This is a genomic window from Paenibacillus sp. BJ-4 (genome assembly GCF_020404765.1).
GTDB lineage: Bacteria > Bacillota > Bacilli > Paenibacillales > Paenibacillaceae > Paenibacillus.
On the sequence record NZ_JAIVEM010000043.1, the window covers coordinates 1 to 57671 of the forward strand.

34 protein-coding genes and 4 pseudogenes (1 of these 38 running past the window's edge) are annotated in these 57671 nt (G+C 42.8%); 23 read left to right on the plus strand and 15 right to left on the minus strand.

Annotation, left to right across the window (positions count from 1 at the left end; genetic code table 11):
* Positions 1-368: 368 nt before the first annotated feature.
* Positions 369-554 carry an SIS domain-containing protein gene (locus LCF57_RS08265; RefSeq protein ID WP_226000260.1) on the plus strand — a complete coding sequence of 62 codons (186 nt, stop codon included), beginning with the start codon at positions 369-371 and terminating at the stop codon, positions 552-554.
* Positions 555-724: 170 nt separating this feature from the next.
* Here LCF57_RS08265 and LCF57_RS08270 read toward each other — a convergent pair whose 3' ends face one another.
* Complete coding sequence (locus LCF57_RS08270) at positions 725-2155, minus strand: radical SAM/SPASM domain-containing protein (protein ID WP_226000261.1); 1431 nt, start codon at positions 2153-2155, stop codon at positions 725-727.
* A 1314-nt stretch (positions 2156-3469) separates the two neighbouring features.
* On the opposite strand from LCF57_RS08270, the gene LCF57_RS08275 reads away from it, so the two are divergent.
* The 4 genes and pseudogenes from LCF57_RS08275 (at position 3470) to LCF57_RS08290 (ending at position 5102) form a co-directional block, all read left to right on the plus strand.
* The gene (locus LCF57_RS08275; protein ID WP_226000262.1) at positions 3470-3787 is read left to right on the plus strand and encodes a hypothetical protein; all 318 of its coding nucleotides are present in this window, start codon (positions 3470-3472) and stop codon (positions 3785-3787) included.
* Positions 3724-4245, plus strand: a complete 522-nt coding sequence (locus LCF57_RS08280; protein WP_226000263.1) for a collagen-like protein — start codon at positions 3724-3726, stop codon at positions 4243-4245. The genes LCF57_RS08275 and LCF57_RS08280 overlap by 64 nt, the downstream gene beginning before the upstream one ends.
* A 348-nt stretch (positions 4246-4593) precedes the next feature.
* A pseudogene (locus LCF57_RS28125) lies at positions 4594-4752 on the plus strand (pentapeptide repeat-containing protein); the annotation flags it as partial.
* Positions 4753-4766: 14 nt separating this feature from the next.
* Positions 4767-5102: a pentapeptide repeat-containing protein gene (locus LCF57_RS08290; protein WP_226000265.1), complete on the plus strand. Its 336-nt coding sequence runs from the start codon at positions 4767-4769 to the stop codon at positions 5100-5102.
* Here the strand turns inward: LCF57_RS08290 and LCF57_RS08295 are convergent.
* From LCF57_RS08295 to cls, 7 genes and pseudogenes are all read right to left on the minus strand, one after another.
* Positions 5051-5449, minus strand: a complete 399-nt coding sequence (locus LCF57_RS08295; protein ID WP_226000266.1) for a hypothetical protein — start codon at positions 5447-5449, stop codon at positions 5051-5053. The two genes, LCF57_RS08290 and LCF57_RS08295, sit on opposite strands and share 52 nt — an antisense overlap.
* 226 nt (positions 5450-5675) lie before the next feature.
* The gene (locus LCF57_RS08300; RefSeq protein ID WP_226000267.1) at positions 5676-6806 is read right to left on the minus strand and encodes a GerAB/ArcD/ProY family transporter; all 1131 of its coding nucleotides are present in this window, start codon (positions 6804-6806) and stop codon (positions 5676-5678) included.
* A gap of 16 nt (positions 6807-6822) precedes the next feature.
* Positions 6823-7074, minus strand: a complete 252-nt coding sequence (locus LCF57_RS08305) for a hypothetical protein (RefSeq protein WP_226000268.1) — start codon at positions 7072-7074, stop codon at positions 6823-6825.
* A gap of 46 nt (positions 7075-7120) precedes the next feature.
* Positions 7121-8326, minus strand: coding sequence for a Ger(x)C family spore germination protein (locus tag LCF57_RS08310; protein WP_226000269.1), 1206 nt, complete (start codon positions 8324-8326; stop codon positions 7121-7123).
* Positions 8327-8366: 40 nt separating this feature from the next.
* Entirely contained in the window at positions 8367-9827 is a 1461-nt protein-coding gene (locus tag LCF57_RS08315; RefSeq protein WP_413232189.1) for a spore germination protein, read from the minus strand.
* A pseudogene (locus LCF57_RS28130) lies at positions 9722-10645 on the minus strand (class I SAM-dependent methyltransferase); the annotation flags it as partial. The gene LCF57_RS08315 and the pseudogene LCF57_RS28130, both read right to left, overlap by 106 nt.
* A gap of 716 nt (positions 10646-11361) precedes the next feature.
* Positions 11362-12777 carry a cardiolipin synthase gene (gene cls / locus LCF57_RS08325; protein ID WP_226000271.1) on the minus strand — a complete coding sequence of 472 codons (1416 nt, stop codon included), beginning with the start codon at positions 12775-12777 and terminating at the stop codon, positions 11362-11364.
* 114 nt (positions 12778-12891) lie between these two features.
* Between cls and LCF57_RS08330 the strand changes: the two genes are divergently transcribed.
* Positions 12892-16335: a BadF/BadG/BcrA/BcrD ATPase family protein gene (locus LCF57_RS08330; protein WP_226000272.1), complete on the plus strand. Its 3444-nt coding sequence runs from the start codon at positions 12892-12894 to the stop codon at positions 16333-16335.
* Between the two features lie 40 nt (positions 16336-16375).
* Positions 16376-17977: a 2-hydroxyglutaryl-CoA dehydratase gene (locus LCF57_RS08335; protein WP_226000273.1), complete on the plus strand. Its 1602-nt coding sequence runs from the start codon at positions 16376-16378 to the stop codon at positions 17975-17977.
* Positions 17978-19125: 1148 nt separating this feature from the next.
* On the opposite strand, the gene LCF57_RS08340 is transcribed toward LCF57_RS08335, so the two are convergent.
* Positions 19126-19332, minus strand: coding sequence for a DUF1657 domain-containing protein (locus LCF57_RS08340; protein WP_226000274.1), 207 nt, complete (start codon positions 19330-19332; stop codon positions 19126-19128).
* 148 nt (positions 19333-19480) lie between these two features.
* Between LCF57_RS08340 and LCF57_RS08345 the strand changes: the two genes are divergently transcribed.
* On the plus strand, positions 19481-19954 hold the full coding sequence (locus LCF57_RS08345) for a PTS sugar transporter subunit IIA (RefSeq protein WP_226000275.1): 474 nt from the start codon (positions 19481-19483) through the stop codon (positions 19952-19954).
* 1524 nt (positions 19955-21478) lie between these two features.
* Here the strand turns inward: LCF57_RS08345 and LCF57_RS08350 are convergent.
* Positions 21479-21883, minus strand: a complete 405-nt coding sequence (locus LCF57_RS08350) for a PfkB family carbohydrate kinase (protein WP_226000276.1) — start codon at positions 21881-21883, stop codon at positions 21479-21481.
* A 317-nt stretch (positions 21884-22200) separates the two neighbouring features.
* Entirely contained in the window at positions 22201-23631 is a 1431-nt protein-coding gene (locus LCF57_RS08355) for an IS4 family transposase (protein WP_226000277.1), read from the minus strand.
* A 441-nt stretch (positions 23632-24072) separates the two neighbouring features.
* Here LCF57_RS08355 and LCF57_RS08360 point away from each other — a divergent pair, with 441 nt between their 5' ends.
* The 5 genes from LCF57_RS08360 (at position 24073) to LCF57_RS08380 (ending at position 29251) form a co-directional block, all read left to right on the plus strand.
* Positions 24073-24669, plus strand: a complete 597-nt coding sequence (locus LCF57_RS08360; protein WP_002146979.1) for a TetR/AcrR family transcriptional regulator — start codon at positions 24073-24075, stop codon at positions 24667-24669.
* 62 nt (positions 24670-24731) lie between these two features.
* Positions 24732-25874 carry an MFS transporter gene (locus LCF57_RS08365; protein ID WP_226000278.1) on the plus strand — a complete coding sequence of 381 codons (1143 nt, stop codon included), beginning with the start codon at positions 24732-24734 and terminating at the stop codon, positions 25872-25874.
* A 284-nt stretch (positions 25875-26158) separates the two neighbouring features.
* A complete protein-coding gene (locus LCF57_RS08370) occupies positions 26159-26383 on the plus strand; it encodes a hypothetical protein (RefSeq protein ID WP_028402268.1) in 225 nt (74 codons plus the stop codon).
* Positions 26384-26780: 397 nt separating this feature from the next.
* Entirely contained in the window at positions 26781-27365 is a 585-nt protein-coding gene (locus tag LCF57_RS08375) for a TetR/AcrR family transcriptional regulator (protein WP_028402269.1), read from the plus strand.
* A gap of 59 nt (positions 27366-27424) precedes the next feature.
* Positions 27425-29251 carry an alpha/beta fold hydrolase gene (locus LCF57_RS08380; RefSeq protein ID WP_028402270.1) on the plus strand — a complete coding sequence of 609 codons (1827 nt, stop codon included), beginning with the start codon at positions 27425-27427 and terminating at the stop codon, positions 29249-29251.
* Positions 29252-29539: 288 nt separating this feature from the next.
* Here the strand turns inward: LCF57_RS08380 and LCF57_RS08385 are convergent.
* Positions 29540-29710 (minus strand): annotated as a pseudogene (locus LCF57_RS08385) (IS6 family transposase); the annotation flags it as partial.
* Positions 29711-30481: 771 nt separating this feature from the next.
* On the opposite strand from LCF57_RS08385, the pseudogene LCF57_RS08390 reads away from it, so the two are divergent.
* Positions 30482-31162 (plus strand): annotated as a pseudogene (locus tag LCF57_RS08390) (IS3 family transposase); the annotation flags it as partial.
* Between the two features lie 60 nt (positions 31163-31222).
* Here LCF57_RS08390 and LCF57_RS08395 read toward each other — a convergent pair.
* The 3 genes from LCF57_RS08395 to LCF57_RS08400 form a co-directional block, all read right to left on the minus strand.
* Positions 31223-31429 (minus strand): DUF4181 domain-containing protein, encoded by a 207-nt coding sequence (locus LCF57_RS08395; RefSeq protein WP_318840639.1) that lies wholly within the window; start codon positions 31427-31429, stop codon positions 31223-31225.
* Positions 31426-31560, minus strand: coding sequence for a hypothetical protein (locus LCF57_RS27535; RefSeq protein ID WP_264083543.1), 135 nt, complete (start codon positions 31558-31560; stop codon positions 31426-31428). The genes LCF57_RS08395 and LCF57_RS27535 overlap by 4 nt, the downstream gene beginning before the upstream one ends.
* A gap of 77 nt (positions 31561-31637) precedes the next feature.
* Positions 31638-32000 carry a hypothetical protein gene (locus LCF57_RS08400; RefSeq protein WP_226000280.1) on the minus strand — a complete coding sequence of 121 codons (363 nt, stop codon included), beginning with the start codon at positions 31998-32000 and terminating at the stop codon, positions 31638-31640.
* 609 nt (positions 32001-32609) lie between these two features.
* Here LCF57_RS08400 and LCF57_RS08405 point away from each other — a divergent pair.
* The 9 genes from LCF57_RS08405 to LCF57_RS08445 form a co-directional block, all read left to right on the plus strand.
* On the plus strand, positions 32610-33203 hold the full coding sequence (locus LCF57_RS08405) for a chloramphenicol phosphotransferase CPT family protein (protein WP_226000289.1): 594 nt from the start codon (positions 32610-32612) through the stop codon (positions 33201-33203).
* Positions 33204-34363: 1160 nt separating this feature from the next.
* Positions 34364-34534: an aspartyl-phosphate phosphatase Spo0E family protein gene (locus LCF57_RS08410; RefSeq protein ID WP_226000281.1), complete on the plus strand. Its 171-nt coding sequence runs from the start codon at positions 34364-34366 to the stop codon at positions 34532-34534.
* Between the two features lie 139 nt (positions 34535-34673).
* On the plus strand, positions 34674-35009 hold the full coding sequence (locus LCF57_RS08415) for a hypothetical protein (RefSeq protein ID WP_226000282.1): 336 nt from the start codon (positions 34674-34676) through the stop codon (positions 35007-35009).
* A gap of 734 nt (positions 35010-35743) precedes the next feature.
* Positions 35744-36751: a hypothetical protein gene (locus LCF57_RS08420; RefSeq protein ID WP_226000283.1), complete on the plus strand. Its 1008-nt coding sequence runs from the start codon at positions 35744-35746 to the stop codon at positions 36749-36751.
* A gap of 1126 nt (positions 36752-37877) precedes the next feature.
* Positions 37878-38657, plus strand: coding sequence for a hypothetical protein (locus tag LCF57_RS08425; protein ID WP_226000284.1), 780 nt, complete (start codon positions 37878-37880; stop codon positions 38655-38657).
* Positions 38658-38707: 50 nt separating this feature from the next.
* The gene (locus LCF57_RS08430) at positions 38708-39052 is read left to right on the plus strand and encodes a hypothetical protein (RefSeq protein WP_014600096.1); all 345 of its coding nucleotides are present in this window, start codon (positions 38708-38710) and stop codon (positions 39050-39052) included.
* Between the two features lie 142 nt (positions 39053-39194).
* The gene (locus tag LCF57_RS08435) at positions 39195-48926 is read left to right on the plus strand and encodes a non-ribosomal peptide synthetase/type I polyketide synthase (protein WP_226000285.1); all 9732 of its coding nucleotides are present in this window, start codon (positions 39195-39197) and stop codon (positions 48924-48926) included.
* 38 nt (positions 48927-48964) lie between these two features.
* Complete coding sequence (locus LCF57_RS08440; protein ID WP_226000286.1) at positions 48965-56251, plus strand: non-ribosomal peptide synthetase; 7287 nt, start codon at positions 48965-48967, stop codon at positions 56249-56251.
* Positions 56251-57671: part of a non-ribosomal peptide synthetase coding region (locus LCF57_RS08445; protein WP_226000287.1), annotated on the plus strand (this coding region is incomplete at its 3' end). The annotated region continues 3769 nt past the right edge of the window; the window shows 1421 of its 5190 annotated nt. The genes LCF57_RS08440 and LCF57_RS08445, both read left to right, overlap by 1 nt.

Sequence of the window (57671 nt, forward strand, 5' to 3'; positions counted from 1 at the left end):
TCTCGATGAGATCGCAGCATACGAACACCGTCCGTTCTATACAATAGTTACCTATATTATACAACATTAACGCGGTGTCGTCTTAAACAAAATCAACATAAAAAAGCTGTCGAGACTTTCTCGACAGCCTGAGGGTAGCCATAAGGCTGCCCTTTTACATTTACAAGTTATGTTTGAATAAGCTAACTCATTTTTTATTACTCCGGGTTTTTATATATCAGGGTTCAATTAGGATATCAAGAATTTTATACGACTTAATAGACATGAACAGCACTACTTTTTACTGAAAAATGCACCTGCCCCAAAAGTGCATAAAATGATCGTTTTTTGCTAGTCGACAAAATATATTGATTTCAGGCGAGACAAACTTGGCGATTAACAGCTCTCTTATAACGGAAGAGGATTTGGTAATATTCACTTCGTTCAGCGGCGAAACCAAAATGATAAAAGGTGTCGTTCGAGCGTTAAAAATAAAAAACGTAATGATCGCAGCCATTACGAAATTCGGAAGTAATTTTTTGGTTGAGCATAACCGACTATGCATTCTTTTTTGAAGCAACACCGTTGCCAAGTTATCAAAAGCAAGTCGTTCATTCGTTGATTGGGCTAGAAGTGATACTGGATGTCATTGCGCGAAAATATCGTGAGTTTGTTCTCTTTGATGAATAACAGAATAGGACCCTTAATACATCAGAATGAGTGATGAATCAAGGGTCTTTAGATTCTAGGCCAATCGGCTGCCCACAGGGGCCCGGGGACAACGGGGATCTGGAGCGTAGTGCTGATCATATCCATAAGCTTTAAGAGCTTCCCTGACACATCTTCCGAGACCTTCATGACACCGCTGGAAATCGGAGCAATCATGGCAAGGTCCGTTGGAAACGGCAGCCTGCTGCGGGTAGGCCAGTTCCAGGGCTTTTGGCGAATTCCACACTTCCAGCAAAGTCTGTTTCGTTAAATCGCCAATAATGAAATGTTCGTGATTGTATAGCTCCTCGCAGATGGTTACCTTACCGTCTGGCAGCACAACAACACCGCGCCGGTTAGCCGTACAATAAGCTCTTTCCCAAAAGTTTTTCTTCCTTAACGATTCATCTCCAGCATAGGGATTATCATTGGCGCCGCTGAAATTTACTTTGTCTGGAAATTCCTTTTGGATCTTACTGAATTCTTCCTCGAAAATCTCTATATCCTCTGGGGAACAAAATAGGCTATCGTCGTGGCGATATAAGGAACGTCCGTAGCAAGTAAAGTTGCTCCTCAGTACATAATGCTTCTTCGTCAAATAGCACGCCAAGGATACGGCATCCTTGATGTTAATCGGAGTTAGCACCGTGTTGGTCCGAACCTTTATTCCCGCCTCACCTAAGTAATCGAGGGTTTGCAGTATTTTCTCCCCATAACCGTTAAGGCCCATAAGACGGTCAATGATGTCCGGGTTAAGAGCGTCAATACTAACCTGGATGGTGGATAGTCCGGTTGCCGCCAGCCGCTGGGCCATACCTCTGGATAAGGGATACTTAGTGGGTATATTGAGATACAGACCTGCAGACAGAGTGCTCTCAATGAAATCAAATGCATCCTCCCGGCAAAAAAAATCACCCCCCGAGAACTCGACGGTTTCTATACCGCAATCACGGGCCTCTTTCAACAGGCGACGGTACAGATTTAAATCCAATTCTTGTTTTCCTCTAAAACCCTCACGATTAGCATAGCAATACCTGCAATTGGTCACACAACGCATGGTCGGGAGTACCAGCAAGGTGTAGGGCATTTTGCACCGGGTATCATCCATATTAATCATTTCTTCAGGAACAATAAAAGTCTTGGGATCGTAAATCCGTACCTGATCCGGGTTATTGTCGGTAACTTCTATAATCAATGTTTCAATGGTCTGTTCATCATTTACCCGAATACCCAGCAGGGTATCCACTTGCCGAGACGCAGCTTCAATATCTAGATCGAAGATATAGGCCACCGCTTCACATACGGCAGTCAGGTCCCGTTTCCCGTCAAATAAGGAGAGGATTACAGCCTGCTGCGGGTAGAGAAATTTAAACACTTCCTTCGGGCTATCCCCCGGATTGGCGGTAAACAAGATTGACCTCCCCCCGTCAGGCCGCAGTTTCACCTCAGGGCTTAGAAGAAGTCCCATAATTATAACCCCCTATCATTTAATTGCTCCTCCGGTGGAGCATCCTGGATAACATGATGTGCAGCGCGTTGAACATCCCAACGTACATCTTGCGATATCCTCCTCATCCTCCGTTACAGCATAATTGATAAGTTCTCTTAAAAGCTCACGCTTCGAGAGACCTGTTTCGGAAAGAAGGGCCCTGATTTCCTTTAACATACTCATTAGTGTCACCTCATTCTCTATGATTTGAAGTCTATAACCTGTGAATCACCTTGCCGTAGGCCCATTATTGCAGCTTGAATTACAATTGATACACCCTGCTTCACACTGCCCGCATATGGCCCTATTGTCCATAGCAGCATCAATCAGCTCTTTTAGAAGCTGACGCTTGGAGAGACCGCATTGGCACAGAAGTTCCTTGAGTTCCTGTAATTCTCTCATCACTATCACCTCATAATTAGCTATATTGTACATTTTTTCACATGAGTTGGTTTTTCATACCTTTTTCTGAAAAATGGTTCTCTCTTAATTTAACGAGTGGTTGGATTACTTGGTAAATGAGGTAGCCCTTGAATGAACTCATCCTATTGTTGAAGTGACTTGCAGTAGGGCAGTTCATGAGGATCTGCTTTTTTTCATTGAAGTAACGGGCAGAATAGTTTAATCATTAAGGTTTTCTTGGTACCGAAAGAACGACTGGACAAGGATCTCCAAATTGACAAGTGGCTGGTCATCTCATTGCTTCCTTAGACGGATTACGTGCTGCGTTCATTTTTCAGCCCAGCTTTCAAATCGTGCACGAGGGGGAAGATCCTTAATTGTTTGATGGTGTCCTGCTTGCTTGTCTTCAGCTCTTCCCGGATGTTGGGAACAGTGAGGTACAAAAAAAGACCCAAATGTGATTTTGGTTGACGAGTGAAGGATGATTTAAATTATGTAATCATACTGAAAGAGTGTTGTGGTTTGTGGTATAACATCACCCTACTAAACACCCAATATTCTAAAAATGGTTTTTAGTCTAGCGAATAACCGGCTATTCGTCCATGCCTAAAATAAACAACTCACGTACACTGAACCATATTTATAGGGAGGTGTTGTTGTTGAGTTGTCCGGACAAAAAAAATCGTACAAAAAGAAAACTACAATTGTTTGCCATCCAAAAGAAAAAAAAGAAACTGTTGAGTTTTCTGGATAAAAAAAAATCGTGCAAAAAGAAAACCGCAATTGTTTGCCATCCAAAAGGAAAGAAAAAGAAACGACGTCTTCTAGTTATTAAAAAAATAGTGCGGGTACCGTGTCCCCCACCTAAAGGTCAGCAATTACTTCAAGGACTTGCGGGAGCAATTGCTGAAGCTGGACCTCAAGGACTTGCAGGAGCACTTGGACCCCAAGGATTGGCAGGGCTTGCAGGAGCAATTGGCGCACTTGGACCCGAAGGACTTGCAGGAGCACTTGGACCCCAAGGACTTGCAGGGATTGCAGGAGCAATTGGCGCACTTGGACCCCAAGGACTTGCAGGAGCACTTGGACCCCAGGGACTGGCAGGGATTGCAGGAGCAATTGGCGCAGCTGGATTGGCAGGACCAGTGGGACCAGCAGGACCAGCGGGACCAGCAGGACCAGCAGGACCAGCGGGACCAGCAGGACTAACAGGACTAACAGGACCAGCAGGGCCGGCAGGTGGAGTATTAGGCTTTGCAGATTTTTTTGCCTTGATGCCTCCTGATAATGCAGCAACTGTTGCTCCCAACACGGACGTAAGTTTTCCGCAAGATGGTCCAATCAGTGGGACTGCAATTACCCGTATAAATGCGAGCTCTTTTAACTTGGCTACAATTGGCACTTACCAGGTTTTGTTTCAGGTAGGTGTAAACGAACCGGGTCAACTCATTTTAACACTCAACGGCGCTGACCTGGCTTATACGGTGGTCGGGCGTGCAACAGGTACTTCTCAAATAGTAGGAATGGCTCTTGTGCAAACAACGGTCATTAATTCAGTACTCACAGTGCGAAATCCTGCTGGCAATGCCGCGGCACTCACGATCACTCCATTAGCTGGAGGAACAAGACCAGTTTCCGCGCACCTTGTTGTTACGCAGATTGCATAGAGGGAAAGAAATGCAGTATTTTTCGATAATAATGCCAATATCAAATAGAGGCCGCCCTCGATATTTCTGCGGTGCAATTATTTGGTACGGGGACATTATGCTCCTACGACATAAATGTATGGCGTTGTAGCGATCACTGCCCAAGGCGAACAGGACCGGAAATTGTGGAATGAGCAAGGAATCAGGCACATCCGTCCGGCCGCCATATGCACCACAAGAGATAGGGGGTGTTTCTCCAGACATCTGTGATGGGGGACGTCCCTTCTTTGATAAATGTATTAAAACTAACGGGAAACGTTAGCTCAATAAAACAGCGGTAGTCTAGTATTTATAAGGAGAGTTGAGGTTATGAATAAGAAATTGACCAACTATTTGAACGGCGTTTTCGCACCGTACGATGGGGTAAAAAGCGTCACCGAATTAAAGACCGACCTGCTTTCCGATTTGCAGGAGCGGTTCCATGAACTCAAAGCCGAGGGCAAGAACGATGAAACCGCTTTTGAGATGCCCTCTTTGACGGCGTGGAGTTCAAATATTCCGATCTGCGAGGGCTGTGTTTTGACGGGCAAACCTTTATCGGCGTCAAGTTTGACAAGGCGGCACTGAACGAAGTTTCGTTTAAGGATGGAGATCGCAGCATACCAACACCGTCCGTTCTATACAATAGTTACTTATATTATACAACATTAACGCGGTGTCGTCTTAAACAAACTCAACGTAAAATAGGCTGTCGAAACTTTCTCGACAGCCTGAAGGCGCTGATCCCCCATGGGTTCAGCGCCTTTTTTATCTGTCACGTCAAGGCTTACAGCCCAAACACACTTTTAGCAACGACCTGTGTCAATTCTGCCTTATGAGCTTGGTATTGCTCAAGCGTAATGCTGTTATTGGCCAGTCGTTGATCCAATTGCTCAGTTAACTGAGCTACCTGTAAGTCGATGACAGCCTGCGCGTCCCGTTTGTTCGTTAGAGCAATATCTGCTAAGGTTTGACCGTTATATAGTGCATCATACAATTGCTCATCCGAGGATATACCCAGTGTATCCAGCAGCTTATCATCCTGGGATGCCTCCTTATCTTGTACCTGTAGGGCTCTGTCTGGAGCCAATGCAGCAGCATTAGCCCGACTTCCCCATATAGAGGACTGCCCAATTGACAACGCTAGTAACAGTGTACAGATGACCATCATTCGTTTTCGATTCATAAGTATAAACTCCTTTATTGTTTCATTAAAATTCTGACAGGGTTCGAACAATATATGGATATCCCACGGGAGTCATGTTTATGCCTTTAGCCCATCCGGCTTATGTATTCACCAGACATAAATACATCATACACGTCCAATCTTAGCGCCAGCTTAATACTCGTTTAAAATAAACTAAAAGAGCACTTTGTAAACAGGTTTCGCCCAAAAAAGCACTGCAGACGAATCATAGATGTGATTTACCCTTTGGATTCTGTTCTTTTCTTGACCATAGTTTTCGTATCACATGAATACAGAGCAGTAGTAAAGGCAAAAAAAGCCCTACAGATAATATATAAGACACCCATACTGTCCCATCCCACTTTTGTTGGTAAGGGGCATTCGGATATATGATGACCGACATCACGACCAAGATCATCCCAAGAGGTAAAATTAGAGGCCGATAATCTTTCAGATTAAAAATTTGAGCTATCACCAACACAATTACGTACATATATATAGTGGTCCTAAAATAGAGTGAAATAAACCACATGACAGCCATGATGGCTTCGATGCGCTGCAGAAAATTGCCAATGCTGATTCTTTGGGCTAACGAATAGCTTGGAAATATACTTCTTGCCGTTAAATCAGGTCCTAAAACCAAAATTGTCAATGCAATAATCAGGACCATCATCAGCCCGCCAAACATGCTTCCGCTGAAAAAAGCTTTACGGGCTTTATCGGTGCGATTCACAGCCGGAATAATCATTAACAAAACGATATGGGGTAGAAACACAATACTAATAAAGGATAACGCAGCAGGCCAGATCGGTCCTATTCCGGCCTCCAATACGGGCTCAACATTTTCCAGTTTGACCTCAGGCGCAACTAAAATAACCAAAGAAATATAAAGAAGGATAAACAAGGGGAACAATAATTCAGCCGAACGGGCGAACGTTTCAATCCCAAGCCATGCTCCCATGACTACAATGATCGCAAAAAGAATATTTACGGGTTGAGCCGGCGTTTCCGGCATGATTTGGGTGGTTAGAAAATTTCCTACATCATACAATACTGCTGAAGGACCACCCAAGAAAAGAGTCACGACAAACAGAAGAGAAATGGTTTTGCCCAACCATTTTCCGAGAAGGGTTTCAATGATCTCAGCCAATGTCATCCGTGGATAAAGGATCACTATTGTGTTGTACATCCATACGAGGAATATACCGGCTCCCACGCCAACGAGCGCGGCAATCCACGCATCCTGTTTAGCCACGAAGGCCATGCCTGAGGGAATGACCAGGATTGCACTGCCGATCGTAAATAAAATCGTTAAGATCATAAATTGACGTCCGGAGATTTTAACTTGTTGAGACACCACTTTCACCTCGCCTTTATTTTATTAGACCGATATGGGTTAGAAAATCGGTGAAGGGTTTATACACGGCTGTAATCCAATTCAAAGGGGTGGGAGTAGTCCATTGCAATGACTTGGCGCTGCTGATCCCCACCCCAAGGAGGAGCAGGATGGAAAACACCCATAGTTCCTTTCTTAACCTCTTTCTCAACATGTAGGGGACTTCGAGAATCATGATCACAGCAGCGGACAGCATTATTCCCAGTATGAACGCCATATAGGTTTGCATCGTTAATCCCCTTCTTTCGCATGGTAAAATCATACCGATTGGCAGCCTACCTCTGAATTTCATTCAGGAATGAGCTTCCAGTTGTGCCCAAGCGTCGAATCCTGTAATCGACTTTGATGTTCACCGGCAGTTTTGCAAAGTGCTCATGATCCCAATTTTGTTTCAGTGACTTCCAGACCTTCGGGTTACCGCGGTGAATGGCTTCACCAAATCCGAAAATGTCAACTTTGTACGATTTTTGAGCCTTCCTGATTGCAGACTCCATAATTCCTGCTATCTTTTCTTCGCATTTCTTCTGAAGGTCATAAATCGTACTCGCCTTGGTCAGATCCAGATCGCTACACTCGACTTCCCCCACGTTGGCCTCAATCTGAAGGTTAATATTGATCCGGGGCTCACCCCTATAAACGTTCCCTTTCATGGAGGCATGGGTCCGGATGATCTCCATGGCAACTTTGCCACCTTTGGGGCAGGTTACAAAGCCAACAGTGCTTTGCACTTTGCCGAGGATGTAATTGTAACCTTTACTTTCAATTTCATTTAACCAGCCGATCAATCTGTCTTTTTTGAATACAGCAAGTCCAGAATACTGTAAACGAGTAGGAGGGGAGATCCTTTCAACATTCTTTTTTGTTTCTCCAGCTCCTTGTTCTCCAACGATCTGAAGTCCAGTCAAGATGGGCTGCTTTCCTTCACTTATGAGATCGGCCATTAATTGATCTAAGGTTACCGTTGTACTGGGGGCCCAGTTTTTTTCCGACGATTCCAGAGACGAGAATAGCTTGTCGGCCGGAATAGTTTCCAAGGGCGTCATGATTTTGAGCGTATCCTCCGCACTTGCGTGTTTCGTTACTACAAGGTAAAAATCGGAGCGAAATTCATGGTCCCTGGACAGGAAGTCCAGGGGCTTTGCTATTCCTTCCATGGCCATCGACTCGCCGATCACGCATATGCGAAGGTGGGAAAAATGAATTTTTCTAGGGCTTAGTGTTGTTAATCTTCGTACCGCTTCAAATACGGTATCGGCTTCTGATGTAAACAAGGTGGCGGAGGCCTGCCCGCCTGACCCTTTCTGTGTAGACGCTTCTTCAGGATCTACAACTTGGACAGAAACCCGGAATTGATCTCCCTTTTTATCGATTCCCAAACCAACGGCAATTGCAATCTCATTCAACTCTTTGCGGTTCCAACAACCAGTCAGAAGTATGACCAGTGTAAGAATTAGAAACAGAAAGGCAGCCTTTCGTTTCACGCTTGTCCACTCCTTTTCATCCGCACCTGTATCCTCCGGTTTATTCCCGTGATTTTCGGGGTGAAGCGTTGTTTCGGCGATTCACGTTCTTCTGATTAAGTAACCGGGGTCGAGAGATCATCATCCAGTGCGGAAGACGTATTAACGTATCCTTGGTGTCTGCCGGGATTAGGGGAGCAAACGGGCTCATATATGGAACGCCAAACGAACGAAGGCTGCACAGATGCAGGGCGAGGGCAATGCCTCCGATGATAATCCCGTACAGTCCGAATGAAGCAGCAAGCCCCATTAAGGGGAATCGCAGCATTCGAAATGCGATGGACATATTATAGGCAGGAAGGACGAAGCTGGAGATCGCGGTAATCGATACGACAATCACCATCACCGCCGATATGATGCCCGCCTCGACAGCAGCTTGCCCAATGACAAGCGTACCTACGATAGAGACGGCTGCCCCGATATACTTCGGCATGCGGACGCCGGCTTCCCGCAATATTTCAAAAGTCACTTCCATCATGAGCGCTTCGACAAAGGCGGGGAAGGGAACGGCTTCCCGCTGTGCCGCCAGACTGATCAGCAGTGAGGTTGGCAGCATTTCCTGATGAAACGTAGTGATGGCAATATACAAGGAAGGACTAAAAAGAGAAATAAAGACCCCAATGTAACGAAGAAGTCGAATAAAGCTGCTGATGTCCGCACGCTGATAATAATCCTCCGCCGCATGCAGGAAGGAAACAAACAGCGCAGGTACGATAAGCACATTGGGGGTCCCATCCACCAATATGGCAATCTTCCCTTCCAACAGTTCGGCGGCGATGACGTCTGGGCGTTCGGAGTTGTACACGGTCGGAAAAGGGGTAAATGTTTCGTCCTCGATTAACTCCTCGATATACCCGGTTTCGAGAATACTGTCTACATCAATGCGATTCAGCCGCTCATGCACTTCTTCGACCAATTTGTTGTTTACGATCCCCTTAACGTACATAACAGCGACATCGGTCTTGGTCACGCGACCGATTTGTTTCGTTTCCACCCACAGATTCGGATCTTTAATCTTGCGCCGGATCAAGGCCGTATTCGTGCCCAGTGTTTCCGAAAATCCTTCCCGCGGTCCACGGACGACATTTTCTGAGGCAGGTTCGGTGACCCCTCGCTCCTTCCATCCACGTGCACTGGCCACTATTCCCTGCGTCTCACCGTCAATCAAAATGATTGCATCCCCGGACAACAGCGCGTTATATAAGGTTTCAAAGTCGGTCATATCCCGGATGTCACCGATGGTCAGAGCGTAATCTTTCAAAATCTGCAAGACATTGGAGGAGATTTGAATTCTGCGGTTCACGTTCTCGGACAGGCTGTTATCGAGCATCATCGACTTCATGATGAAGTCGGAGATTATATTTTTATCCACCAAACCGTCAGTATAGAGGATCGCGATGATTTGGTCACCGTCCTTGCCAATACGAATTTCTCTGATGACGATGTCAGTGCTGTTACCCACTGTTTGTCTGATCCGTTGAAGGTTCTGTCCAAGACTTGCACTGATCGGTTCCCCTGAATGTGCAGGTTTACTCTCGTTGTGCTGGACCCGGGGTTCGTTAACTTTGTTAAGGGGGCTTCTTTTACGAAAACGCATGAACGTTCTCCCTCTCCTTGAAGATGCTTTTTAATCCTTCGTAAAAAGCGTTTTGCCTCTTGATTTTGGGTTGCCAATACAAATTGTTCAAAGGCTTGCTTGCACCGCTTTTCAAAGAAGCAACGTATTAACTCGAGACGCAACTGCACCGATATCAACTCCTTTTCAGGAGTAAGTGGTAGTTTGATGCGTAAAATGATCGAATGAGGTTCTTTTTTTGTGGCGAAAAAAAAGATTTCATTGTACAGAAAGCACTTTGTAAACCTCTTCAATACTTGGCACTCATACTGTGTAGATTGAAACAAATCCAAATAACCGTTTTCGTTTCGTATATATTCGCCATCATCATACCAATTCATGAATCGGTTATTCCAATTCTTTCGATTACATAGATATGGCTCCATAACAATGATTTTCCCGCCTGGTTTCAAGATCCTTTCGAATTCAAGCAGATATCCCTTGATTTGCTCGTCATCAATATGATGAAGAACGGCGATAATGAAAATATAGTCGATTGAATCATTTTCGGCTGGAATCCGATTTTCTGTAAAAATCATAAAATTATGATTTGGGTAAAGCCGCTTTGCAAGTTCAACTCTCTTACCATCCGGTTCAAGGCCCAGATAGAGCCCCGGTTTGAAGATACTGCAATTTGCACCAGTACCGGATCCGAAATCAAGAACGGTTTTGTTCTCCCAATGGAAATGGTTTTTTTATATGTTCATGGATATATTTTTGTGTGAACCACTTTGGACGAACAAACCAATGATACATGCGTGGAGTTAAAGGCATCGGATACTGTTCACTACCTTTCATCTATGTAATGAAAAGTAATATAACTCAGTGAGCTGGTAAACATTCAAGGAAAAAATTAACTTGAACCTCATTTCGTTTCCACCCTCTTACTATCTACTATTTAATTTATAAATGATCCATCAAATGCTTGGTATCCTCGACAATTAAAGGATAGGTTAGCGAGCGGTAGTGGATGTTCCGCGGTCGTCACGTATGGCCACCTGCTGCCATTGCGTATCCGGGCAAATATGTTTCCATGTATACAAGTTGACTCCAGCCCACACGAATGACATTGCTTATCGTGCTTGGAGCGAAAGGGGACAGATGGGGACTTTATGATAACGAAACTAAAAGGGGTAAGTCTGGCCAATGTGCTTGTGACCAGGCATAATGTTTACGTTGCGGCAGCCCTAAGATAACACCGGAATAGCCAGGAGGATCGGGTAGAAATCGCCGATCAGGCATCCATGCCTTTTGAATTTGGGCGCATTCAGGAATCGAGATAAACCCCTGTCGGTACGCGGCGATAACCTTCTGTTATCCATTTTTCTTCCACATTGAGCTCAACGCGGATCAGCAAAGAAGACACAACTATTTTTCGCCTCTAGAATAATGGAGAGAGCAATCGGGCAAAAACTTCTTTCATCTTTTGAATCCTGGAGCGCTTTTCAAATTCGGACAGTGAAAGTTCATGACTTACGCTAAGATCCTGGTAAAAATCTTGTACTAGTTGATCAACGACCTTCCGGTCAAAAAAGACTGCATTGAGTTCAAATTGCCCGCAAAAGCTGCGCATATCCATGTTTGCGCTTCCGGAACACGCCAATTGATCGGAAATAACCACTTTGGCATGGATGAACCCTTTTTGATAACAATAAAATCGGACTCCTGCTTGCAGCAAATCCTGAACATAAGATAAAGAAGCGTTGTAAACAATCTTTTTATCGGGAATCAACGGTAAAATGACCCGAACATCGATTCCTCTAATGACAGCTGTTTTTAGAGCTAATAAGATAGCGGGGTCAGGAACGAAATAAGGTGTCTCGATATATATCCGCTTCTTTGCAGAAACGATGAAGGAGAAAAGAAGCTCCAGGATCGTCTCATCTGGACCGCTTTTTACAATTTGCACAAATTCTTGCCCTTGACTTTCCTGAACGGGATAATAAACGAAATCAGTTATGCTTTGTTCTTTGACCAGATACCAATCTGTTAAAAATGTATATTGAATCCACAGCACTGCATCCCCTTTAATGCTAAAGTGCGTATCCCGCCAGTAACCGAATTTCGGATCCTTGCCCTCGTATTCGTCCCCTATATTCAAACCTCCGAAAAAGCCGATTTTCCCGTCAACAACAACAATTTTGCGGTGATTGCGGTAATTGAGCCGCTTATCGAAGAAGGTGGTGAACAGAGGAAAAAAACATCCTGTTTCCACACCGGCATCCCGAAGTCGTTTCAAATAGGCCTTTCCCAATCGGCGGCTGCCGATCCCGTCATATAACATCCGTACTTTAATCCCTTCCTGTGCTTTCCGGATCAACAACCGCTCGAATCGGGTACCGAGTTGGTCGTCGCGAATAATGTAGAACTCAATGTGGATATGGTGCTTGGCTGCGGCTATTGCTTCCAACATCGCTTCAAAAGCTTGTTTCCCTTCGGTATAGATCGTCGTTTCATTGCAAGCCGTAATAGGAATATCTGATATCTTTTGGAATGATGCGTGATCTCCCCTTTTTTTCCAGTTGTTTACCTCATCCATAGCTTTCGGTATCCACCGTTTGCTCCGGTTAATGAGGTCGGCTTTGATTTGTTCCCACTGTCTGTTTTTTTTCCGTTGCAACGTACGGTAGCAAGAATATTCCTTCGCTACAAAATAATATACGAGGAAGCCGAGCAGGGGAAAGAGGAACAAGATGATAAGCCATGCTATTGCTTTGTTCGATCGGTGATACTCCACAATGATGATGACTGCAATTTGAACGATAAACAATAAGAGCGCTAAAATGATCCAAAGCAACGTTACGTCTACCTCCTAGCCGAAGGGATTCAGGTACTTAAATGTTCTTTGTATAGAGTGCCAAATCTATACACAGGATACTACTAAGATTTTATGGATAAAGGAGCAAGGAGGATGGAAAGGAATACGCAACGATCAGACGCTATAATCATCGGGATTGACGTCGGTTCGACGACTGTCAAAGCAACTGTCGTAGATCCGGCAACCAAAGAAATATTGTGGTCGGATTATCAGCGTCACCACACCAAGCAGGCGGAAAATGTGCTGGAATTTCTGGTTATGATCGGTAACGAATTCCCCAGTGTCAAGCAGGAAAACATCCGCGTGTTCATGACCGGTTCCGGCAGCGGACCGATTGTAGAACATATCGGAGCAAAGTTCGTTCAGGAAGTTAATGCCGTTACGATGGCTGTTGAGTATCTTCATCCCGACGTGGGGAGCGTCATTGAAATCGGTGGACAAGATGCCAAAATCATTATTTTCAAGGTCAATGAGGAAACTGGCAACAAACAAGCGCTGACATCTATGAACGATAAGTGTGCATCCGGTACAGGCGCCACGATCGACAAGTGCATAATTAAAGTGGGAATGTCCATGGAAGATGTAGGCAAGCTGCACTTCGATGATTCAAAATTGCACCATGTAGCCGCCAAATGCGGCGTTTTTGCCGAAACGGATATTGTCAACCTGGTGAAGAGCGGTATCCCTTCCGCCGAAATCATGTGTTCCTTGGCGGACGCGATCGTCATGCAGAACCTTTCTGTACTGACTCGCGGAAACACGTTGCGGCATCGCGTATTGCTGCTTGGAGGACCTAATACATATTTGCCCTTTCTCCAGGAATGTTGGCGATTACGCATTCTTCAAACCTGGCGGGACAGGGGATACGAGTATCCCGAAGACATGCCTATCGACGAGTTGATTTTTGTTCCCGATAATTCCCAATACTACGCGGCCTTCGGAGCTGTCATGTACGGGATGCATGAACCGGCCAGTGTGGGAAATTATAAGGGCTTGCAAGCTTTGAAGCAATTTATAGCGCACGGCCGAAAAGCGAAACTGGGAGAAAACGCCGGCCCGCCGCTGGTGGCGAGCGAAACGGAGCTGGAGCAATTCCGCCGGACATACAGCATTCCCCACTTTACGCCTACGGCCTTTGCACCCGGGCAGAAGGTCAAGGCGGTGATCGGTCTGGACGGTGGCTCCACTTCGTCCAAAGCCGTTCTCGTCGACGAAAGCGGCGAGATTCTGCTTAAGGAATATCAACTATCCAAGGGTAATCCGCTCGAAGATACGAGGGAGCTGCTGAAACGGATTCGCGACAAGGTGAGAGATCAGGGGGCCGATTTGGAGATTATCGGTTTCGGCGCCACTGGATATGCGGCGGACGTGCTTGAAAAAACGTTAAAAGCCGACATCAATATTGTCGAGACCGTTGCACATATGATGAGTGCCGTTAACCAATTCGGTGATATCGACGTCATTTGCGATATTGGTGGTCAAGACATAAAAGTGCTCTTTTTGAAAAACGGTGCTTTCCGGGATTTCAGGCTGTCCAATCAATGCTCGGCCGGCAACGGTATGCTACTTCAGGCGATGGCAGATCAGTTTGGCATCCCGATTCAGGAGTATGCGGATACCGCCTTCGCGGCAGACCTTAGTCCCAAATATTCATATGGATGCGCCGTATTTCTCGATGCAGATCGGGTTAATTTTCAGAAGGAAGGGTATTCCAAAGAGGAATTGCTGGCCGGACTCGCGCTCGTACTGCCGAAAAACGTATGGCAGTATGTCGTACAAATACCGCGGATGGCAGAACTAGGCCGTAAATTCGTTCTGCAGGGAGGGACGCAATATAACTTGGCCGCTGTCAAAGCGCAGGTGGATTACATTAAACAGCGGGTTCCCGAAGCGGAAGTTTACGTTCATCCTCACCCAGGGGAAGCAGGCGCGATCGGGGCCGCAAGGGAAACGCTACGTGTGGTGAAACGGCGCGGATATTCCACGTTTTTGGGATTGGAATCGGCGATCATGCTGAGCTATGTGTCACGCAACGACGAATCCACTCGTTGTAACTTCTGTCCCAACAATTGCAGCCGGACCTTTATAGATTCCGAAACTCCGGACGGACAAACGGCCCGTTACATCTCCGGTTTCAGCTGCGAGAAGGGCACAGTTGAAGACCAGCAAGCCGTCATCAAACTGACCAAGGAACGGCAGATGCTGAAAAAGCATTACCCGAATCTGGTGGAATACGAAGCCCGCCGAATGTTCCAGCATTTTTACGAGCCTGAGTCGCTCCCCGAATCCGATTATCAGGTTCAAGAAGTACGGTTGCAGCGAAACTGGCTCGGACGCAGAAAAACAGCGTACCGGCGTGATTTTATGCGTTCTTCCGTTGAAGCGGCAGAACTGCGAAGCCGCATCTGTATCGGAATTCCGAAGGTTCTTAATATCTGGTCGACGGCGCCATTTTGGCGGACCTATTTCGAGACGCTGGGCATTGACCAGAAAAACATCGTGTTCAGCGATAATACGAGCGAGGAAATGTGGCAGCAAGGCGGCAAATATGGATTGATTGATCCTTGCTATCCGTCGAAGGTCGCCCAGGCGCATGTTCACAATTTGTTATTTAAACATCACGAGAAAAAAACGCTCGACTATATTTTCTTTCCGTGTATCACTCACATTCCGACCCATCTCCATAACGTGATGGATTCGGCCAGTTGTCCTATCGTTGCAGGCGCACCGAATGTCATCAAAGCCGCCTTTACGAAAGAAGTCAATTTCTTTGAGACGAAAGGGATTGTCTATCTTGATCCGGCGGTAACCTTCACGGAACCGAACCTGCTCAAGAAACAGCTGTTCGAAGCGTTAGCGGACTGTCTGTCCATTACAGAGGACGAGAGCGATTTTGCCGCCGATCAGGGCTGGAAGGCAATGGAGCTGTTTGATGCCGAGATGCAAGAGAAGGGCCGCTCGATTCTGGAGCAGGTGGAACAAGACAATCGTCTGGCCATTTTGTTGATCGGCCGCCCCTATCACTCCGATCCGGGCCTGAATCACAGCGTATTGGAGGAGTTTCAAGTACTGGGTTATCCCGTATTATCCATGCGCTCTATCCCCAAAGATGAAGCATGGCTTCAGCGGTTTTTCAAGGAAGACCTGCAGAGCGGGCGGGTGGAATATGCGCTTGAAGTGACCGATGTCTGGCCTGAAAATTTCAGTTCCAACAGTGTGCAGAAGGTGTGGGCAGCCAAATTCGCGGCACGGCATCCGAATGTAGCCATTCTGGACCTGTCCAGCTTCAAGTGCGGTCATGACGCTCCTACTTACGGGTTGATCGACTCGATCATCTCCACTGCCGGAACGCCCTATTCGGCCTTGCACGATATCGATGCGAACAAACCTAGCGGTTCGATTAAAATACGCATCAAGACGTATGCCCACAGCCTGGGGCTGCATGAAGAACGCTTGCAGGATTTAGCGAAGAAAAAGACGGAATTGCAGTATCTTATCGAGCAGAAACGTTCCGAGCTGTTGAAAAAAATGATCTAAGAATAACCCCACAAAGTGATAAGGAGGAGTGAAATGAATTATGGCAACAGAGAAAAAGAAGCTTGAGGACGAGCTCCGCCTGTTTCAGGAAGAACAGGAACAGGCACTTGGACTGGCAGGGAAGCATCAGTGGTTTGAACCGGTTCCCCGCCGGTTTTTGGCCAAAGACAAAGCGACCACAACGATTCTGTTCGGCGGGCTGACGATGGTACATGATTATTTGGTGGAGGGCGCTTTGGCAGGGCTGGGCTACCGTGTGAAGCATATGGACTGCCCCGATAGCGAGTCGCTGCGTTTCGGCAAAGAATTCGGCAACCGTGGACAATGCAATCCGACTTATTTCACCGTTGGAAATTTGATCAAATACTTGAATCATCTTCGTGACGTAGAAGGTAAATCGAAGGAAGAGATCATTGGCAATTACCTGTTCGTAACGAGTGGATCCTGTGGTCCCTGCCGTTTTGGCACCTATGTCACGGAGTACCGCAAAGCGCTGCGCGATGCGGGATTTGACAGTTTTCGCGTTCTCTTGTTTCAACAGACGGACGGTTTAAAACAGGCGACCGGCGGCCAATCGGCGCTTAAATTGGATACTTCGTTTTTTGTGAGCTTCCTGAAGGCCGTCCTGCTGGGGGACATTCTTAATGCGCTTGGATACCGCATTCGTCCCTATGAAGTGGTTGAAGGATCAACCGATGCCGCTTTGACTCGCTGCAAACAGTTTTTATATGACGCTTTAACTCAGAGAAAACGATTGATTCTGGCGCTCATCCGATGCCGCAAGGAACTGCAGGCCGTCCGGGTAGATCGGACGAAAGTAAGGCCGAAGGTAAGCATTATCGGGGAGTTTTGGGCGATGTCGACGGAGGGAGACGGCAACTATCAACTGCAGCGATTTTTGGAAAATGAAGGAGCCGAAGTTGAAATTCAATCGGTTACGGCCTGGATTCTCTTTCTCATTTGGGCTGGGCGTTATGATACCCGCAAGCGAATCAGCTTGCGGGAGGCGGATTCCGGACGCCAAGGATTAAAAGGAAAGAATCCCGCGTTAAGATTGCGCATGTTGGCCCTTGCCGACCAGGGGATTCGGGTCATTTTTCAAACCTATGCCAGATTGATCGGTCTTCGCGGCTATCATTTGCCTGACATGGAGGAAATCGCCCGCGTTGCCAATGACCATTACAATAACCAGCTGCGCGGCGGAGAAGGCCACATGGAAGTGGGCAAGTTGATTCTGAACGTGGTCAAACGAAAAGTCAACATGACGATCTCCGTCAAGCCTTTCGGATGCATGCCGTCTTCTGGCGTATCGGACGGTGTCCAATCGTTGATCACGGAAAGATACCCTGATGCTATCTTTCTCCCGATTGAAACGACCGGCGACGGGGCGATCAACGTATACAGCAGGGTACAAATGATGCTTTTTAAAGCCAAACAGGCGGCAAAGAAAGAGCTAGACGAAGCACTGACGAAAAAGGGTTTTACAGAGGAGACACTGCCGCGAAGATCCAAATATACCGATCCATTGCGCGCAAGCCGTCACGTTGTAGCTTGTACGGCCGCAAATACGGTTTACGACATGCCTTCGAGATTTTGGGGCCGATTTTCCTTTCGAAAAAGAGAGATAGAAAATGTAAATTAAAGTTGATCGATCTTCGTGAAATAGGGAAGGGGCATGGTCAGGCTATGTGTCTCTTCCCGTCAAATAGGCATTTCAATAAAGAAGGGTCCGATAGGCTCGAAAAATAAAAATGCCATTCGGTCAAGCCATTCTGGCTTGAAAGCCCCAACAGATGAAACAAAGAATAACGCAGGAGAGCAGATTATTTTCTTGTCTAAATATGGTATGACACCATATAAACCGAATAAGGTTAGCAAACAGCATGAGGGCTGCCGAAAGATGTAAAAGCGGTTTTGATGTCTTTTTTGGGATTTATTTTTAAAATTTATACATATTAGGTACAAATGTGGTTATTCTAATTGTTGGAAATTTGAAGAGGAGAAGTTAACATGAAACTTTTGATTCCGCCATACGAACCTCAAAGAGCGAAGCAACCGATAAAATGTCAGCATTGTATATGGGGGCGTTGGGATGGGATAAAACAATTTTGCTCTAAAATCAACTGCCTTAAAGAATAAAATAGGAATCAAGGGGGTGTCCTGGGTCATCTGTGATGACCTTTGAGATAGCCCCGATTCATAATTGAAGTTGGTGGAATGAATGGATTCAAAAGGAAAGTAAAAAACTAAAACAGTATTAGAGATTTCATTAATTGTTAAAGCGAGGAGAGTTTTAATGAGGAATAGAAAATGGACTAAAATGGCCTTATGAGTGTTTATGCTAATAAGTGTACCCATGAATGCGCAAGAACCACTAGAACTTTTAACAATAATACAGGAAAGAGTTGCTAAAAATATATTCCCTTAATAAATGGAGGAAGTTATCGCTGTAGTTTGAGGATAGAAAAATTACAAGAAAACTCTATGACGGATTGTCAAGCCAAGCACTCCTCATACAGCCAGCGGTAGATCGTTTTCGAAACAGACCGGCGTTTCGCCTTCAGCCCGTCTCTCTTCGGCGAACTGTTTCCGGTTGTACCTACTGGAATTCCGGTGATTCTCATAGGCTTTATGGGCGATACTGGAGTCCGGTTACTTCGTTTTGTTATTGCTAAGATGTGTAACCTATTTCTCTTCATATTTCAACGATTGTTTCACCCACTTCATGTTTTTTTAGGACAGAAGAACAGCCATGCTTCTATGAACATGGCTGTTTTTGTTTCCTCGTTCTTAGAAACCTTTGTATTGTGGTTCTTCATTCTCTAACTGCTGTACTCGGCCTTCGACTTGCTGCACAATTTGTTGTGTTTGCTCAGCCGCGTTTGTAAAAAGAGTTTTTGCCTCTTGATTTTGGGTGCTCAAAGCGAATTGCTCTAAACTAGCCTGAGCGCTTTTTAATGAAGCAACACACGTTTTAACATCGGAAGCTACGGTCATTTCCATTCACCTCCTTTAACGGATTAAGGCGTAAGGAACGAAAACACTGCTATTCCTACCCAGATTCCATAGTATCATCAAAAAATATGGTGCAGATTAATAAAAAGATATCTATGTTTTCCGATTTTTATAAAAGGGAGTAATTATTATGAGCGCAAAAACGATAAATGGACTCGTGTTTGATCAGGATTTAATTCAACTGCACGCACGTTACGATTCGAGGGAAGAGCTTATTAAAAGCTTTGGTAAAAAGATAGAAGAGGAAAATTATGCCAAAAAAGGATATACAGAATCATTGCTTCAACGTGAAATCGAATATCCGACCGGAATCAACATGGGGACAATTGGTATAGCAATTCCACATACAAATAAAGAATTCGTTAACGAAACTGCTATTGCCGTTGCAGTTTTAGATAATAGCATAGAGTTCGAGGATATGGGGGGATCTGATGTAACTGTCAACGCAGAAATCGTGATGGTACTTGTAGTAAAAAATCCTAAGATGCACATCTCATTTTTAAAGAACTTAACAAGTTTGTTTCAAGAAGAAAAATTCGTTAAACGTTTTCAAAACGCAACTAATCCTGCCGACATCGAGGAAATACTCTTGAAGTTGCTTTAATAGAGACACATAAAATAATGTTGTAAAATTAATTAAATTTGTTGATGGGATCGGATATGAAATTGCGACATATAACAATGATGGAAAACTGGATTTACAGCCAAATACAGATTATCATCTCAAAGTAGAAGCGCAAGGCAATATCACTAAGGTTTATTTGAACAATAAATTAGTTATCGGCACAAAAGATCAAACTTATAAAGAAAGATACTTTGGTCTCAATGTATGGGATACAACGGCTTTTTTTAATGATGTTAAAGTGAAACTAAAACATAAAGATGAATGATTAAGAAAAGTTAAATAATGATATTTGTATCTCTATGGATTTAGTTTGTGTCGCTGCACAGCGACACAAACTTTTTTTAATTATTTGGTCCATTTTCAGAGACAGAATATTTAATCCTGTTTGGTTCAATGTACATCGACACAAAGTTTCCAATCAATACTACCTTATAAAATCCAAGCTTGAGCAGGAAATTTGCAGAAACGGTTATGATTGAAGACGATACCTTCTATATATGGGGTGAAGAATACATTGTAAGCAAAATATCAAGTGGGAAAGGCATAAAGTCGGAAGAGCAATTTTTGTTTGTATTTAATCGAATTGAACAAACCAAACATAACTTAATGATGGGGGCATTATCAATGAATATGAATGATGAGAAATTACTGCAATATTATCTGGAACTCAAAGGTCCGGATGCGGGAGAATGGAACTCTTCTCCACAGTGCATTCACACACAGTTGGTGACAAGGGATTACGTAAAGAAGACATTCGATATGTTTGATGAAATCCAAGTATGTAATGTTGGNACCACAAGAAACCTTTGATATTGTAACCCTAATTGGGTCCGCTATTAATGAAACAGGGGACTTCAAGAAATGCTTGGATTCGTGTTTTAGTTTAATCAAGCATGGGGGATATTTGATGTTTATGGCAAGTTTAAAATATACACCCGTTGAAATGTTAGAGGAATACATAAGTAATACTAAATATCATATTGCGCAAAAAAATGTATACGAAGTGCTCCCTGAATATCCGTTTTTCATCAGCAAAATCAGAAAATAATCAGGCTAAGTGTAAATTGACTTACTGCAACCACTCTATTTGTATAGGCTTGGTTGCACAATCTTTGGTACTTCGCGAATAATTTTTTCTTTCATTTGCGATATAAAAGTTTTCATTTGTAAAGTGATTATATATATTCTTACCTTCATTCAGTCATTTTCATCGACCTATCAATTATAAGGACGCGATCCTCTCGCTTCATTTTATTAATCGAGAGTAACAGGGGTGCGCATCATAAATAATAAGTTTAAATTTTCACCAAGCTTTCCGTCATTCATTGGAAGGGCCCTGATCAGTAGCATCTTTCCAATGAATGACGGACCTCTACATAAAAAGGTGTCCAGCGACCTTAGGGATCGTCTGACACCTTTTGCTGTTTTTACGCTCCATTCCTTGATTCAACCTTGTGCTACGAAACGATTAACTTCTTCCAACGACGGCAAGGCTGCAATCGCTCAAACTTTAGTGCACACGATGGCGCCGACTTGATTGGCAAGTGTCACAAATTCCTGCTGCTGCTTTGCGTTGGAGGTAAATGCCTTAGGCTGACTCAGCTGGCTGATTTGATACAGCATTGCTCCGACGAAGGCATCGCCGGCACCAGTAGAGTCGATCGATTTGACAGCAATACTGCCGATTAACGAACGGGAGGCACCACTTGAGATGAGGGTTCCTTCTTTCCCCAAGGTAACTGCCACCGTCTTGGCTCCCAACCCATGCAAAAGATCCAATGAAGCATCGCGGTCAACCAACCCTGTAATGATGTTTAATTCCTCTTCTGGATAGTGTGATAAATTCCTCCTGCCTGTCTTTCCAAAGGTCTCCGCGGTAATTGGGATCAAAGGAGGTGAATTGTCCATTGGCCTTCGCTTCGTCCAATAAAAACAAATAGCGCCTACGGCTCGACCGGCGCGGAAGCAAAGAAGAAATTCGATTTAAAAGTCGATCTCCCTTAGTGCTTACACAAAACAAGCCGGATTTCCTTAGCGTACGGAATTCCCGGCTTGTTTAAATAATTTTTCGCTTAGCGTACGTTTTCCGCGTTTTGTTGGCGGTACCCCATACCCATCAAGCTAACCAAGTAAATTACTAGATATGAAACGATCCTTGTTTCATATCTAGTAATTTATAGAAAGGTAGGCATGCTAAAGAAGCCTATTAAAACGTGATTTTTTCGCTAGGCAACTTTTCTATGCTTCACCGTCGTTTTATACACAATCCCTAGAATATCAAAGACGGTCACCTTCTTATACCTATGACATTTACGACCGTTCTTTTTGAGCAGCTGATAAAGGCGATGCAGAATTTTTAAAAGTTCTTCTGTGCCAACGGCTATCGCTTGAAACAGTAATGGAAAGTAATCTTTAATCATATAAATCGCTTTGTATTCACTCAGCTCCTGCTTTTTCTTTTCAAGCAGAAACTGACGCATTTGAAACATCGTAGAAGAACAGAGGAGAATGCCGATGAGTTGTCCATATAAATGGCACTCTAGGCGTTCTCTTTTTATATTTTGACATTCATCAATTTCAAAGAGTGACTTCCACGTTTTAAACAAAATTTCAATCTGCCAACGAAGTGAATATAATGGATGCACGTAGTTCGTCGGTACTTCTTCTAGCGACGTGTTCGTGATATATACATTCATGCCCATTAAACGTTTACTTTTATCCTTCATGACAATGCCTTTCTTCTTTTCACGTATCGCTTGGTTTTCCAGACGTGTTTGCGTTTGATCATCGGTTAAACGATGGATAATAACACGTGCTGGAAGTTTCTGATTTTGGCCAATGTATGCCTTAGGGATTTCTATCGTTTCACCAGGGATTAGATCAGACATCATTTGTGTCATATCAAGCTGGATGTATTCTGTCTGCTTTTTTAACGTACCATTGTTGAAGTATTCTGGTTCAGGGTTCTTGGTATAAATGCGTGTATTCAGCTTCAACCGAGAGATATAGTAAGCCTCTTTATCATGAATGGTTTGTAAGTCTCCTAAATCGAAGTAACCAAGATCACGTAAACACAAATCGCCTGCTTCTACGGTTTCAAGGCAAATGGTACCATATGTTTTATCATTATTCTTTCCCGGTCCAAGCTGCACGTTAAGAAATTGACCACTAAGTAAATCATATTCCAATTGGATTTTCACGCCTGCCTTATTACTACTCCCACCTGAACCTTGATAGTCAGTAGCGAATTGATCAGGTAGTTGAAACACTGTTGCATCAAGAATACGCATACGATTGAAAGTAGAGATTATATGTGCAGAAAGTGAGTGATTTGAACAGAGTTTTTGTGTGAGAAGGGAAGTAAACACTTCTCGAAGAAATGCGACAGCTGCTGAATTAAAGCGTTGATTCAGTCCTTCTGGGCTCATGAGTGTAGCTGTATTTGTATAAAGCTGACTACATAATCGAGTAAGAGAATCGCTTGCTACGTGTTGACTAATCCAAATACATAAAGCGGCCAAATCTCGTGCGCCATATTTACTTTTACGTTTTACGAAACCCGTCTCCTGTGCGAGCTGTTGAAGGATACTTGGGGATAGATATCGCTGTAATTCTTCAGCGAATAAATGAAACTCATCTTGAATCGATAGAGTCATACAAAACGCCATCCTTTCTGTATTTTTCTACAAAAAGAATAGCGTTTTTTTGATTATATGGATACAAATTTACGTTAGATTGATAGCGATGTATGGTAACCCCAATTAGACCAACGATTTATCCTTGGCTGAGTTTCGCTCCCCGACTTTTCCTATGGAAACGTAGAAAAACAAATGATTAAACAATTTATATTTTGTCTTTTTGTGGCTTTGTAAAATAGATTGATCATTTATAACAAAGTTTGATAATTAATAATAAAGATTGATGAAATTGTTAATTCAAATAAGACTTGTATTTGAATAAGGGAGCTATTTTTAATTATTCGTAATCTAAAATAATCAAATTTTATTTTACAGTAACAATAAAACAAAATTATTGACCGCGCGGTACAAAAAAGAGTATTCTATTAATGTTATCTTTAAAATAAGAGGAGGATACGATTGAATAAACGCGGCAGACCCCGAGAGTTTGATTATTCCTCAATTGTAGATGTTGCAATGAAAACATTTTGGTTAAGAGGATATGAGGGGTGTTCTACACAAGATTTATGCAGTGATACAGGACTTGGAAAAGGAAGTTTATACAATACTTTCGGTAGTAAACATGAACTGTATAAACAAGTATTAGAACGCTACCATGAAATTGGGATTAGGGAACAAAAGAAATTGTTAGATACTCCAATTCCAGTTAAAGAACGATTAAGTAATTTTTTTGAATGGGCATTGAAAGAAGACTTTGAAAATATTGATCAAAAAGGATGTTTATTGATTAATGCCAGTGTAGAACGTGCTAAAAACGATTTAATGGTACAAGAAATTTTCTCGAAGCATGTTGAACTTCTTAAACAAGCTATTGAAACAGTGATGGAGGAAGGATTGCAAACAGGTGAAATTTCAAAGAAGCAATCAGCTGAGGAATTAGCTAGTCTGCTTTTAAGCAGTTATTACGGATTCCGTGTTCTTAATGTATCGATGCAAAATCGGATGTTAGCTGAACAAGTTATCAAAGGAACAATGGAGTCTATTTTTGGCGCTTAGTGCGCTCTTTTTGCGCACTATTTTTGTACCGATTATTACAATAATGAATTAGGAGTGTTTTTATGCCATCGATTATTTATTTATTAGCTTTAGCAATCTTTTGTATGACTACATCAGAATTTATGGTTGCAGGTATGATGAATGAACTTGCTCTTGCATTCCAGGTTTCTGTATCATCTATTGGGTATTTAATTTCAGCTTATGCAGGAGCAATGGTAATAGGAGGCCCCATTTTAACTGCAATCCTCTTACGAATGCGCAGCAAACAAGCATTATTGTTTTTAATGTTCGTATTTTTAATTGGTCAATCGCTCGGAGCTATTGCTTGGAACTATGATATTATGATGATTTCACGTATTATAACTGGTATTGCTTCAGCTTCAGCTTTTGGAGTTGCGATTTCCTTTTCTGCGACATTGGTTCACTCTGATTCAAGGGGAAAAGCTGCATCAATTGTACTTGCAGGTTTAATGTTCGCAACTGTATTAGGTTTACCTATAACAACCGTTATTTCGCAATATTTTGGCTGGCGTATTAGTTTTGGGGCTGTTTCTGTTTTTGTGCTAGTATCAGGGATTATGATTCAACGGTTGTTACCATCATCTTCAAATAAAGAGCAATTAAATTGGAAAGACGAACTTCTGCGATTTAAGAATATTCATCTTTGGGCAGCGTACGTAACAAGTATGTTCATTATTGGTGGTACGTTTGCAGCATTTAGTTATTTCACTCCTATCTTTACAAATGTCACAGGCTTTTCAAGTGCAAGTATTCCATATTTACTTGCTCTCTATGGTAGTGCGACGGTAATTGGGAATATAATAATTGGCAAGTTCGCTGATAAATTTACAATGAAAATACTTATGGGTGGATTAATTATATTAATCATAGCGTTGTCTTTATTTGCTTTAAGTGCAGAGAATAAATACATTGCAGTTATTTCTACGATTTTTATTGGTTTAACTGGTGTAGCATTGAATCCAGCTATGGTTGCGAGGGTGATGAAAACAGCTAGTAATGGAATAATGATAAATTCCGTTCATAGTTCTTTTATTACGCTAGGTATTGTTATTGGTTCGTCACTAGGTGGTCTTGGGATCAGTAAAGGATATGGTTTTGTATCTCCGCTATGGATTGGAGCTTGTTTAGCTATCCTTGGGGTAATTTCATTATTCCCATATTTACATAAAGGAAAGGCAGATTAATGGGTCACCATATATGCCCATCAACTTAAGAAATTCATTGTTCCCTTAAACGAAAAAAATGAGCTGAATTGTTATAAATAATTGTGGCAAGATAAAGTTTTCGTTTTGGGGACTTCAAAATATTAGTTTGATGGACATTGATGCTATCCCTAGGAGGAATGAGCTTTTTGTTTTACTACTGATAATGATACGTTATGTTAACCAAGCATGAATACGATATACATCCATTTTTTACAAAAATTGTTTATTCTCAATGGTAAAATACGTAGGGGAGGAGGGTTATTATGGAGAAACATCGTTTTAGAAATCTATTTTTCTGTTTTGTTATTCTCCTAATGTTAGTAGCTTGTCAAAAAGAATATAGCGGTAAGTTAGTACAGTGGGGTGATACTGCTAATAGTGTTGACACAACTAAACTAAAAAGAAATAACATTCCATATGAAATAAAAGACGGTAAATTGTATATTCCTAAAGATGCAGTAAGTGATGCTACATATTGCTGTACATAAGTAATGATGTAAGTCCCTTTCTAAATAAAGAGAAGGGTTTGCAATAACTTCCGCTAACGATAATTATGTAAATGAGCTGACTTATTTTATTCTTTGCTTAGCGTGGGGTTTTTCTAAAATGCTGGCGATGCCCTTTGTACTCTGAATAATGGTTTTCCGGTTATGTCTGTTAACCGGAAAATTGAAATATCAAATCTATTTCCTAAAGTGACACTTGACTGGAAGCCCCTAATTTTTAGTTCGATCACAATATATTCGGATTGGGTATTTATCCAGGCTCGTACTTCTATGGGGAATTCTTTAGGAGTATTGATACCTCCATAGTGATTTTTATATTTGTATGCATTTCATCAATCATTCCCTTGACTCTCCACTTGTAGTACTGTATAGTACTAATATGAAAAAAAATACACTTAGTAATAAAGATATTGCTCTGCAATCCGCTTTTACATTGTTTCTTACTAAAGGTTTTCTGGCAACAAGCATGGACGACATAGTCGCACGTAGCAAAGTTTCAAAAACGAACATTTATTATTATTTTAAGAGCAAGGAGGAGCTGCTGCTCGCTATTGTTAATCAGTTGATAGCACATTACGAGCAGCGAATTAATTATATTGTGTCTCAAACTGAGCTCACCGTTCAGGAGAAATTAGAAGCGGTACTCCACATTTTAAGCGATACTATTGAACAAAATAACTACCTTGGCGGTTGTCCTTTCCTGACTCTGTATACACAGACGCCTATTGACGCGGTTGAAATTAGAGATAGAATCAAGAGTTTTTTTGAAAAACAGCTGCATGGTGTTGAATTGATTTTAGCCCAAGGGATTGCACGACAAGAACTAAAGGAAGAGCTGCCCGTTAAACAAACAGCTATGTTGATTGTCTCCTCTATTGAGGGTGCTCTCTTCTTGGCTCAAGCTTCTAACAACCAAGATATGATCAAAAATTTATTTCCTGCTTTAGCTTCCATGCTAAAGTAATATTTTTAGATATATTAGTACTAGTTAGTACTATAAAATAATAAAGGAGTGTTTTTATTATGAATATCTTCATGACCGGCGGAACTGGTTATATTGGACGTCATTTAATCGCTGAGTTAGCTTCTCAGCATCAGATTTATGCACTTGTACGTCAAAAAAATCGTCTTCTTACCATCATCAATCAACTGGCACCCGATCAACAGAACAACATTGTTCCTGTTATCGGTGATCTAACACAGCCTCGATTAGGTTTAAGTGATGACAGCTACAAGCAATTACTTGCAACTGATCTAATTATTCATGCAGGAGGTCCAATGAATATTGAGTTGAACCTCAGTGAAGCTGAGCAGTCTTTCCTCGCCCCTGCAAAATCCCTTGCTCGGCTAGCACAGGATATCCACGCTGCAAAAGAATTAAAGCATTTTATCCATGTCGTAGGCTTTATGAGTCCCTATCATGAACAAAATGCATTGTTGGATCTAGATCATTTGCTGGACAATCAACCGCCTTATGAAAAAATGAAGTTTTTAGCCGACTCTTATATACGAAAATCTCTTCATAACATGAGCATTCCCTTATCTACTGTTAATCCTAGTGTAATCGTCGGAGACTCCTTCTCAGGGAAAACAGAACAGATTGGAGGCCTTAGTATCTTAGTCGATGCCGTAAGGCGAAATCTTATGTCGCTTGTTCCAGGCGGCGACGATTATTGGTTACCAATGGTTCATATTGATCATGTGGCTTCGTTTATTTCAAAACTTGCTAATACAGAAGGGTTATCAAGCAATACCTACTATCTTTTAGATTCTAAGCAAGAGAGTCCGTCGATCCGAACTTTCATCAAACTCATGGCACACGAATTGCAGACAACAAAGCCGTTAGGAACTATACCGCTTCCGTTATTGAAAACTGTGCTTAGAATGGGTGCTGGTAAGATGCTTGGTATTCCTAAAGAATCCATGAGTTTTCTTGTTAAGTCGGAATTCCCTGTTTACAGTAAATTAGAAATAGAACAAAGGAACGGCAGAAATTCATTCGTAGTTCCGTCCACGCTCCCTTTTATCATTAGTGATTTGGATTATCGGTTAAATCATTTAGGCCTGAATCAAAATGAGCAGAAAGATTTTAGTCAACGAAGAAGGGCTAACTTAGTTTCGCTAGAGAAAGATAGGAATGAAACGCCTATTATTTTTCTTCATGGGACGTTCAGCAATGCCGATGCCCTTTTGCCCCTCTCACAATTTTTAAGCAGTTTAAATACTTGGTTCGTAGATTTACCTGGATTTGGGCGTACCCCTTATCACCATAATCCTTCTGTGCTAGAAGGCTATGTAGAGAGCATTTCCACTATGATCACTGAGTTGAACAGACCCGTTATATTAGTGGGGCATTCATTTGGCGGATTGATTGCGGCTCAAGTGATGGAACGGCTGCCCTCACTGATCAAACAACTCATTTTATTGCAGCCAGTACTGCATCCTATCCAACCTAAATATAGATTTCGACGTATTACAAGTTTCGTTCTAAAATATATGGAGCCCGCCCGTTTGGAAAAAGAGCTACTTCAAGCCAATAGCTTCAGAACATCCAGTCAGTTATTGAGTAATTACGCTCATTCTGTGGTCCGTGATTTAAAATCCCCCCGTATACGCAAAACTAACGCTACGGTCATGTCTTGCTTAACTATATCAAAATCCATTCAGTTAAATCCCGAGACATGGGATAAGAGGAAAATTAAGATACTATGGGGAGCTTTGGACAAAGATCATCATGTCCCAAAGCAGTTTGAACACTTGGATATTACACGTATTCAGTACGGTCATCAGTTTCCTGTTGAATCTCCTGAATTAACTGCTCAATGGATTTCTCAAGCTGTAACAGTATAAAGGTTCTTTTGATAGTATTGATGGAGGTGTGGATTGTCAACACAAATTCAGACTGCTTTTTTAAGGGCTCGTTTTCTGAACTCAACTGGACTTAAATAACCTAAAGTTCCATGAACATGATGATGGTTACTGTTGCAAAGTTTGAAAAAAGCATAAACAGGTTGGTAAATGAAGAACAATGTTTAGGAAGTAGCTAGTAATTGTTGAAGTTCATTGCACGTTGAAAAGGCGGAGTCTCTTTGAAGACTTCGCCTTTGTTTATATAGGGCATGAATGGTTTCATAAGCGTGCAGATTTATTTTTTACTTTCCAAATTTGATAGATGGGATTGCCATATTCATGAATCCATCGCATGATGGTTGTTGGGTGCACTGAAATACCACGTTCTTTCAGGATTTCAGATACATCACGATAACCTAAAGAAAAACGGCAGTAGTAGCCGACAGCTACTAAAATAATATCTTACTTGAATTGTTTTCCTTTAAAATATCTCATGTCTGATTCTCCTAGATCCTGTTTTCTAGAGTGTAGCTTCATGTAGAAAATTTTGCAACAGAACCAGTGCTCCGATACTTATTTTATTATAAAAAAATGGATATTTTGGTAATTATCATATAGTAATAATTTAGGAGGAGCTTTATGCCAATCATTACATCATTATTATCACAATACTGGATAAGCTACAACCCGCTTTGAGTACAGTATTAAATCCAACTGACTATAAAAGTCTCATTATTGCTAGGGACAATGGGCTAAGTGTTCCTTTTTACTGGCTTAACACACACCCAGATCTAGTGATTATCATTGTCTAAATAATCAAAATTATATTAGGGATATCTATAATCAGTTGATTTTACAAGGTTTCTTTTCAAACTCTATATTTTTTATTATGAAAAAAAATAGAAAACTTTTCTAAACATACATAAGTTTCCTGAAGATAAGGTTGTTTATGGTGTTATTACGGTAAGTATCATTTATTATTTGTTTGGATTATTGCTGGTTTTCGCCGAGAAAGGGAAGAAACAATTTTAAGAAAAAGTGGCTTACTTTATGCTGAAATTTGCTTAGTGTATATTTTCGTTAAAATGTTGAGCGGTACCCCATGCCCATCAACCTAACAGAACAGGTTGCCCCCAAAACGAAAATTTCATCTTTTCATAGGTGTCCATGGGAATTTAGTTCATTTTTTTCGTTTTGGGGAACAATTAATTTCTTAAGTTGATGGGTATGCGGATTCACCCCTATTTTGGTTATCTGCGTATGAACTTTGCTTTACGTAGAGAAGGTATCTTGGTCAATCGCAAAAAGGTGTACCGCCTAATGAAGAAATTGGGAATCCGTTCCCTCATTCGAAAGATGCGGCGCTTTTTCGGCAAACAGGCATCTGTGGCAAATGCCAACCGATTAGATCGACAATTTCAGGCAGATTCTCCTTTATCCAAGCTGGTTACCGATATTACATACATACGAGCTGGAGAGCGGTTTGTATATCTCTCTGTCATTCAAGATCTGTTTAACAATGAAATCGTGGCTTGGCGTCTTTCGGAACGAAATGACCTTGCTCTAGTTAGCGAGACGCTAGACGTTCTAAGTAAAAACATGATCATGGAGGGTGTCATTCTCCATTCAGATCAGGGGTTTCAGTATACCTCCAAGCCGCTTAACCGCAAACTTAAGCGGCTTGGAATGCTTGGGAGCCATTCAAGGCGTGGAAATTTCCTAGACAATGCCTGTATAGAATCCTTCTTTTCCCATCTTAAAACAGAGAAGATTTATTTAACGAAACCTGGAACCCTAGCGGAGGTAGAACAACACGTACGGGAGTACATTTCATTATATAATGAAAATAGATTTCAAAAAAAATTAAACAACCGTTCCCCGATTGAATACCGAGAAACGGTTGCTGCTTAAAGATGTCTTTTTAGTTCTGTCTACTTGACAGGGGTATGACCAAATTGTGCGGTTTTTTTGTTAAATTAAAACGTAAACAATTGTACCAACTACAGATATGGCCATCATCAATAGTGAAATAATATGTTTTTGTGAACTTCGAATATATTTCCATTGGAAGATAGATCGAACACCGAACACTAGAATAAGTAATACGCCAATCCAAACATATTTATAAGGTTCTTTAACAAAAAGAACTGACAAAATTACCACAATACCCCCAATCACAATGAACCACCTGTATGGGATAAAACCATCCGTGTCTGATATCTTCTCATCTGTTCTGTTTTGCTGATAATTTTATCCAGAACAAATTGAATCACAGCTGCAATAAATAATACAAGAGCAAAAGTCGTCATTGGTATCACCTTCTTTTTCAATTCAACTATACTACACGAATACAAATTTTTCTTTTATGCATCAATAAACATATGATCTAATTCTGTCCTTTTCTTCTGATTTCAAAAATATTCACGCACACACCAATAAGTAAATTTAGCTCCGCAAGCAGAAAAATTAATTGATCTGACCATGAAAAGTCCTTAGTTGAAAATATGGATATGATAACTCCGGATGAAATGAGAAGCATAAATAATTCTACAACCCAATCAGTTATCCTATTGATCATCCCATTTTTCTGATATGTTGCATGAATAGCACGTACAATTAAACGGATTATTAATAATGCTAATAACCAGTTATAAAGAGCATTCGGATAATTATATGAAATTCGCAAAACTAGACTAGCTATGAGCCATACCAAAAGAACAAAAGTTAAATAATAAGGATTTTTTAGCATCGTTCTTTCCTCTCGCCGAATTTACAGTTATACAATTATTATACAATGTTTGTGTGTAAGTTTACTAAAAAAGCATAATTCGTATAGGAAAGTATCTCGGAAAAGGTCATTGTTTAGAAAGGTGTTTCTGGAGGAATCGGGGAGCGCCCTTTTTTAATGAGCTGGTTGTAACCCTAAAGGCTGGTTTGAACCAGCTACGATACCTGTAGAAAGTGGTGGGCTTCCCGATCGGCAAGTAAGGGAGCGAGCAGGACAAGAGTGGGGAGACTGGCTCATGCTACTGGCTCTAATGCGGCATGAGCGTTCTCCTTAGAGCCAGTACGTGCCGCTGGACCGCTATTCATGCCGGATAACTAGACCGCTATGGCCGGGCGAGAGCACCCCGGCCAAGGCGCTCTACGTTCCTGGCATTCAGGTGATTGTAAATGGAATATAATGAGGAGGACGTAGCCCAAGCAAAGGCGCGGGAGCGTTCTTTTTATTGAACTAACTGACAGGATAGTTCAACCGTTTCTCGAATATTCTCTGAATTGGATAATTTAATGAACTTTGTGAATATCACGTTATCTGAAAGATACGAAATAATTATTTTTTGAAGGGATGATTAAATTGAAGCAAGGGATATTAGTTTTTCTAAATGGAACTTCAAGTTCCGGAAAGACCTCCATATCGACTGAACTGATAAATCAGAAAGAGATCCTTTTTTATCATTTATCAATTGATGATTTTTTTAATAATTACTATGATTTTATTAATAATAAATTTCCAGATGATCCTCCAAAAGAAATAGATCATCAAGTTGTCTCACAAATACTTGATGATTCCATATTATCAGTGTACCATTCGACAATTAAATTGTTATTAGAATTGGGTTTTAATGTAATAGCTGATACCATAATCGACAATGACAAGAGGTTTAATGAGTTTCTTGATCAATTTTTCGATCAGCCTACGTTATTTATAGGTGTAATATGCTCAGAAGAAGAACTCATAAAAAGAGAGCAAACAAGAGGAGATAGACAGATTGGACTAGTAGCTTCACAGTTTAGCAAAATATATTGTTTTGATGAATATGACCTCGAAATAAATACTGAAGAGATGAATCCAAAAGAATGTGCCGAAAAGATATTAAGTTTTATTAAGTCCAATAAGGAATACTCGGTTTTTAAGAAATTAAGTAAAAGAAATGTTAGTGTTTCCTAGATGGCGTATCCATCAGATAACACTATATTCAAACATTGGGGCTATCGCCTCTCGGTCTGCCCGAGGGATTTTCGGAATTAAGCTAACGAGGAACGTTAGTTCAATAAATAGGCTTTTACCACTTTTGAGCAACATGCTAAAATACCGTAGTACCAGTTAACCTCTGAGTCTAATGTGGAGCTTAGAAAGACAAGTATTTGTGGTAATTGGAACCGTATTAGAAGGAATTACCCTTAATAGACGTATATATAATTGTGCAGTGACCTCTCAGGGAACAACCGCCCAGAATAGGTTTGGAGTCGGCAGGATATCCTCCTGGACTTCTTTAACAGAAATGAGGCGCTCCATATTTTTGGCGCTGCACATTTGATGATTATTCAACCTGACGAAATGACAGGTTTTTTTGCGTAGAAAAATACAGAACTTATTATTAATTAAAGACATACGCGGGTAGCATCTTATTGATTTTTACACAACACTTGTGATTCTATCAAAAATATTATACATTTAAACACTTGTCGAATATTGTTAGTTCTTGGATGAATAAAAAATGTATAATTATACCCATAGTTTGATTCAATTCCGAGTGAAGATCAAGTTATTGGCTTTACGAATTGGAAATCATTAAGCTGGCCCTATTATCTTCAACCAATAACAGGAAGGCGACTGAATAATAACAGTTGCCTTCCTGTTTTGTAGTTTTACCATATTACTGCCTGAGTAAATTTACTCAATATGTGCATTTAACAAGTTAGTGAATATATGGTTGTCATACGAATGAAATAAATCGTGGGAGTTCTCAACGAACTCAATATTCTTGTTAATTACTCCTTTTACATAGGGTTTAATATCATGTGGAACAAAAAGTCCAAGTGGTTGAATGGTAAGATGTTTACACCGTTCTATAGCCTTATAAAAACTAGCCAACTCATACGGCATGGCAGATCCACAGAGTACAAGCAGATCAGCCGATATAAGATATTACATGGGGCGGGAAGCCATTATGAGCTGGTCACATGGCGAGTATGTAGAGTTTGATCGGCAGAGCAGCTATTACGAGCAGCATGAGGATGCAGAAACCGAGATGTATAACCAGCTTGGTCTGACAAAGTAGAGGCTACCCGAGCGGCCTTGAATCCCTTTAGAAAGGTGGTCGTTGCATGAATAATGTAGAGCTAATACAAAAGATGGAGCGAGAGCGCCAAGAACTACATGAGCTGGTCGGGCGCTATGGGATTCAACACACACTCGTCATTAGCAAGAGTGTACAGTTGGACCAAACGTTAAATGTTTTTCAGCGGCTGAAACCAGAAAGAAAGTCGACTGTATAGCAGTACAGACGACTTTCGGGGCGAGCGGCATACCAGGCATGAACCGCGAACATATAGCAGAGAAAACCAGAGCGGCGTACTGTTCTGATTCTGCGGCACTTACACTAGTTTGGCAGTCACCGAGAAGGGAGCTAGAGCAATGAGGGTGAAGAGAATAAAGGACCTTTCAAATCAAGAGTTAGTAGCTGAATATAGCGTTATTGTGGCTAAAGAATCTTCATGGATACCATGCCCGAACGGGAGAGGAATCAAGAAATTTGAAAAGACGATGCAGCGAAGCCAGCTGCTTCGTATAGAGCTGTTAAGCCGCTTGGGCGAGCCGGAGGAATCTATTTTTGCTTACGCTTGGGAAAAGGAAACATGGGCAGCAGATGCCAAGCGTTCCAGCCAGCTTCAAGATCACCTCAGAAGTTGGAAAATCGATAAGAAGCGGGCGCTCACGCTCTCAGACGCTATACAGGTAGCTATTTTTTAGGTGCATTTGATGAAGTCGGCCATGCGAACTATGTTTTAAAGAACGGTGAAGCTGTAGGCAGTTCACAGGAAGTAGAGGAACTGAAGGAAACTGCCCGTAAGGAAATGCGCCTAATTCGAGCATTTATACGTAAACATACGCGTTCGCGTCTGACTAAGAGGTAGAGAGTATCCTTGGTTGGATGTTCCCCGTCTTTAACATGGGAGCGCTCTTTGAATGACAAGTGACTAATTTCCTACTTTACAATATAAAAAGGAGGAATTTTGATCTAATTTGGCGTATTATATTATTGGCATAATTTACATCCTAAGTGAAAGCGGGAAGTTTATCATTTTTTGAAATTGCGTGATATTGATTTTTACATGGAATTGGTACTAAATTTATCGAACAGTTGAAGAAACGATATAAATAGGAGAGAAAACGAGGTTTAGACGATCCCTAATAACGAATATATCGACTTTGTATCTGGACATATATAGGTTAAGAGAGGGGGGGAATCCGATTATTATAGAGACGGACAAAAAATTAGCTATTTTGATGTTTATCGTTTCTTTATAATCAGCGTGTTAATTTACTATCTGAGACATTGAATTTCAATTTCAACTCCAATTCTTTTTACGGATGCGGTGCCAAGTGGTAATTGAAAATGAGATGATGAACTTTTTGTTTTTTTATGGAGAGGATTAGCCAGGATCAAGTCATATGTGAAATGAAAAAGGGGTAAAATTAAATTTATGAAAAAGATTCTTGTTTTACTAATTTTGCTAATACTATTAGGTGTTACTGCTTGCAGCAATCAAGATCCATCTGAATCTTATAAACAAATAGATTATGATTCAACGTCAACAAGTGAAGTTACAAAAGAACAATTTGTTCTAAAAAAAGTAAATTTACAATATGGTAATCAGCAGTACACGAATATACATGATGTCTCCACAAGCAGGTATGCCTTTGAGCAAGATGACAGATTAACAGTCTCTTCTCAAACGAAACCAAGTAATTATTTCGATACTCCAAAAATATATGTGTCAGTAGGAAAAGATGGAAACTGGGTATCAAAAGATTTAGCATTAGGTCAATTAGAGCAATATGCTGATGGGGTTCCTGGTGGCTTTATCTTTGCTGATAAGGAATCATATTCAGTAAAGTACCTAGACAGCAATAATAAAATTCAAGTACATTCTTTTGTTGATAATGGAATAGACAAATCTTGGAAACTGGATAAAGTTGTATTGACATCCAAGGGGTACGCTTTAAAATTTGACAATGGAGAGTCTGTGAAGCTCATTTTATGTGGGGATTATGAACATTCTATAGATTTTAATATTAAATTTAAGGTTGATTCATCGTCAAATTTGAATTTTCAATATGTAGACCTGAATTCTGGTGATATTATAGCAACAGCATCAGCATATTCAAGCATGTTTGTACTCAATCTTAAAACTGGTGAACCACAATTTGACAATCTGGGTCAACCTAAAAAATATCCACAATTACTTGGAGATTTTATTGGAAAATCAAAGAGTGGTCAATGGCTTTATGTTGAACATTCAGATGATATAGTAAGAATTGGATACCTAGACGATGAACTTCGCTTCGTCGACTATTCAACTATAGAAGGTGTACCTGATCCACATTTAGGTGATAAGTATTTTTTGGATGGGAAAGAGTTAAGAATGATAGGGACTTACAAGTATAGAGGAAAAGATTCTATTTATGAAGCCCTAATTGATATAAATTAACTGTTAGATAAGCAGTTTTGGTGAAAAAAAACTTGCTGCTTTGTTACGAGAAAGGTGCCTTGAAGAGTGTGGTTTAAATATGATGTATAGGAGCGATTAGATCAACTGTGGCTCTGTAGAAGAGCAAAATAAGGATACAGATTAAATTAGAGACATAATAAGTATAAAAGCCGGTGATCCTACTACAGAGTAGTTCACCGGCTTTCATTTTAATGGCCATCGGTATTCTAATATAAAATGCTCATGGTTATGATACTAATGATGGGGCTAGTCACATTTTTTCGTCCTTACTAGCTTGGAACTTTTCTATTAACTCAGCAATCCTATTTGAATGTTTTTCCGACAGTTCATTCTTCAATTCAGATAATTTTTCTTGCCATTCACTTTTTACTCGAAACTCTGCTTCTTTAATCTCTATGGCTTTTTCCTTTATAAATTTCAGAGTATTCGCTCAAATTCCTTCTTAATCTGTAATCTACATTCCATATACTAACATTTATTATTGAAAATTATGTAAAAAGAGCGAAGGAGATTGTTGATGTCTTAGGTTATCCTTAAGCCTTTGGGTGTGCCCCTTTTATGTGAAAAAAAATCGGTGGAATCGAATCTCATACTGACCGAATAAGTCAGACTTTCAATAGGCTAAAAAATATGTTTGTAGTTTCTCATATGTAGGTAGAGCTTGTAATCATTTTAGGTAAAATCAACCCCACGAATCAACCGAAAGGTTGATTCGCATTTTTTAGTTGAGAGTTTAAAATAAAGACGTAAATTAGAACAATATCTACTTGAATAAACGATAAAGAAAAACTTTTAGCTTGGGTATCATAATTCTGTCAAAAGCCGTTGAAGACAAATGGTAGAATAATCTTTAGAAATTACTACCAAAAAAGTTTTTAATTAAGTTAATATTTACTTTTGTTATAAAAATAACCATTATTGCATATGGAGTTATAAATTATAAATAGAACATTTATGATGAAAATTGTATTCTTAAATTTCTCAGTGATAGCTTGACGAGTTATCGCCTTCTAACTACGATCCAATTCCTTCCGTACATCTTGATTTTACATATCTGATTTACCAAAACCGCAACACCACTTTTTAAATGAGAGGAGTTATTAATATGGCACAAGTTATTCCGAGTTTAGAATTAAAATGGGGGTTTCCGTATACCTCTCCTAATGGAACAGAGCCTTCGCCTTATATGTACCAAATTGATTTAAATCATGAAGTAGGACCAGGTATGCTGTTCCATGATTGTTTGTTGAAAATTGCAAATGCTCACAAAGAACACGAAAATGGGAGCACCTATTCCTGTTATGGAAGTTGGATTGGTGAAGGAGTAGTATGGCTAATGTATCCATTAAATGACGCTGACGGACGTGAAAAAGCGCCCTCTGATAAGGAAATTATGTATGAAATATACGGCGAAAAGGAAGGCAAAGAATGCTTAGAAGCGTTTGCTTCTACGCTGATTTCAAGTGAAAGCAAGTTGCTAAAATACTATCCTACGGCCAGTAACCCTTCAAAAGAAAAGGAAGAAACGCCGTTGGAGTATATTTATTACGCCATCGTCCAGCTCAATGAGCTAACTGACACGGAAAAATATCAAGAAATGGTATCCAAAGCAGTTCAAGCCCATAATCAGCACAGTCAAGGCTTAAACTGGGTAACCTATGTCGAAGAGGGGACAAATCATCGCATGCTTCATCTATATGTGCCGATGAGAAGCTTCGGTGAAATGGATCATTGGCAAGGTCTAAGGGATATTTTAAGCGTATATGGAAGTGAAGAGGCAAAGAGAATTTATGACTCACTCCTTTCCGGCGTTGAAGACTACAAATCATATTTGATGACTTTCGTACCTAGTTGCGATAATTCCGGTTGTGAATTCGTTGAGTAGTAATCTAAATATATGATTATTTTGAACTTTAAAAAAGGAGTTGTTTACTTATGGAACAATTTTTATATAACCTTGATTTCTATATAATACCAAGCAAAAAAACTCAATTTGAAGAAAACTTCACCAAAATCCTTGTGGCACATAATAATCATCCTCAAGGACTGGGACACAGGCTGACATTTTACCGGACGTTTATTGGTGGAGATGACGTTTTGTCATTGACGCTTCCAATGGAGTCGTTGGGTGATATGGATCTATGGATGCATACACCTGAAATTGTTATTGAGTATTTCGGTCAGGAGGAGGGAATCCGTATTCTAAACGATTACTCTGCGGCTATGAAGATATGGAAGAGCAAAATTACAAAACGCTTCGAATTTAACACAGCAATTTAACAAATGCCGCCATCGATGGATCGGTGGCGGCATTATTCACTCTATCATTCCAGCCAATCTTATCTAAAAGTGTTCCTTCCCTTTTCAAAAGAAGAAACACTTTTTAATTATACATGGCTTTTTATTTGTGGAGGTGAAAGTAGTGCTAAAGAAATCTTCAATTCTGGAAATTATTCAACAACGTGTGGTAGAAATGCCAAATCAAACGATACATACGTTTCTTAAGGACGGAGGATTACCGTCCGACTTGCTCACTTATACTCAACTAGACCTTCGGGCCAAAGCCATAGCAAGTGCTTTACAAGTCAAGGTTAGACCGGGTCAGCGGGCAATTCTTCTTTTTAATCCTGGCATCCATTATATAACTGCGCTTTTTGGCTGTTTATATGCTGGGGTCATTGCGGTTCCTGCTTATCCTCCCCGTCTTAGGAATCAGTCGCTTGACCGGGGGAGCCTACGAATTTGCTCTATGATTCAAGACTCTAATCCCGTGATTGTATTAACTGAATCGGGATTATTGACACAACTTGAAGGTTGTAAAGAACAGGTCCCTGAACTCTTAACGATGCTACGCTTAGTAGTTGATCACATCCCTTGTAGTCAAGCGAACTCCTATGATCCATTCGATGCAGCTTCGGACATGGTAGCTTACCTTCAATACACATCTGGCTCTACGTCCACCCCCAAGGGAGTAATGGTCACGCACGGTAACTTGTTGGCACAATGCCATCTTATGGTGCAATCCTTACGATATAAAGAGAACTCCGTTTCTCTTATATGGCTTCCTCCTTTTCATGATTGGGGGCTAATCGAAGGGATTATGCTTCCTGTTTACAATGGGCATTGTGGATACTTGATGGACCCGGTCTCTTTCGTACAGCGGCCCGTCCGCTGGCTTGAGGCGATCACACAATGGAAAATTACACATGGCGGAGGACCAAACTTTGCCTTTGATTTATGTATACAAAAGGTGACTCCGGAGCAAATTTGTGAGTTAGATTTGAGCAGTTGGGATTCAGTAGCTGTCTCGGCAGAGCCCGTTCGAAAAGACACGTTGGAGGAATTTGCATCTAGGTTTGCCACTTGTGGATTTAGAAGGCAAGCGTTGGCACCTGCGTATGGCATGGCGGAAACAACCCTTCAAGTCGCGTCATCCTTAAATAATGGCCCGTCCTATGTCATAGCAGATGCTTCAGAATTGGCCTTGAATAGGATTGTGGATTGCAGTAATGAAGAAAATGGCGCCGCCTTGCCTTCCTGTGGGAAAGCGGGTTGGGATACGAGAATTCTTATTGTAGACCCGGAAACACTTAAAATCCGCGCAGAAAATCAGGTCGGTGAAATATGGGTGTCAGGCAGATCGGTAAGTGCAGGCTATTGGAACCAGCCGAAGGAGACGGTAGATATGTTCCAGGCCTATACAAGCGACACAAATGAAGGACCCTTTTTACGCACAGGTGATCTAGGTTTTTTACGGAACGAAGATTTGTACTTTACGGGACGTCTCAAAGATTTGATTATCGTCGATGGGCAAAATCACTATCCACAGGATATAGAACTTACTGTAGAGAAAAGTTGCTCTATTGTACGCAGAGGTGCGGGCGCAGCTTTTGCTGTAAGGACCTATGGAACGGAAGGGGTTGGTGTTGTCTATGAAGTCGAGCGTTCAGCTCGCAAGGCTAATCTTGACATAGAGGCGATTGCTCATCAAATTCGTAAGGCGATCTCCGCCGCGCACGGTATTTCTTTAGTATGTCTAACCCTAATTCGTCCTGGAAGCATTCCAAAAACAAGCAGCGGGAAAATTCAACGCAGCGCCAGTAGGAATGCTTATGAAAACGGATTACTGAATGCTATTGTCAGTTGGAAATCCTTGGGGCAATCTCAAAATGAAAACAGGGCTATTCAAGTGGATCATCACAAATGGCGACAATCTGCCAGTTCTGAGAAAGTAGAGACGCTGGAGCGATGGATCTGTGAACAGATAGCTCCCCGGCTAGGCATGCTTCCTGAGGAAATTAACGTGCGGATGTCCTTTTCGTCTATGGGGCTCAGCTCAAAAGAAACCATCCTTCTGACGGGTGAGATAGAGTCGTACGTCGGATGGAAGCTATCTTCGACGTTGTTGTATGAGCAACCAGACATCCATGAGTTAGCGAATTACCTAGTAGAAGGAAATTCCGTTAACAACAAGGGAAGCAAACCTGAGTCAAATCTGCCCAAGCCAACCGATGATGTGGAATCTATTGCGATTGTTGGAATGGCTTGTCGCTTCCCTGGAGCATCTGATCCGGAAGATTTTTGGCGGGTGCTTCAGAGAGGAGAGGACTGTATTACCGAGATCCCGCCAGATCGTTGGTCTCTGGAAGAATATTATGATGCTGATCCTGACGTGCCAGGAAAAACTTATAGCAGGCATGGGGGGTTCCTATCCGATATTGATGTCTTTGATGCCGGACTGTTCAATATCTCACGTCCTGAAGCAATGGAAATGGACCCGCAGCATCGGATTCTGCTGGAGTTGAGTTGGGAGGCTCTGGAACGGAGCGGTCAATCGCCAGATCGTCTAGCAGGTCATCCTACAGGAGTATTCCTAGGTCTAAGCTACAGTGACTATCAACGCTTGCAGTTTATGGATATTGAACGACTTGGCCCATATGCTGTTTCTGGCGGAGCGTTAAGTACTGCAGCAGGGCGAATTTCATACTGCTTGGGACTACAAGGACCTTCAATTGCAGTAGATACCGCCTGTTCATCTTCGTTAATGGCTGTGCACTTGGCCTGCCAAAGCTTACTCAATGGAGAATGCGAGATAGCTTTAGCGGGCGGTGCTAACCTTACGATCGCGCCTCAACTGTATATTAGCCTCTCTAAGGCAAAAATGTTGTCTCCTACCGGACGATGTCATACCTTCGACAGTACCGCTGACGGGTATGTACGTGGGGAAGGCTGCGCAGTTATTGTATTGAAGAAGCTCTCTGACGCTCAAGCTGCAAAAGACAATATCTTAGCGGTTATCCGTGGTTCGGCTGCCAATCAAGACGGGCGAACGAATGGTCTTACCGCACCGAGCAAGGCTGCCCAGACGTCGGTTATCCGTGAAGCGCTCTGCAATGCGGGTGTACTGCCGAATGAGGTTCAATATGTGGAGGCGCACGGTACAGGAACTGTATTGGGAGACCCTATAGAAATCCATGCTCTCGCTGACGCGTTTTGTGAGGAACGCAATGCGGAAAATACTCTTTTTGTCGGATCTGTAAAAACGAATATAGGTCATTTGGAATCAGCAGCTGGCATCGCGGGTTTACTAAAAACAGTTCTTTCGCTGCAAAATCGGTCTATACCCAAAAACCTCCATTTCTACCAGCCTAACCCTTACATTGATTGGAACTCGCTTCCTATCAAAGTACCGACACTAAATATGCCCTGGCAGCCAGGACCTTCTTTACGAAGGATCGCTGGAGTCAGCTCATTTGGATTCAGCGGAACGAATGTACATGTTATTCTGGAAGAAGCGCCATCTGTTGTTGACAAGCCGATAACGGAACCTGTCGATTCTTCGTTACAACTGCTAACTTTGTCAGCGAGCAGTGAATGGTCGCTACGGACTTTGGCAGAACGATACGGGAGGTTTCTGCAAGAATCTCCGTCAGTTTCGTTAGCAGATTTCTGTCATGCGGCAAATACGACGCGAGCTGATCTGCAGTATAGAATAGCTATGGTGGGGGCAACTAAAGAGGAAATGTCTGATCAATTGCTCTTAATCGATAAAAGAATGGACAAACCACTCTCTTTAACAAAGACGTTCAAAACACCCAAAATTGCTTTCATTTTCGCTGGACAAGGAGAGGCGTACCCCGGTATGGGTCGGCAACTGTATGAGACGGAATTCATATTCCGAAAGACCATTAATGCTTGTGATCTAACGCTTCAGGCATTTCCTGCATTTCAAGGGCGATCAATTAAAGCTGCAATTCTTGGAGAGAAGGAAGCAAACAACTGGATGAAAGACACTTCTTATGTTCAACCGCTTCTTTTTGCTTTTCAGTATGCCCTAACTGAACTTTACCGCACTTGGGGGATTGAACCTTCTGCTGTGAGTGGTCACAGTTTAGGAGAATTTTCTGCTGCGTGTGCCTCCGGCATGTTGGGCTGGATGGATGGATTGCAATTGGTGGCCGAACGCGGTCAGTTGATGCAATCTTTAGTAGAACCCGGCCGCATGGTCGCTGTTATGCTGGGATTAGCCGAAGTAGAAAACCTGCTGGCACCTTATGCAGATCGTTTATCAGTCGCTGCTATTAATAGTGCAGGGAATACTGTGGTTGCTGGGGATACAGAGGCTATTGACCAACTGTGCGAGCATCTGAATGCCAATCGAGTGGATAGTCGACTATTGCGGGTTTCGCATGCTTTTCATTCTGCCAAAATGGATGTAGTGATGGAGCCATTTGAGGCTGTTGCGACAAAATACGCTTATGGAGCACCTCAAATTCCACTCATTCGTAATTTGACTGGGACAGTTTGGCAAGCTGGAGAAAAGCCGAATGCCGAGTATTGGCGTGATCACCTTCGTCAGCCGGTAAAATTTGCGGCGGGTATACAAGTGCTCGGTGGGCTGGGTTGTGATGTATTTATCGAAATCGGGCCAACGGCAACACTCACACATTTGATATCTCAGACTCTGATTAATACCGTCTCTCTTCCGTCATTGAGGAAAGGAAGGGACGAAAGTAGAACTCTTTTGGAGACACTAGGATCATTGTATTCGAGAGGATCTATTTTAAATTGGAGCGGCAGAAATACACGACAGTCAAAAAAAAATGAGTCAAAAAAAATTGTACTCCCTACCTATCCATTCGATAAAAAGCATTATTGGAGTCCATCAGTAACGGCTGATTGGTCAAATTACAGGGAAGCAAGAGGAAGCGAGCTTACAAGTGAAGCTGAATTAAGTAACATCTTATCTTCTGGATTCGAGTCAACGATAGAGGATCACCCGTACTGCGATGTGCGGAAGGAGGACATCAACTATATTGAGCGAATCCTTGAGAACGGAATAGATCGAACAGAGGCGCTAGCCGCTTATCTTCACAATGTGCTAGCTTCAATGCTAATGCTTTCAGAACAATCTCTGGAAGACCAGCAAGTGATGAGCACAATGGGATTCGACTCGTTGATGGCTATACAATTGCGCAATCGTCTGAAATGTGATCTTGGGATTGATCTATCCATCGCCTTGCTGATGGGGGAAGCGACAATAGTAAGTATAGCTTCAGAATGTGCTCGACTCGTTGACCTTGCGATAAGCGCCGGTTTGCAAGTTGAGCCAGAGCTGATTATGCGACTGGACAGGAAAGAAAAATCGTTCGCGCTGTCGACGTCGCAAATGCAGCTCTGGTTGCTTCAAGAAATAGACCCTTTAACGACTGCTTACAACTTGCCTACTGGCCTGCGACTGAAAGGAACGCTGCAACAAGACATTTTGCACCGATGCCTTCAGGAGCTTCTTGACAGACATGAGATTCTACGGGTTCGTATTGATGTTGTTGAAGGGGAACCACGCCAGCGGGTACTTGCTCCCGAACCAATGCCATTACCAATCGTTGATCTTCGCCATCTCTCACTAGAACGGGCTGAGCAAGAAGCGCGCCGTATTGCTTTAGAGGAGGCCAGTTGTCCGCTGGATTTGAATAAAAATCCGCTTATGCGGGCGCAGCTTATAAGACTTAGTGATGAGGATCACATTTTGCTCCTCTTGTTTCACCATATCGTGGCAGACGGATGGTCTTTGGTCGGTGTATTACTACAAGAGCTGGATTTATTGTACACCGCGTTTTTGAAGGGGGATGATTACCCGCTTCCTGAACTGCGAATTCAATATGTTGATTATGCCCAGTGGCAGCGGTCACGATTAAGTGCCACTTATCTCGCTCCTCATTTGCACTATTGGAAAGAGCATTTGGAAGGGGCTTCTTTTGAACCCTGCTTTCCAGCCGATCGGCAGCGGAATGCCTTTACTAAGCATGTTGGGCGCAGGATACACGCTTACCTGTCAACTGATTTAATAGAAGCGGTGAATGCATTGAGTCGGGCTCAGAACGTTACTCCTTTCGTGACACTAGTTGCGGGCATGAAGGCTTTATTGTATCGCTGGACTGGCCGTGAAGACCTCATCATTGGCACAACTGTGTCCAATCGAACAACGGACGAGCTTGAACATCTGGTGGGTGACTTTACCAATCATTTGCCTTTGCGTACGACAGTGAGTGCGGAAAAAAGTGCTTTGTCATTCATTCAAAGGGTTGGAAACACAGTTTTGAACGCTTTTGTTCATAGTGAATGTCCTTTTGAGAAAATTGTTAATGCGGTTAATCCTGACCGTTATGGCAATCGAAATCCATTGTATGATATTGCAGTTGTGATGCATACATTTTCAGACAGAGCGACTTCGCTAAAGATTGGCCCTGCCTTGGATGTCTCCTTTATCGCTCCAGTGGCACAGATCGACAATGGTACGTCTGAGCTGGATTTGATTTTCGACCTTCTTGAAACTCCAAAAGGTTTGCTGATCGAATGCGAGTTTGATACCGAGATATTCGATGCTACAACTATTGAAAGATTTATTCAAAGCTATGAAACTTTGATGTGGGGGCTGGTCACTAATCCAGCATGTGCTGTTAAGGACTTGCCGCTTTTATCAGAGACAGAGAAGCGTAGGTTAATAACAGAGAATAGACAAAATCTTATCGAATTTTCACCACAAGCTTGTTTGCATCAATTGTTTGAGAAACAGGCTCAATCTCATCCTGACAACGTGGCCGTAGTTTGTGGCGACAGCCAACTGACCTATGAGCAGTTAGAAGTCAGATCGAATTACCTGGCACGCAGACTCATTGATTTGGGAGTTGGCCAAGGGATTGGGGTTGGTATTTGTACCGAACGCTCCATTGAAACGGTTATTGCAATTCTTGGTGTTTTGAAAACCGGGGCTGCATATATAGCCTTAGATCCAGTGTACCCTACAGAACACTTAAACTTTATTCTCAGTGATTCATCAGCTACATTCGTTGTGGTACAAGAGACAACGCGTGAGCGTGCGCTTCAATTAGAGGGGGCTCAAATCATCTGTATTGATGCTAGAGTGGAGCCCCGGTTAGAAGATGGCAAGCCTCTTAAAGTTGCTGTGAGTCCCCATGACCTTGCTTATGTCCTTTATACGTCGGGTTCAACAGGAAATCCAAAGGGGGCACTGATCACACATTATAATGTCGTTCGGTTATTTCAGGCAACAACGGATTGGTATCATTTTGGAGAAAAGGACGTATGGACTTTGTTTCATTCGTATGCGTTCGATTTCTCCGTTTGGGAGCTGTGGGGGGCGTTACTTCATGGGGGTAAGCTGGTCGTGGTCCCTTATACTACAAGTCGTTCGCCGGAATTGTTTTTGGACTTGTTACGTGAACAAAAAGTAACGGTGTTGAACCACACTCCTTCTGCTTTCCGTCTTCTGATTTATGCGATTTGTCAGCGCTCTGATTCGGTTCCACTTGGTTTGCGATATGTAATTTTCGGCGGTGAAGCACTTGACCCTAGGCAACTTGACCCTTGGATTGAGCGATACGGATTAGACAGTCCACAGTTAATTAATATGTACGGTATTACGGAGACGACGGTACATGTGAGCTATGCCCCAATCCAATCCATACAAGAGGCGATACTGCATCCCGCTTCGATCGGTATGCCAATACCTGATCTTCAGATTCATATTCTCGATTCTAGCCAGCGTCCACTGCCGCTTGGAGCTATAGGAGAAATTTGCATTGGTGGAGCTGGGGTTTTCCAAGGTTATCTGAATCGTCCTGATTTGACAGAATCTCGGCTGATTAAGAATCCATTCGATACACGCAAACTTTTATATCGATCGGGAGACTGTGGACGTATGTTGCCAGGAGGTTCGCTAGAATATTTCGGGCGTGGAGACGGGCAAGTCAAAATTCGTGGTTTTCGCATTGAATTAAGTGAGATTGAAGCTGTGATCAAGCAGCATCCAATGGTTCAAGATTGTGTGCTGCAGGTATGGGAACCGACATCAGAGGATCGCCGATTGGTTGCGCATGTCGTTGCAAAGCCAGAAAGTGCTAAAACTGTTTTGTTCGGAGAACAAATGGAACAAGAGCAAGTTTTTCAATGGCAAACCGTCTTCGATACGACCTATGGTCAGGGAGAAGCATATGAAGATCCTACCTTGAACATCACAGGTTGGACTAGCAGCTATACCAATCAGCCAATCCCTAAAAATGAAATGCATGCTTGGGTCGAACATACGGTAGCACAAATTAAAAGATTAAAAGCGGATTGTATTTTGGAAATAGGCTGCGGTACCGGTATGCTTTTGTTTCGGCTGGCTCCAGGTTGTACATGCTATACGGCTTTAGATCTGTCCGATGTGGCCTTGAACTATATTCGGAGTCAAATGGCAAATGTGGGGATAGAGGAAAACAAAGTGCAATTGCTCCATCGATCCGCAGATGACCTATCCGGACTGGGGGACCACTTGTATGATACAGTCATCATCAACTCCATGATGCAGTATTTACCGAGCATTGAGTATTTTATAAATATATTGCATCAAGCGGTGCAACGGGTGAAACCAGGTGGGACAATCTTTGTCGGCGATGTAAGGAACGCTGCTCTGCTAGAAATTTTTCATACCTCCATACAATTTTTTCATGCGCCGGAGGACATGAAGTTATCACGTATTTGTGCTGCTGCCCGGCATGCAGTAAGAGAAGAAAACGAACTGCTCGCTGAACCTGAATTTTTTTATGCACTCAAACGTCAGATACCGCAAATAAGTCATGTGGAGATTTATCTCAAACATGGAAGCTGCGACAGTGAGTTGGTACGGTATCGTTATGACGTGATGCTTCACATTTCTGCTGAGGATGCTTTCAGTGCGGATTCACCTGAATGTAATCCACTAGTGCTTGATTGGCAAAATGAAAGCCTCACCCTCTCTTCTCTACGAAGCATGATAGAGCAAGAGAATCCTGAAGCTTTAATCGTTAAGAGGATACCGAACCGGAGATTGTCCAGTGAACTGGGGATTTGGGAGCAGGTCATGCATGGACCCAAGGAGCGGACGAAATTGGACGTGCTGCCTCTGCTTTCAACTTGGACTAAGGAAGGCATTGATCCTGAAGAACTGTGGGCTTGGGAGCACGAACTGCCTTATTCCGTTCATGTTGGTTGTGGTGATACAGCAGATGAGCTCCATTCTTTTCATGCTGTCTTGTTGCATCGAGGGATGAGCAGACAGGGAAAACGTTTTTTTCTGCCTGAGCCTATATTTGAGGAGAGACCTTTAATTTCGTATGCAAATGACCCATTCCAAGGTACGTTGGCAAGGAAGCTTGTACCACTTTTACGCACTTATGTATCCGAGAGGTTGCCTGCTCATATGGTTCCATCTTCATTTGTGATTTTGGATAAAATTCCTCTTACTGAAAATGGAAAGCTAGACCATAAAGCTCTTGTTGAGCCCGATTCCGAACGGCCTGAGTTGGAAACTGTTTACGTGAAACCCCGCAACCCGATTGAAGAAATGCTGGCTACTATTGTTTCTGAGATTTTAGGTATCGAACAGGTTGGAGTGAATGACAATTTCTTTGATCTTGGAGGTAATTCACTGCTTGCCACCCAATTTGTGGGTCGAGTTCGCGCAGCTTTTATGGTTGAGGTACGTTTGGTTGAACTGTTCACCTCTCCCACGATTGCTTTATTATCCGAACACATAGCAGACTTGCTGGTACAAGAAGTAGGGAGCGAGATATTGGAAGAAATCGCATTAGCAGAAGATGCTTTCGAATAATTATGTTCGCCAAACAGAAGAAGCGAGGGGGGAGTAACGTGAACGATTCATCACAAAAAATGAAAGCATTAACGCAAACGCAGTTGAACCAAGTACTGGAGCGTATAGGAAGCAAGAAAAAGGGGATGACCCCTATACCACGCCGTGACTATAAGGAACATGAAGCAGGTCTCTCTTTAACCCAGCAGCGATTGTGGTTCATGTGGCTTCTTGATCCGTACAATCCGTATTACAACGTTCCTGGTGTTCTTCATCTAACTGGGGCGTTGGATTTCTCTGCACTGGAACGCAGTTTGAGCGAAATCGTCCGCCGTCATGAAGTACTACGCACCGCTTTTATTGAAGAAGAGGGGCGAGTCGTTCAGCGCGTAATACCAGTAGAAGATTTTCGTTTATCGTTTTTCGATTGTAGCACACTGTCAGAGCCTGACAAATCAACAGAAGCAGAGAGAATCGTCTTGGCCGAAGCCAGTCGCACGTTCCATCTGGGAAAAGCTCCTTTGATTCGGGGAGTGGTCGTGCAAATGAGCCCACAAGAGTCTTTATTTGTGGTTGTTATGCATCATATGGTTTCAGATGGATGGTCGCTCGGAGTGTTCCTGAAGGAACTGGCCGCTCTTTACGATGCGTTGAGATTAGGAAATGCATCGCCATTAGCCGATCTTAAAATCCAGTATTCTGACTTTGCCGAATGGCAACGGAGCAAGTATGAAGCAGGGGACATGCGGGAGCAACTAGCTTACTGGAAAAATAAGTTGGGACATGATAATACTCCTATTTTTCTTCCTGCAGACCATCGTCGTCCGGCAATTCAAAGGTACAAGGGAGCCAAATTGCGAGTAATGCTACCGTCTGACCTGCAGCAAAAGCTGGAAGATACTGCTCGTAAAAGAAATGCCACTTTATTTATGATCCTATTAGCTGGTTTGCATGCTCTACTGTACCGTTATTCTAACCAAAGCACGATTCGCATCGGCTGTCCTGTTGCGAACCGGAAATATCCGGAAATGGAGGATCTGATCGGTGTTTTTATGAACACACTTGTAATGCGCGCTGATCTGTCTTCTGAACTTTCTTTCATTGAGTTGTTGGATCAGGTTCGTACTACCGCTCTGGAAGCACTTGAACATCAAGATGTACCTTTTGAAAAATTGGTAGAGGAATTGCAGCCTGAAAGACACTTGAGTCACAACCCTTTATTTCAAGTGGCTTTCTTTTTTCAGAATTCACCGATGCCACCTCTGGAACTGGCTAACTTAACGATACAACAAATTCCAGTAGATTGTGGAACCTCTAAATTCGATCTTACGTTTCAAGTTACTCCATGCGAGGAGGGATTGGAGCTCGAAATCGAATATAATACCGATCTGTTCGATGAATCTACCGTAGCCCGTATTTCATCTCATTGGCAAACGTTGCTTGAATCCGCTGCAAGCAATGCGGAACTGTCGATTGGCGAACTACCGATACTTAACAAAGAGGAATTGCTTGATTTTCAAGCATGGAACAATACGTCGTCCAGTTATGACGGCCCTTGGCTGCTCCACGAAATGTTTGAGAATCAGGTTCGTCGTACACCGAATGCCGTAGCCTTAGAATTTGAAGGTGAAAAGCTCACATATCTGGAATTGGAGCAGAAAAGTAACCAACTGGCTCACTATCTGAGAAAGAAAGGGATCGAACCGGAACAGACGGTAGGTATGCTTTTGGATCGTTCGTTCGAGCTCGTTATTGGCATTTTAGGTATCCTTAAGGCCGGCGGTGCTTACGTACCTATAGGTCCGGATTATCCGTTGGAACGAATCCGCTTTATGATTGAAGATTCTAACGTGCAGGTTCTTCTTACACAAACGCACTTAAAGGAAGTTTTTCCTGAGTTGGAAATTCATGCGGTTATAGTTGATGCCGAATGGGAGAACAAAATTTCTCAAGAAAGTGTATTGCCGGTAAACGTCGATATAAAACCGGAGCATCTAGCATATGTCATATATACCTCCGGCTCGACGGGCAAGCCCAAAGGGGTTATGAACGAACACCGAGGAATTTGCAACCGAATGCATTGGATGCTTGAAACTTTTCAGCTTGAAACCTGCGATCGAGTCATTCAAAAAACGACATACACGTTTGACGTCTCCATTTGGGAGATGTTCTGGCCGCTGATAACGGGCGCACGGCTGATGATAGCCAGACCGGACGGGCATGTGGATAGTGCGTACTTGGTTGATTTCATCTCAAAACACAGAATTACCGTGGCTCATTTCGTCCCTTCTATGCTGCGAATTTTTCTGCAGGAGCGGGATTTGAGTCGCTGTTCCTCACTCCAGCAGGTCTATTGTACAGGCGAAGCACTTGCCCCAGATATTGCGCAAGCGTGTATGAAAAGACTAGGAGTCCGTTTGATTAATCTGTACGGCCCAACAGAAGCCGCAGTCGAAGCCACTTGGTGGGAATGCAAGCAGAATGAATTAACAGTGCCCATAGGTCGACCTATTGCGAATATGCAGATGTATGTATTGGATACCCAAGGACATCGTGTGCCGATCGGAGTGGCAGGGGAACTTTATATAGGCGGAGTAGGTGTAGCTCGCGGCTATTGGGGCCAGGAAGAACTGACAGCGGAACGATTTTTGCCTGATCTATATACAGACAGACCATGCGCTCGATTGTATCGTACTGGCGATTTGGCACGCTTTCGGTCGGACGGTGCGTTAGAGTTTCTCGGCCGTAATGATGATCAGGTCAAAGTCCGTGGATTTCGGATTGAACTGGGGGAAATCGAGGCAGTGATGAGGCAACATGCGGGCGTATGTGATGTTGTCCTGATTGCGCAGCCCGATGCCTCGGGTAGCTCCAGACTTATCGCCTATTGGGTGAGAGCAGAGGGCGCAACGCTATCGATCGCTGACCTTCGTGAATATACACGGCAAGCGTTACCTGCATATATGGTTCCTTCATTGTTCATTGAACTGGAACATATCCCCCTCTTGGGCAATGGCAAAGCTGATCGTAACTCCTTGCCTTCACCCGATGCGTCGCAGTGGGACAAAGACAAGGCAAAAGTATCTCCCCGGACACCGTTAGAGAGAACGTTGGTCCAAGTATGGAGCGAACTTCTCGGTATTGGTGAGATTGGAATAGAGGACAGTTTTTTTGAATTAGGAGGACACTCTCTTTTAGCCATTCAATTAGTTTCCAAAATCCGAGAGATTTTAAAAATAGAGTGCCCCCTGCGTGAATTAATCGCTGCACCGACGATTGCTGAGCTATCGGCTTACTTGGTTAAAGTTGCAGCCGCAGGAGCTTGTTCCGGGTTGCCGCAAAGTTCTGGAGATTATGCTTGGAAACCTGCTGTTCCAGCCCCAGAGGATCTCTATGAGCCTTTCCCGCTCAATGATGTGCAGCAAGCTTACTGGATCGGCCGTCGTCCTGAATTTGAGCTTGGCGATGTAGGAGTACATCTTTATATCGAGATTGAGACCGATATATTCCCGGTCTCACATTTGAATCATGCTTTAAACGTACTCATTAATCGTCATCCGATGATGCGAGCTATCGTCCGTAACGATGGAATGCAGATTATTCTTAAAGAAGTTCCGCATTATGAAGTAAAATACAGAGATTTGCAACATTTGAACTCCATCGAGGCAGAGCAAAAACTTAATGAAATTCGGAAAAAACTCTCACATCTTAATAAACCTGCTGATCAGTATCCTATGTTTGATGTCAGTGTAACCCGCTTTTCCATAGACAAGCTTCGTTTGCATTTTAGTGTAGACCTATTAATCGGGGACGCACAAAGTTGGTACGTTTTGCTGCAAGAACTTACTCAGCTTATCCATAATCCGCAAGTTCCTTTAAAACCATTAGAGTTAACATTCCGCGACTATGTGCTTGCTGAGCAGCAGATACTTGAAAGTGAAGCGTATACTCGATCGGAAGCTTATTGGGCCGCACGGATACCGGAACTGCCGCCAGCCCCTGAACTACCTATTGTCCGCTCGGCGGGTCCATTAAAAGCATCAAGGTTTCGCCGTCTCGCTTCTTTTCTTCATGCGGAAGATTGGCGTTTGCTTTGTGGCTATGGAGGACGCTTTGGAGTTACTCCATCGATTATTTTACTAGGGGCATTCAGTGAAGTGCTAGCTGCTTGGAGCAGGAATCCGAGGTTTACGATAAATTTAACGCTTTTCAACCGCCTTCCCTTACATCCAGATGTGAACCGGATTATTGGCGATTTTACGACTCTAACGTTATTAGAGGTGGACTGTTCTAAAGAATCTTCATTTGGATCGCGAATAAAAATGATTCAGCAGAAGCTTTGGGAGGATTTAGATCATCGTTTTTATAGTGGTGTAAGAGTGATGCGTGATTATGCGCGCACCAATCTGGACAAGGCTGGCGTAGTTATGCCGGTTGTTTTCACTAGCACTTTAACGGCGGTCGATGGTCTGGATGCCTCCGTGATGCGGGGCTTGGGCGATGTGGTGTATGGGATAAGTCAAACCCCGCAAGTCTTTCTGGATCATCAGGTTTACGAAGATGCCGGCATGTTGCGTTTTCACTGGGATGTGGCTGAGGAACTTTTCCCTCCTGAAATGATCGACGATATGTTTACGGCCTACTGTTCTTTGCTCAGCCGATTGACGGAAGAGGCTCAGGCTTGGGACGAGCCTGTCAGACACTTATTGCCGATGAACCATTTGGAGCGGATTCATGAAATCAATGCAACGGAGACAACACTACCGGGAGGATTGCTTCATGAGCCATTTTTTGAACTGTCACGCCAACATCCGGGGAATTTGGCCATACAAACGCCTGAATTAACATTAACTTACGGTGAATTGGCGTGTCTTGCAAACAACTTAGCCTGCTGGATCGAAAGCCGGGGTATAACTCGGGATCAACCTGTGGCGATAGTGATGGAGAAGGGATGGGAGCAAGCGGTAGCTGTGCTTGGAATCCTGCGTGCTGGTGCCTCTTATCTTCCGATTGATCCAAGCTTACCGGACGAGCGGATTCAAATGCTGTTTTCAGATGGAAACATCCGTTATGCTATAACGCAATCAAGGGTGAATTCACGTATTGACTGGCCCAACCGGCTCGAACGTTACTGTGTGGACGATCACAATTTTCAGGAGGATGAAATCCTTCAACCTATGCAACATTCGGCTTCAGAGGATGATTTGGCCTACATTATTTATACGTCGGGATCAACAGGGGTACCCAAAGGGGTAGCTATTACGCATAGAGGTGCAAAGAATACGCTAGAAGATTTGCGTACCCGCTATCAGATAGGGTTTGGAGATCGGGTACTGGCTTTATCTTCGCTTAGCTTCGACTTGTCGGTGTTTGATCTACTAGGTCTGCTTCAATCAGGCGGTGCAGTCGTCTATCCACATTCCGAGGGAGCGAAGGACCCCAAACATTGGCTTGACCGAATGGATGAATGTCAGGTTACTGTTTGGAACACAGTTCCTGCTTTAATGGGGCTTTTGGTTGATTATGCGAATGTGTCGTTTCGGCGTTTGCCGGACAGCCTGAGGTTGATATTACTAAGCGGCGACCGGATTCCTATCCGTTTACCAGAGAGGATTCGTGAAATTGCTCGGCCGGATGTGAAAATTGTGAGCTTAGGAGGTGCGACGGAAGCCTCGATTTGGTCGGTTCTATATCCCATTGAACATATTGAATTGGCTTGGAAAAGCATCCCATATGGTCGAGCAATGGCTAACCAGCATCTCTATGTGCTGAATGAAAAACTGGAGCATCGTCCTGTCTGGGTTCCCGGGGAATTGTATATTGGGGGAATCGGATTAGCCCGGGAATACTGGCGAAATGCGGAGAAAACTTATCACAGCTTCATTACTCATCCAGAGTCGGGAGAACGATTGTATCGCACCGGAGACTTGGGACGATACTTGCCAAGCGGTGACATTGAGTTCCTGGGACGAGAAGATACTCAAGTCAAAATTCGAGGCTTTCGGATCGAACTTGGCGAGATTGAAGAAGCACTGAGGGGGCATGAGGCCGTTAAGGAGGCACTTGTAACAGTGAAGGCGGGTCCATCGGGTGATTCTTCAGTTGCAGGATATGTGCTGCTTCATTCTACTTATACCAATAAACTAAACGGTCAGCACCTGAGAATGTACCTAAGCGATAAGCTTCCAGATTACATGGTTCCAGCGGCAGTCTTTATCCTGGAGCAGTGGCCAATAAACGCTAACGGAAAACTGGATGTCAAGGCTTTGCCCGCACCACATCAGATTGGACTGACTACAAAAACGGATGCAAGCCAACCAAAGAAAGAAACAGAGCGGTACCAAATTTTGACCTTAATTAGGGAGACCTTACAGTTTGAGATTTTAACAGAGGAATCTGATCTTCTTAAGCTTGGCGTTACCTCGATGGATGTTGTGCGAATGGCGAATGCATTGGAAAAGGCATTCGGTATTCGAATTAAATTCGATGAATTCTATCATCATCCGACAGTTGGGGACATAATACGCTCGTATACTTCCAGACTGGAGAGTAATACAATGGTGAAATCCCGGCAGGCCCAGGCGGTCAAAGCTGGGGAAGAACTCGCTATGGTAGATTATGAAATCATCTTGGACCCTGAAGAACGCGAGCGTTTTAAACGACAGCGTCACTGGTTGCGATCGGAACCGTACGCTCCTTCAATTGACCTAACCAACAAGAAAAAATCTGCAGGATTCAAAGGATTGGAGCCATGTCGTCATTTTGCGCAAGAGATTGTACCCTTTATATGTCTGGCAAGAATGCTCCAATCACTGCGGCATAATGAGGTGGGTGGCAAGAGCAGCAGGCAATACCCATCTTTCAGTGAACTTTATGCGGTTCAGACGTATTTGTATGTTCATGGTAGACACGTCGAAGGACTGGATGAGGGGATATATTACTATGATCCGTCCAAAAATAGGCTTCTGTTCCTGTCGCCTGAAGCGCGGTTAAGTAAAGATATTCACGTCCCGTTCGTATATCAGCCCGTATTCGAGCAGGCAGCTTTCTCGATTTTCCTAATAGCTGATCTGGATGCCATCGGACCGATGTACGGAGAGCAGGCTACACGTCTGTGCACGCTTGAATCTGGTTATATGGGACAGTTACTTATGTCTGAAGCGTCAGCATGTGAGCTGGGTCTATGCCCAGTCGGCGTAATCGAATTTGATTCTATCCGAAGTCTGTTCAAATTGAAAGACAATCATGTGCTGGTGCATTCACTTCTCGGCGGAGTACCCGAAAGCCAGACTAACGATCTGGAAGGGGACGGAGAAGAATACGTTTGGGAGGAAGGCATATTGTAATGAATGATACCACTACCAGCCTTATACGCGCCAAAGTAGACCAGATTCGTAAAAAGGGGATTGATCTGTGGGTTGAAGATGGAAATTTACGGTTTCGCGCGCCCAAAGGAGTTCTGACACCGGAGTTACGTTGCGATCTTCAAGCTCACAAAAAAATGCTGTTATCTTATTTGCAGGAACAAGAGGGAGGTAGTGGGCTGTTAAGCCTACCACTCGCCCCCATTAGTAGAAAAGCCGAACTGCCTCTGTCATTTGCCCAACAAAGATTGTGGTTTATGCAACAGCTTGATCCTACTCATATTTCATACAATGTACCGATTACTACTCAGATTGAGGGAGTATTGGACGCTGACATTCTAGAACGTTGTTTGAACGAAATCATCCGTAGGCATGAAACGCTACGGGCCACATTTCCATCATCTAATGGAAAGCCAGTGCAACATATCCAAGATTCGATGTTTCTCAAATTAGAACGTGTCGATCTTAGGGGGGAAGTAAATACAAATAGGAAGAACCTAGCCCTGAAGTTGGTCGTACAGGAAGCACGCATTCCTTTTAACATTGCATCGGGTCCGCTAATTCGTTCAAAGTTGATTCGTGTAGAGGATGAATCATATATTCTTGCATTGAATCTACATCACCTTGTAACTGATGGATGGTCTATGGGGATTTTGGGCCAAGAGATCTCGATTTTGTATGGAGCCTTTTTGACAGGAGAGCCGTCGCCCCTGCCCGAATTGGAAATCCAATATGTTGATTTCGCTTATTGGCAACGTCGATGGATAGAGACAGATGCTTTAAAAACTCAAAAAGCGTATTGGCATCAAAAGTTGGAGCATTTGCCTCCTTTAGAACTGCCTACGGATTATCCTCGTCCAGCCCGGCAGAGTTTTAAAGGGGACATGGAAACCTTTTTATTTCCTTCTTCATTAGCCGAAGCGCTCGCTGATTTTAGCCGTCAACAGGGTGTAACCATGTTTATGACCGTCTTGACAGTTGTCAGCGTGCTTTTAACCAGATATACGTCACAGGATGAGATTTCGCTGGCCACCCCCGTATCTACACGCAGGATAACCGGATTAGAAAAGGTAATCGGGACCTTTATGAATACGTTAATCATGCGGATTGATGTAGCTGAAGAACCTACTTTTCTTGAATTACTGGAACGTGTGCGGGACGTGGCTATCGAAGCATTCGAGCATCAGGAATATCCTTTCGACAAGTTGGTAGAAGAAGTTCAACCAGATCGAAGCGTAAGTCAATCGCCTTTATTTCAAGTGCTTTTCTTATTTGAGACGGTTAAGTCTTCTTTGATTCAATTGCCCGGATTGCAAACTGCTTCCATCCAGGTCCCTTTAGGCACTTCTCGCTTCGATATTGTGCTGTTACTCACTTCCACTGAACGCGGGTTAGAAGGAGC

Coding starts and splice junctions, on each gene's coding strand:
- LCF57_RS08375 (WP_028402269.1), top strand. CDS start 26,781: ATGAAAAAAAATACACTTAGTAATAAAGATATTGCTCTGCAATCCGCT.
- LCF57_RS08425 (WP_226000284.1), top strand. CDS start 37,878: ATGGCACAAGTTATTCCGAGTTTAGAATTAAAATGGGGGTTTCCGTAT.
- LCF57_RS08330 (WP_226000272.1), top strand. CDS start 12,892: ATGGAAAGGAATACGCAACGATCAGACGCTATAATCATCGGGATTGAC.
- LCF57_RS08430 (WP_014600096.1), top strand. CDS start 38,708: ATGGAACAATTTTTATATAACCTTGATTTCTATATAATACCAAGCAAA.
- LCF57_RS08380 (WP_028402270.1), top strand. CDS start 27,425: ATGAATATCTTCATGACCGGCGGAACTGGTTATATTGGACGTCATTTA.
- LCF57_RS08345 (WP_226000275.1), top strand. CDS start 19,481: ATGAGCGCAAAAACGATAAATGGACTCGTGTTTGATCAGGATTTAATT.
- LCF57_RS08410 (WP_226000281.1), top strand. CDS start 34,364: ATGAATAATGTAGAGCTAATACAAAAGATGGAGCGAGAGCGCCAAGAA.
- LCF57_RS08340 (WP_226000274.1), bottom strand. CDS start 19,332: ATGACCGTAGCTTCCGATGTTAAAACGTGTGTTGCTTCATTAAAAAGC.
- LCF57_RS08295 (WP_226000266.1), bottom strand. CDS start 5,449: ATGAATCGAAAACGAATGATGGTCATCTGTACACTGTTACTAGCGTTG.
- LCF57_RS08415 (WP_226000282.1), top strand. CDS start 34,674: ATGAGGGTGAAGAGAATAAAGGACCTTTCAAATCAAGAGTTAGTAGCT.
- LCF57_RS08365 (WP_226000278.1), top strand. CDS start 24,732: ATGCCATCGATTATTTATTTATTAGCTTTAGCAATCTTTTGTATGACT.
- LCF57_RS08335 (WP_226000273.1), top strand. CDS start 16,376: ATGGCAACAGAGAAAAAGAAGCTTGAGGACGAGCTCCGCCTGTTTCAG.
- LCF57_RS27535 (WP_264083543.1), bottom strand. CDS start 31,560: ATGACGACTTTTGCTCTTGTATTATTTATTGCAGCTGTGATTCAATTT.
- LCF57_RS08355 (WP_226000277.1), bottom strand. CDS start 23,631: ATGACTCTATCGATTCAAGATGAGTTTCATTTATTCGCTGAAGAATTA.
- LCF57_RS08305 (WP_226000268.1), bottom strand. CDS start 7,074: ATGCAAACCTATATGGCGTTCATACTGGGAATAATGCTGTCCGCTGCT.
- LCF57_RS08400 (WP_226000280.1), bottom strand. CDS start 32,000: ATGCTAAAAAATCCTTATTATTTAACTTTTGTTCTTTTGGTATGGCTC.
- LCF57_RS08370 (WP_028402268.1), top strand. CDS start 26,159: ATGGAGAAACATCGTTTTAGAAATCTATTTTTCTGTTTTGTTATTCTC.
- LCF57_RS08420 (WP_226000283.1), top strand. CDS start 35,744: ATGAAAAAGATTCTTGTTTTACTAATTTTGCTAATACTATTAGGTGTT.
- LCF57_RS08270 (WP_226000261.1), bottom strand. CDS start 2,155: ATGGGACTTCTTCTAAGCCCTGAGGTGAAACTGCGGCCTGACGGGGGG.
- LCF57_RS08350 (WP_226000276.1), bottom strand. CDS start 21,883: ATGGACAATTCACCTCCTTTGATCCCAATTACCGCGGAGACCTTTGGA.